Origin of the sequence: Bradyrhizobium sp. SSBR45G, assembly GCF_030159255.1 — a bacterium.
Taxonomy (GTDB): domain Bacteria; phylum Pseudomonadota; class Alphaproteobacteria; order Rhizobiales; family Xanthobacteraceae; genus Bradyrhizobium.
In genome coordinates, this window is the sequence record NZ_BSCT01000001.1 from 512,967 (window position 1) to 570,034 (window position 57,068).

At 64.8% G+C, this 57,068-nt stretch carries 52 protein-coding genes and 3 tRNA genes (2 of these 55 cut by a window edge); 24 read left to right on the plus strand and 31 right to left on the minus strand.

What is annotated here, in order from left to right; all coding sequences use genetic code 11:
- Nucleotides 1-42 carry the beginning of a protein-L-isoaspartate O-methyltransferase family protein gene (locus QQL87_RS02380; protein ID WP_284416432.1) on the minus strand. The gene continues 624 nt to the left of window position 1, outside the view, so 42 of the gene's 666 nt are visible here — the first part of the coding sequence; its start codon is at nt 40-42; its stop codon lies off the left edge, out of view.
- 146 nt (nt 43-188) lie between these two features.
- A complete protein-coding gene (locus QQL87_RS02385; RefSeq protein ID WP_284415988.1) occupies nt 189-374 on the minus strand; it encodes a hypothetical protein in 186 nt (61 codons plus the stop codon).
- Between the two features lie 256 nt (nt 375-630).
- Between QQL87_RS02385 and QQL87_RS02390 the strand changes: the two genes are divergently transcribed.
- The 6 genes from QQL87_RS02390 (at nt 631) to QQL87_RS02415 (ending at nt 4,055) form a co-directional block, all read left to right on the plus strand.
- Nucleotides 631-705 (plus strand) — tRNA-Asn (locus tag QQL87_RS02390).
- Between the two features lie 201 nt (nt 706-906).
- Nucleotides 907-1,410, plus strand: a complete 504-nt coding sequence (locus QQL87_RS02395) for an NUDIX domain-containing protein (RefSeq protein ID WP_284415987.1) — start codon at nt 907-909, stop codon at nt 1,408-1,410.
- A gap of 33 nt (nt 1,411-1,443) precedes the next feature.
- Nucleotides 1,444-2,295 carry an EamA family transporter gene (locus QQL87_RS02400; protein WP_284415986.1) on the plus strand — a complete coding sequence of 284 codons (852 nt, stop codon included), beginning with the start codon at nt 1,444-1,446 and terminating at the stop codon, nt 2,293-2,295.
- Nucleotides 2,296-2,516: 221 nt separating this feature from the next.
- Entirely contained in the window at nt 2,517-2,963 is a 447-nt protein-coding gene (locus QQL87_RS02405; RefSeq protein WP_284415985.1) for a response regulator, read from the plus strand.
- Nucleotides 2,960-3,436 carry a response regulator gene (locus tag QQL87_RS02410; protein WP_284415984.1) on the plus strand — a complete coding sequence of 159 codons (477 nt, stop codon included), beginning with the start codon at nt 2,960-2,962 and terminating at the stop codon, nt 3,434-3,436. Before QQL87_RS02405 ends, QQL87_RS02410 begins: the two co-directional genes overlap by 4 nt.
- Nucleotides 3,437-3,875: 439 nt before the next feature.
- A complete protein-coding gene (locus tag QQL87_RS02415) occupies nt 3,876-4,055 on the plus strand; it encodes a hypothetical protein (RefSeq protein WP_284415983.1) in 180 nt (59 codons plus the stop codon).
- A gap of 221 nt (nt 4,056-4,276) precedes the next feature.
- On the opposite strand, the gene QQL87_RS02420 is transcribed toward QQL87_RS02415, so the two are convergent.
- Together QQL87_RS02420 and QQL87_RS02425 are read right to left on the minus strand one after the other, a co-directional pair.
- Nucleotides 4,277-6,019: a methanol/ethanol family PQQ-dependent dehydrogenase gene (locus QQL87_RS02420; protein ID WP_284415982.1), complete on the minus strand. Its 1,743-nt coding sequence runs from the start codon at nt 6,017-6,019 to the stop codon at nt 4,277-4,279.
- Between the two features lie 80 nt (nt 6,020-6,099).
- Nucleotides 6,100-6,678 carry a QcrA and Rieske domain-containing protein gene (locus QQL87_RS02425; RefSeq protein ID WP_284424100.1) on the minus strand — a complete coding sequence of 193 codons (579 nt, stop codon included), beginning with the start codon at nt 6,676-6,678 and terminating at the stop codon, nt 6,100-6,102.
- A gap of 404 nt (nt 6,679-7,082) precedes the next feature.
- Here QQL87_RS02425 and QQL87_RS02430 point away from each other — a divergent pair.
- Nucleotides 7,083-7,156, plus strand: a tRNA-Cys gene (locus QQL87_RS02430).
- Between the two features lie 49 nt (nt 7,157-7,205).
- Here the strand turns inward: QQL87_RS02430 and QQL87_RS02435 are convergent.
- Nucleotides 7,206-7,385, minus strand: a complete 180-nt coding sequence (locus tag QQL87_RS02435) for a hypothetical protein (protein ID WP_284415979.1) — start codon at nt 7,383-7,385, stop codon at nt 7,206-7,208.
- A 238-nt stretch (nt 7,386-7,623) separates the two neighbouring features.
- On the opposite strand from QQL87_RS02435, the gene QQL87_RS02440 reads away from it, so the two are divergent.
- On the plus strand, nt 7,624-8,094 hold the full coding sequence (locus QQL87_RS02440; RefSeq protein ID WP_284415978.1) for a PAN domain-containing protein: 471 nt from the start codon (nt 7,624-7,626) through the stop codon (nt 8,092-8,094).
- 87 nt (nt 8,095-8,181) lie between these two features.
- Here QQL87_RS02440 and QQL87_RS02445 read toward each other — a convergent pair whose 3' ends face one another.
- The 6 genes from QQL87_RS02445 to QQL87_RS02470 are packed head-to-tail and all read right to left on the minus strand — an operon-like array spanning nt 8,182 to nt 18,485.
- On the minus strand, nt 8,182-8,937 hold the full coding sequence (locus tag QQL87_RS02445) for a tRNA-uridine aminocarboxypropyltransferase (RefSeq protein WP_284415977.1): 756 nt from the start codon (nt 8,935-8,937) through the stop codon (nt 8,182-8,184).
- Between the two features lie 39 nt (nt 8,938-8,976).
- Nucleotides 8,977-12,081: an efflux RND transporter permease subunit gene (locus QQL87_RS02450; protein ID WP_284415976.1), complete on the minus strand. Its 3,105-nt coding sequence runs from the start codon at nt 12,079-12,081 to the stop codon at nt 8,977-8,979.
- Entirely contained in the window at nt 12,081-12,398 is a 318-nt protein-coding gene (locus tag QQL87_RS02455) for an efflux RND transporter permease subunit (protein ID WP_284415975.1), read from the minus strand. Before QQL87_RS02455 ends, QQL87_RS02450 begins: the two co-directional genes overlap by 1 nt.
- On the minus strand, nt 12,398-15,526 hold the full coding sequence (locus QQL87_RS02460) for an efflux RND transporter permease subunit (RefSeq protein WP_284415974.1): 3,129 nt from the start codon (nt 15,524-15,526) through the stop codon (nt 12,398-12,400). Before QQL87_RS02460 ends, QQL87_RS02455 begins: the two co-directional genes overlap by 1 nt.
- 27 nt (nt 15,527-15,553) lie before the next feature.
- Entirely contained in the window at nt 15,554-16,972 is a 1,419-nt protein-coding gene (locus QQL87_RS02465; protein ID WP_284415973.1) for an efflux RND transporter periplasmic adaptor subunit, read from the minus strand.
- Nucleotides 16,962-18,485 carry an efflux transporter outer membrane subunit gene (locus QQL87_RS02470; protein WP_284415972.1) on the minus strand — a complete coding sequence of 508 codons (1,524 nt, stop codon included), beginning with the start codon at nt 18,483-18,485 and terminating at the stop codon, nt 16,962-16,964. The genes QQL87_RS02465 and QQL87_RS02470 overlap by 11 nt, the downstream gene beginning before the upstream one ends.
- 297 nt (nt 18,486-18,782) lie before the next feature.
- On the opposite strand from QQL87_RS02470, the gene QQL87_RS02475 reads away from it, so the two are divergent.
- From QQL87_RS02475 to QQL87_RS02490, 4 genes are all read left to right on the plus strand, one after another.
- Nucleotides 18,783-20,096, plus strand: coding sequence for an NAD(P)/FAD-dependent oxidoreductase (locus tag QQL87_RS02475; protein WP_284415971.1), 1,314 nt, complete (start codon nt 18,783-18,785; stop codon nt 20,094-20,096).
- Nucleotides 20,097-20,103: 7 nt separating this feature from the next.
- Nucleotides 20,104-20,949: a DUF1365 domain-containing protein gene (locus QQL87_RS02480; RefSeq protein WP_284415970.1), complete on the plus strand. Its 846-nt coding sequence runs from the start codon at nt 20,104-20,106 to the stop codon at nt 20,947-20,949.
- 108 nt (nt 20,950-21,057) lie between these two features.
- Nucleotides 21,058-22,290 carry an SAM-dependent methyltransferase gene (locus QQL87_RS02485; protein WP_284415969.1) on the plus strand — a complete coding sequence of 411 codons (1,233 nt, stop codon included), beginning with the start codon at nt 21,058-21,060 and terminating at the stop codon, nt 22,288-22,290.
- 83 nt (nt 22,291-22,373) lie between these two features.
- Nucleotides 22,374-23,408, plus strand: coding sequence for a cysteine synthase A (locus QQL87_RS02490; RefSeq protein ID WP_284415968.1), 1,035 nt, complete (start codon nt 22,374-22,376; stop codon nt 23,406-23,408).
- A 103-nt stretch (nt 23,409-23,511) separates the two neighbouring features.
- Here QQL87_RS02490 and QQL87_RS02495 read toward each other — a convergent pair whose 3' ends face one another.
- Genes QQL87_RS02495 through QQL87_RS02510 form a run of 4 tightly spaced genes read right to left on the minus strand, consistent with a single transcriptional unit; the run spans nt 23,512 to nt 28,082 of the window.
- Entirely contained in the window at nt 23,512-24,255 is a 744-nt protein-coding gene (locus tag QQL87_RS02495; protein WP_284415967.1) for an amino acid ABC transporter ATP-binding protein, read from the minus strand.
- 24 nt (nt 24,256-24,279) lie between these two features.
- A complete protein-coding gene (locus tag QQL87_RS02500) occupies nt 24,280-25,800 on the minus strand; it encodes an amino acid ABC transporter permease (RefSeq protein ID WP_284415966.1) in 1,521 nt (506 codons plus the stop codon).
- 31 nt (nt 25,801-25,831) lie between these two features.
- Nucleotides 25,832-27,037, minus strand: a complete 1,206-nt coding sequence (locus QQL87_RS02505) for an amino acid ABC transporter permease (protein WP_284415965.1) — start codon at nt 27,035-27,037, stop codon at nt 25,832-25,834.
- A 28-nt stretch (nt 27,038-27,065) separates the two neighbouring features.
- Nucleotides 27,066-28,082, minus strand: a complete 1,017-nt coding sequence (locus tag QQL87_RS02510) for an amino acid ABC transporter substrate-binding protein (RefSeq protein WP_284415964.1) — start codon at nt 28,080-28,082, stop codon at nt 27,066-27,068.
- A gap of 317 nt (nt 28,083-28,399) precedes the next feature.
- On the opposite strand from QQL87_RS02510, the gene metC reads away from it, so the two are divergent.
- Nucleotides 28,400-29,593 carry a cystathionine beta-lyase gene (gene metC, locus QQL87_RS02515; protein ID WP_284416431.1) on the plus strand — a complete coding sequence of 398 codons (1,194 nt, stop codon included), beginning with the start codon at nt 28,400-28,402 and terminating at the stop codon, nt 29,591-29,593.
- A 122-nt stretch (nt 29,594-29,715) separates the two neighbouring features.
- Nucleotides 29,716-31,410, plus strand: a complete 1,695-nt coding sequence (locus QQL87_RS02520) for a Na/Pi cotransporter family protein (protein WP_284415963.1) — start codon at nt 29,716-29,718, stop codon at nt 31,408-31,410.
- A gap of 163 nt (nt 31,411-31,573) precedes the next feature.
- Here the strand turns inward: QQL87_RS02520 and QQL87_RS02525 are convergent, their stop codons facing one another.
- From QQL87_RS02525 to QQL87_RS02550, 6 genes are all read right to left on the minus strand, one after another.
- Nucleotides 31,574-31,912, minus strand: coding sequence for a lipid-A-disaccharide synthase N-terminal domain-containing protein (locus tag QQL87_RS02525; RefSeq protein WP_284415962.1), 339 nt, complete (start codon nt 31,910-31,912; stop codon nt 31,574-31,576).
- Nucleotides 31,906-32,649: a glycosyltransferase family 2 protein gene (locus QQL87_RS02530; protein WP_284415961.1), complete on the minus strand. Its 744-nt coding sequence runs from the start codon at nt 32,647-32,649 to the stop codon at nt 31,906-31,908. The genes QQL87_RS02525 and QQL87_RS02530 overlap by 7 nt, the downstream gene beginning before the upstream one ends.
- 93 nt (nt 32,650-32,742) lie before the next feature.
- Nucleotides 32,743-33,534 (minus strand): phosphatase PAP2 family protein, encoded by a 792-nt coding sequence (locus QQL87_RS02535; RefSeq protein ID WP_284415960.1) that lies wholly within the window; start codon nt 33,532-33,534, stop codon nt 32,743-32,745.
- Complete coding sequence (locus tag QQL87_RS02540) at nt 33,535-35,277, minus strand: ArnT family glycosyltransferase (protein WP_284415959.1); 1,743 nt, start codon at nt 35,275-35,277, stop codon at nt 33,535-33,537. It abuts the gene before it with no gap.
- Between the two features lie 51 nt (nt 35,278-35,328).
- Complete coding sequence (gene pbpC / locus QQL87_RS02545; protein WP_284416430.1) at nt 35,329-37,443, minus strand: penicillin-binding protein 1C; 2,115 nt, start codon at nt 37,441-37,443, stop codon at nt 35,329-35,331.
- Between the two features lie 146 nt (nt 37,444-37,589).
- A complete protein-coding gene (locus tag QQL87_RS02550) occupies nt 37,590-42,818 on the minus strand; it encodes an alpha-2-macroglobulin family protein (RefSeq protein ID WP_284415958.1) in 5,229 nt (1,742 codons plus the stop codon).
- Nucleotides 42,819-43,282: 464 nt separating this feature from the next.
- Here QQL87_RS02550 and QQL87_RS02555 point away from each other — a divergent pair.
- The 3 genes from QQL87_RS02555 (at nt 43,283) to QQL87_RS02565 (ending at nt 44,490) form a co-directional block, all read left to right on the plus strand.
- Nucleotides 43,283-43,359, plus strand: a tRNA-Arg gene (locus tag QQL87_RS02555).
- 186 nt (nt 43,360-43,545) lie between these two features.
- The gene (locus tag QQL87_RS02560; protein WP_284415957.1) at nt 43,546-43,950 is read left to right on the plus strand and encodes a hypothetical protein; all 405 of its coding nucleotides are present in this window, start codon (nt 43,546-43,548) and stop codon (nt 43,948-43,950) included.
- Between the two features lie 21 nt (nt 43,951-43,971).
- Nucleotides 43,972-44,490, plus strand: coding sequence for a hypothetical protein (locus tag QQL87_RS02565; RefSeq protein ID WP_284415956.1), 519 nt, complete (start codon nt 43,972-43,974; stop codon nt 44,488-44,490).
- A gap of 25 nt (nt 44,491-44,515) precedes the next feature.
- Here the strand turns inward: QQL87_RS02565 and QQL87_RS02570 are convergent, their stop codons facing one another.
- The 3 genes from QQL87_RS02570 to QQL87_RS02580 form a co-directional block, all read right to left on the minus strand.
- On the minus strand, nt 44,516-44,800 hold the full coding sequence (locus QQL87_RS02570; RefSeq protein ID WP_284415955.1) for a hypothetical protein: 285 nt from the start codon (nt 44,798-44,800) through the stop codon (nt 44,516-44,518).
- 172 nt (nt 44,801-44,972) lie between these two features.
- Complete coding sequence (locus QQL87_RS02575) at nt 44,973-45,770, minus strand: hypothetical protein (protein WP_284415954.1); 798 nt, start codon at nt 45,768-45,770, stop codon at nt 44,973-44,975.
- Nucleotides 45,771-46,028: 258 nt separating this feature from the next.
- Entirely contained in the window at nt 46,029-46,487 is a 459-nt protein-coding gene (locus QQL87_RS02580) for a DUF7919 family protein (RefSeq protein WP_284415953.1), read from the minus strand.
- Nucleotides 46,488-46,903: 416 nt separating this feature from the next.
- Here QQL87_RS02580 and QQL87_RS02585 point away from each other — a divergent pair, with 416 nt between their 5' ends.
- Nucleotides 46,904-47,146: a hypothetical protein gene (locus QQL87_RS02585; protein WP_284415952.1), complete on the plus strand. Its 243-nt coding sequence runs from the start codon at nt 46,904-46,906 to the stop codon at nt 47,144-47,146.
- Between the two features lie 469 nt (nt 47,147-47,615).
- On the opposite strand, the gene QQL87_RS02590 is transcribed toward QQL87_RS02585, so the two are convergent.
- Nucleotides 47,616-47,990: a hypothetical protein gene (locus tag QQL87_RS02590; RefSeq protein ID WP_284415951.1), complete on the minus strand. Its 375-nt coding sequence runs from the start codon at nt 47,988-47,990 to the stop codon at nt 47,616-47,618.
- 410 nt (nt 47,991-48,400) lie between these two features.
- Between QQL87_RS02590 and QQL87_RS02595 the strand changes: the two genes are divergently transcribed.
- Together QQL87_RS02595 and QQL87_RS02600 are read left to right on the plus strand one after the other, a co-directional pair.
- Complete coding sequence (locus tag QQL87_RS02595; protein ID WP_284415950.1) at nt 48,401-49,138, plus strand: FkbM family methyltransferase; 738 nt, start codon at nt 48,401-48,403, stop codon at nt 49,136-49,138.
- 493 nt (nt 49,139-49,631) lie between these two features.
- On the plus strand, nt 49,632-49,772 hold the full coding sequence (locus tag QQL87_RS02600; protein WP_284424101.1) for a hypothetical protein: 141 nt from the start codon (nt 49,632-49,634) through the stop codon (nt 49,770-49,772).
- Between the two features lie 124 nt (nt 49,773-49,896).
- On the opposite strand, the gene QQL87_RS02605 is transcribed toward QQL87_RS02600, so the two are convergent.
- Together QQL87_RS02605 and QQL87_RS02610 are read right to left on the minus strand one after the other, a co-directional pair.
- Nucleotides 49,897-50,163 carry a hypothetical protein gene (locus QQL87_RS02605; RefSeq protein WP_284415948.1) on the minus strand — a complete coding sequence of 89 codons (267 nt, stop codon included), beginning with the start codon at nt 50,161-50,163 and terminating at the stop codon, nt 49,897-49,899.
- A 151-nt stretch (nt 50,164-50,314) separates the two neighbouring features.
- Nucleotides 50,315-50,788, minus strand: coding sequence for a hypothetical protein (locus QQL87_RS02610; protein WP_284415947.1), 474 nt, complete (start codon nt 50,786-50,788; stop codon nt 50,315-50,317).
- Nucleotides 50,789-52,240: 1,452 nt separating this feature from the next.
- Between QQL87_RS02610 and QQL87_RS02615 the strand changes: the two genes are divergently transcribed.
- Both QQL87_RS02615 and QQL87_RS02620 read left to right on the plus strand, forming a co-directional pair.
- On the plus strand, nt 52,241-52,396 hold the full coding sequence (locus tag QQL87_RS02615; RefSeq protein WP_008964615.1) for a hypothetical protein: 156 nt from the start codon (nt 52,241-52,243) through the stop codon (nt 52,394-52,396).
- Nucleotides 52,397-52,663: 267 nt separating this feature from the next.
- Entirely contained in the window at nt 52,664-52,942 is a 279-nt protein-coding gene (locus QQL87_RS02620; protein WP_284415946.1) for a hypothetical protein, read from the plus strand.
- A 31-nt stretch (nt 52,943-52,973) separates the two neighbouring features.
- On the opposite strand, the gene QQL87_RS02625 is transcribed toward QQL87_RS02620, so the two are convergent.
- The 3 genes from QQL87_RS02625 to QQL87_RS02635 are packed head-to-tail and all read right to left on the minus strand — an operon-like array spanning nt 52,974 to nt 53,814.
- Complete coding sequence (locus QQL87_RS02625) at nt 52,974-53,357, minus strand: PRC-barrel domain-containing protein (RefSeq protein WP_284415945.1); 384 nt, start codon at nt 53,355-53,357, stop codon at nt 52,974-52,976.
- Nucleotides 53,358-53,405: 48 nt separating this feature from the next.
- Nucleotides 53,406-53,573: a hypothetical protein gene (locus QQL87_RS02630; RefSeq protein ID WP_284415944.1), complete on the minus strand. Its 168-nt coding sequence runs from the start codon at nt 53,571-53,573 to the stop codon at nt 53,406-53,408.
- Nucleotides 53,574-53,595: 22 nt separating this feature from the next.
- Nucleotides 53,596-53,814 (minus strand): DUF6894 family protein, encoded by a 219-nt coding sequence (locus QQL87_RS02635; protein ID WP_284415943.1) that lies wholly within the window; start codon nt 53,812-53,814, stop codon nt 53,596-53,598.
- 223 nt (nt 53,815-54,037) lie between these two features.
- Here QQL87_RS02635 and QQL87_RS02640 point away from each other — a divergent pair, with 223 nt between their 5' ends.
- Nucleotides 54,038-55,051, plus strand: a complete 1,014-nt coding sequence (locus tag QQL87_RS02640; protein ID WP_284415942.1) for an SDR family oxidoreductase — start codon at nt 54,038-54,040, stop codon at nt 55,049-55,051.
- A 165-nt stretch (nt 55,052-55,216) separates the two neighbouring features.
- Here the strand turns inward: QQL87_RS02640 and QQL87_RS02645 are convergent, their stop codons facing one another.
- Nucleotides 55,217-55,414, minus strand: coding sequence for a hypothetical protein (locus QQL87_RS02645; RefSeq protein ID WP_284415941.1), 198 nt, complete (start codon nt 55,412-55,414; stop codon nt 55,217-55,219).
- Between the two features lie 495 nt (nt 55,415-55,909).
- Here QQL87_RS02645 and QQL87_RS02650 point away from each other — a divergent pair, with 495 nt between their 5' ends.
- Nucleotides 55,910-57,068, plus strand: the start of a protein-coding gene (locus tag QQL87_RS02650) for a HAMP domain-containing protein (protein ID WP_502871123.1). 5,138 nt of this gene lie beyond the right edge of the window; only the first 1,159 of its 6,297 coding nucleotides appear in the window; the start codon lies at nt 55,910-55,912; its stop codon lies beyond the right edge, outside the window.

Sequence of the window (57,068 nt, forward strand, 5' to 3'; positions counted from 1 at the left end):
ACCATCGACCATTTTTTGGCGCGCCGTTGCGAAGGAAGACATGAGCAGACCTGCAAGCAAAGCGGATGAACCGCGAACGATCTGCGCAATCTTTTGGTACAAGGCATCCGAAAACGCAACACGCGGTTCAAATGCGGTGTGTGCGATGCCCGCGGACCAGCACCCGATTCCGGCTATGCACCCGGCGACTACTCGATCACCACGGCCAAACGGCCGATCAGCTGCACGATCTCGTCGAGGTGCCCCGAATCGCCCCGGGTCACCGCATCGGCCAGCCGGGTCAGGCACTCGTCATCGCTGAGACGCTCGACCGGATCGGGAATCAGCGAGGGGGCGGCGATCGGTTGGGTGAACTGGATGATGGTATTCGGCATCTGACAACACTCCCTGACACCGGCGTTGGCACGTCGGAACAACTATCGGTGGCGGTTTGCTCCCCTCCAAGTGAAATTCTTGTCATCCAACTGTGGGCGGCGGCTGCCCACCGATCGCTCAAAAGCGGTGTAAGCCACTGAAAATTCAAAAAGTTGCTCGCAGCCCCGCAATTGTCACCAAGATGCGATTTCGTTCTATGCAAGCCGAAAAGGCTTTGTTATACGCAGCGCCGTTCGCGAAGATTTCTTCGCTTGTTCCTCGGTAGCTCAGCGGTAGAGCATTCGACTGTTAATCGAATGGTCGCTGGTTCGAATCCAGCCCGGGGAGCCATTCTGGCCATGCCGAATGGTTCTCGATCCTCCTCAAATCATTGATCGTTGCGGCCGGCAGGCCCCGGGCGCGGCCCAACAGGTGCACCCCGACGGCCTGGATGGGCGAGGTGTCCATCAAGGGAACCGGGGTGCCCGCTGTCTTGACGGCGCATGAGCGCTCGGGCAAGCGGAGCCGACCTCTTGCAAGCGACGATCAGCGATGCCGATTTCCGACCATCTCAAGGCCGTCCGGAGCAAGATCGGCCACGATCTCTTGGCGACCACCGCCGTCTCCATCTCCGTATTCGACGACACCGGCCGAATCCTGCTGGGGCGCGACGCAGAAACGAATCTCTGGACCCTGCCCGGCGGCGCCATTGACCCCAACGAACATCCGGCAGACGCGGCCAGCCGCGAATGCTTCGAGGAGACTGGACTCGTGGTTCGACCGCAGCGCCTGCTCGGCGTTTTCGGCGGTCCCGAGTTCCTCATCCGCTATCCGAATGGCGATGTGACCTATTACACCGTAATCGCCTTCGAAGCGGTCATCGTGGGCGGAGCGCTCATGCCCGACGGCGACGAGATCGCGAGTCTGCGATTCGTCGATCCACAGGAGTGGGAGCAGCTGCCAGTATCCCCATCGAGCCGAATCATCTCGCGGCAGGCCTTCGCTCGCGACCAGGTCCCCTATTTCACCTCGGCGAGCTGGCGGCCCGAGAGCTGACCTCGGCACGTTGAACAGCAAAGCCCTGCGATAGTGGACCCCCTCGCCGCGATCCTGATGCTCCTGGCCGGCCTGCTTCACGCGACCTGGCATGCCATCGTCAAGACCGGAGCTGGAGCTGGCCTCTCGATCCTGGCCGGGATGGGTCTGGTGAGCAGCGCGGTGGCGATGCCCGTGTTGTTCTTCGTCCCGGCGCCGTCCGCATCGACCTGGCCAATCATTCTCGCCTCGCTCGCCTTGCATGCCGGATATAAGGCCAGCCTCGCAACGGCCTATGGCTCAGCCGAATTCGGGCGCTGCTATCCGATCGCCCGCGGCACCGTGCCATTGTTCGCAACGCTGTTCGCCTATGTCGGGCTGCAGCAGCTGCCCGGACCGGGGCAACTCATCGGCATCGCCGTCATCGTTCTCGGCATCCTCGGACTTGCGCGCGACCGCATCCACGGCCCGATCGAACGCCGTGCGCTCTGGGCTGCGATCGGGGCCGCCGCGATGGTGGCCGCCTACTCGGTCGTCGATGCGTCCGGCACCCGTCAGCCGGAGGGCTGGGCCTCATTCACGGCGTGGATCATCGTGCTCGACAGCATCGTGTTCTTCATCGTGGCGGCGGCATATCGAGGGCGGGCAATCCTGGCGGATCTCCGTCACGCCCTGCTCTCCGTGCTCGTGGCGGCACTGTTGGGCCTCACCTCGTTTGCCGTGTTCCTATGGGCGGTGAGCCGCAATCCGATCGCCAACGTCGTGGCCTTCCGCGAATGCAGCGTTCTGTTTGCGACCTTACTTGGCGTGTTGTTCCTGAACGAGCGCGTGACTGCACGACGGCTTTGCTGCGCTGCGCTGATAGCAGCGGGCCTGATCACCGTCGCGTTGCTGAAGCCGGCCTGAACGGCACCCCATCGGCGCTGCTCGTCCACATCATGATTTCGTCTTCATGAAATCGTGCACACGACGTCGCAATTCAGCTCGGCGAAGTGATCACCCCGTAAAACTCCTGGTTGCAAATTTGAAACAACTAATTCAGTGTTAATTACTTTGTCATTTGCGAGTCCCAGTCATTGTCCTTGTAGCGTGAGAGTCCTTCAGTCCCGCTGATACTGAGGTGGCCCATGCCTACTGTTCTCATTATTGATGATGATTATGCCATGCGCGCTGCGCTGGAAACCTTGTTGAAGAAGAAGCGGTTCTGCGTGTTTCTCGCGCCGGACGGACCGACCGGCATCCGACTGATCGACAGCGTCTCGTTCGATGCTGTCGTCATCGACATGTTCATGCCGGGCATGGATGGAATTGCAACGATTCGCGAGCTGATCAAGGTCGACCCCACCGTGCCGTTCATCGCGATCTCTGGCTACGCCTTCACCGACAAGAAGCAGGGAGCTCCCGACTTCCTCGGCATGGCGATCAAGCTCGGAGCGACGGCGGCGTTGCAGAAGCCGTTCGACATCCTCGATCTGCTCGAGGCCGTCGACAGCGCGATCGAGGTTCGTCAACGACTACTGATCGAAGCCCGACAACCTGGCTCCGAATCCATATGTGTCAGGGAAGCCTCATGACAAACATTCTGGTTGTCGATGACGAAGTCGGCGTCTGCTGTGTCATCCAGCATCTTCTGGTTCGTGAGGGGTACGCCGTCACGGCCGTCACAGACGGCCGGCTGGCCATGGATGCGGTGGCACGCGACGATTTCGCCGCGGCGCTGATCGATCTCAATCTGGCCGACATGGATGGTAACGACGTCATCCGGGCCGCACGCGCGGCTCGGCCGAACATGCCGATTGTGATGATGTCGGGCATGGTGTTGGAGTCCGGCCAGGGGCCTGCCGACTTCCTCGGACTTTCGGCCCGGGTGGTCGGCCTGCACCGTCTGGCGAAACCGTTCAAGCCGCGAGATCTGTCACAGTTGATGCGCGACATTCTCGCCCAAGACACCGTTGCCCAAGACCCCGTTGCCCACGACATCGTTGCCCAAGACAAGATTGCGCGAGACATGGTGCCTCTCGGCGTCGCGGCGATGACCCGGCAGTAGCGCGGATCGCCGCGGCAGCTCGTCGTCACGGTGCAGCGCACCTCACGCGTCTCCGAACCTGCAGCTTGCCAATCTGCCGGATCGTTCCGCACGTCTGCCCGAAGTCTGACGGCGATTCGTCCTCCCGCAAGCGAATCGCGCGTCGGGTGCGGCTCGGCAAGACCCGGCAAGAAGCGGAGGGCCGCCGTTCGTCAAGGTTTCCTCTGCCTCGTTCCCTTCTCTGGTACCTGTCCTGCGACGCAGCCATTCACGAGCGATGAAGTTCCTTGGAGATGTGACGTCGTTCACACCAGGCTCGCGCAGACTGAGGTACCGTTCTCGACGAAACGCACCGGTAACCAATTAGGTCTTCCGTGCCGGATCGTTAGAATTTGAATGATCCGCTCAATTTGAACACAGTGGAGCTTTGCCATCGTGCGTGCAGTAGCGCGAGGTCACGATGAACGAAGCCGAATACGAATTGTTGATGGACGTTGTAAGAACGGCTATTGCGCCCGAGCCCGAGATCGATTCCATGGCCCGCTTGTTTTCAATTTTTCCGCTTCCCAAGGCTGCCAACGACAATCACGGCGCTTGGCCGCTGATTCCGTTCCCTGAGGGCTGGTTCGCGGCCTGCTGACGGGATTCGGCCGCGGGTATGCGCCCGGGTTTCGACTCGCCCGCCGCGCTTCGCCGAGGCCGGCTCAACCGCGCGCCGTCGGACTGACGCGTCATCGTTTGCACAATTCGCGCTGCTTGTGCCGGCCCGATCGTCGCGGCCGCACCTTCATCTGAGTTCGCGGCCGTGGCCGACCCGACACGACGACGGCGCGCTGGCCGCCGTCGTGCGGATCGCGCCGGCTATTTCTTGACGGCGAAAACCCAGACCACGCCCCCCTGCGGGACGTTGTCCTCCAAGCCCGTGTTGCCCTTGGAGAGAGCATCCTGGATGCGCTGCGCGTCGACACCCCAGCCGGACTGCACGGCGATGTACTGAGTGCCGTCCACCTCATAGGCGACGGGCATGCCCATGATGCCCGAGTTGGTCTTCTGCTCCCACAGCAGCTCTCCGGTCTTGGCATGGAAGGCCCGGAACATCCGATCGTTGGTGCCGCCGACCAGAACGAGATCTCCCGCCGTCGCGGTCACTGAACCGAACAGCTGCGATTTCGGGAAATTGTGCGACCATACCTTCTTGCCCGAAGCCGGATCCCACGCCTGCAGCTCGCCGAAATGATCTGCGCCGGGCCGCACCGTCAGTCCGATGTCCTCGGCCTTGGTGCCGAGCCAGAGTTGTCCTGGAACGAGCGGAAGCTTCTCACCGGTGAAGCCGCCGCAGAAGTTCTCGTTCGCCGGCACATAGACGAAGCGCGTCTTCTGGCTGTAGGCGGCCGACGGCCAGTCCTTGCCACCCCATAGCGACGGGCAGAAGTCGACCCGCTTGCCGAGCGTGGGCTTGTGCGCGGGATCGACGATCGGCCGTCCGGTCTCCGGCTCGATACCCTTCCAGACGTCGGTGTGGACGAAATTCCAGCCGCTCACGTAGTTGATGCGCTCCGGCGTGCGCTCCAGCACCCAGAAGATCGCGTCGCGACCGGGATGAATCAGGCTCTTGAAGCTGCGACCGTCACGCTGCAGGTCGACCAGCATCGGCGCATCGACCTCGTCCCAGTCCCAGGAATCATTCTGGTGATACTGGAAGTGCGTCTTGATCTTGCCCGTCGCCGGATCGAGCGCGATCACCGAGCTGGTGTAGAGGTTGTCGCCAGGATGCAGGCCGCCCGGCCAAGGCGCAGCGTTGCCGACGCCCCAATACACGGTCTTGGTATCCCTGTCGTAGGTGCCGGTCATCCAGGCCGAGCCGCCGCCGGACTTCCAGTCATCGCCGCTCCAGGTCTCGTGCCCCGGCTCGCCCTCACCGGGGATCGTGAAGGTGCGCCACAGTTCCTTGCCGTCCTCGGCGTCGTAGGCCACGACATAGCCGCGCACACCGAACTCGCCGCCGGAGCCGCCGACCATCACCTTGCCGTCGACGATGAGCGGCATCAGCGTGAGATATTGTCCCTTCTTGTAGTCCTGGACCTTCTTGTCCCACAGCACCTTGCCGGTCTTGGCGTCGAGCGCCACGAGGTGGTCGTCGGTCGTGGCGAGATAGAGCTTGTCCTGCCAGAGGCCGACACCACGGTTGGTCGGATGCAGCTGGAACAGATCCTCGGGCAGCTCGCGCTTGTAGCGCCAGTACTGATCGCCGGTCTTGGCATTCAGCGCGATCACCTGCCCCATCGGCGTGGTGATGAACATCACCCCGTTGTTGACCAGCGGCGGCGCCTCGTGGCCCTCGATCACGCCGGTGGCAAAGGTCCATGCCGGCACCAGGTTCTTGACGTTGGTGGTGTTGATCTGATCGAGCGGGCTGTAGCCCTGACCATCATAGGTGCGGCGATAGAGCATCCAGTTGCCCGGCTCCGGATTCTCGAGTCGCGCGGATGTCACCGGGCTGTAGTTTTCGATCGGACCGGCGACCGCCGCCGATGCGGCGACACAGGTGAACGCGACGGTGCTCGACAGAAGCCATTGCTTGATCGTGGTGGACGTGATGGTCATTGGACAAGCCTCCCCTGCTTACATTTTTCGTTTCTATGACTGGCGTGACGATACGTTCCGACTAGGCACACGAGATCTCATCAGCCTTGCTGGGCACCGACCTTTCCGATGAAGGGGGCGGCGATCACCAGCGCGCCGTCCTTGATGACGAGCGGCAGCGCGGCGAGCCGTCGCGGCGCGGGACCGAACACGACCTGCGCCCCGCGCCTCGGGTCGTATTCGGAGTTGTGGCACATGCATTTGAAGACATCGTCGTTGCCCTCGCTGGCCTTGATCCAGGCCGTCACCGGGCATCCCGCATGGGAGCAGATCGCCGAGTAGGCCACGATCCCCTCCGCCGCGCGCGGACGCGTGTCATCGTCGAGCTCGTCCGGATCGAGCCGGACGATCAGGACCTCATTCAGACGCGACCCATCGCGCACGATGGCATTCACTGCATCCTTCGGCCACGCGTGGACGGGGGGCTCACCGAGCTTGATGTCGGCCAGCGTGATCGTCTGTCCTTCCCGATCGCCCTCGGCGAACACCAGAAGGTCGCCCTTCTGCGGCCGCTTCTCCTTGCGCGGGTCGTCGTCGTCCGCGGCCGCGGCACTCGCCGCAGACGCGCACGCAGCAAGCGTGCCGAGAACCACCGAACGGCGTGTCGGATGATCGTCCATGACAGATCTTTGCTTGTGATCGCGAGTGCTGCTCCGCAGCTGGGCGCCCCGCATCGCACCTTAACATAGAATGATTAGAACAATACAACCTGACGAAATCAAGGCGCGTGGCGCGCTTTCGCCGCGATGTTTTTCAACAATCGTCGCTGCTGTGCGTCATTGCTGATGCAGCAGTCGCGAGGCCATCCACCACGATCGGCGCCGGGCCTGTCTGGAATGCGCGGCCGGCCAGAAACGTTGTGAGCCGGATGACATGCACGCATCGACAGACGTGATGGGACCCTCACCGACCGCGCGTCGCCGTCGAATCACCGCGGGCCTGAGACCGTCGACCCGGTCTCGTTCCGTCCGGCAACGAGAGTGGTTGCCTAAGCGAGAGATTGCCTATATTGCTCCGCCCATAAGGCCACGTGGCGGAGTGGTTACGCAGCGGTCTGCAAAACCGTTTACACCAGTTCAATTCTGGTCGTGGCCTCCACTCAATCAAATCAAGCGGTTAGACCATCTTTGGTGGGCTGTCGTCCTGCCTAGATCGGCAGGTCGTCGATCCCACCGGGATAAAGCGACGGCCCGCGCGGCCACGCCAGGATAGCGCCGCGCTGCCCCGTTCCACCGCCCGCAGCCGACGGCTCGGCTGCCGGACGATTGACCCGCCGACTGGCATAATCCCTGAACTGCACCACGTTCGATTTCTCAGCGTCCTGCATAGCTCGCATCCTCTCGCCATGCTGCAATGCAAGAAGCGTACCTTCCGTTCCATGAAGGGAAGGTTAGGAGGACAGGACAGCCGGCGGCATCGTGGCACCTTCGTCAACGCAGCTTGCGTCCCGCGAATCCGGACGAGTCAGCCGCGCATCCGCGCAGCAGCAGGTTTTCGAACGGTTTCGTTGAACCAATGTCGTAACGCCATCGCCAAAGAACGCATCCAGTTCATGCAGGTGTCAAATGACGCTGCCAACCATGTCGTTCATCTTCGGCGCCCTTCTGTTGGCCGTGGGAATTCTCGGGGGCGGCTTCGAAGTCAAGGAAATCAAGGTCTCCAACGTCACGAGCACCGCGCGGATTCTTGCCGCCGTGTTCGGCGTGGTGTTCATCGGATTGGGCTTCGTGCAGCCGGACCTCTCGAAAAGCCTCGAGCCCGCGCGTCCCGCCCCCGTTGCCGCTGTCGCGACCGTTGTCACGATGAGCGACCGAGAACACGACAGAAATCGATGGGGCGGCGATTACTCGTCCTTCGATGTCCGGACGGACCGCGTCGAAGATTGCGAGAACGCCTGCAAGATCGCCGAGCAATGCAGCGCCTGGACCTATGTCCGGCCTGGCCTTCAAAGAACGAGTGCGGTCTGTTGGCTGAAGAACGTCGTTCCCGCAGTTTCAGTCGACAATTGCTGCGTGTCGGGCACGAAGTTGCGCTGATGACATCTCGCAAGGCTGCAATCGGAATCCCGAGCTGATCCTATGCGGCCGTTGGCCCGGGTCGACACCGATCGTCGACGCCGCGCGTCATCTCGACACGCGGCTGCGGCGATTGCCGCCACCGGACGGATGCGAACGCCGTGACTTCGGCCGGGGCGTGAGTTCGGGCTGCGCCTGTTCCACCTCCCGATACCGCGCCAGCATGCGTTCGAAGCTTGAATCGAGCGCCGCGGCGATCTCCGGCCGGCGCTCCAGCGCCGCCATCAGCATGCCCGCGGCTTCGATCGTCGACAGCCCGTCCCGGCGCGGCTCGCGGCGCAGCCGGCCGTAGCGCGACGGCTGCCGCGGTCCAAGGATCACGCGCTGGCATTTCAGCATCCACGGATTGCGCCACCACAGCGCCTTGGCCTGGCTCCAGGTGCCATCGAGCAGGACCACGCCATCGATCGATTTGAGGATGGCGCGCTGGTTCTCGGCCGCCTCGCCCTTGCGGGTCAGCGCCACGACCTCGCTGTCGGGATCGAGATCCGCCGCCTTCGCCGAGCCGAGATAGAGGATCGCCCAGCGCGAGGGATCGGCGACCGGCCGTCCCAGCGCCTTGGCGAGGCTCGGCCAGGACAGCCCGACCTTCACGACGGCGTTCTTGAAATGCTGGGCGGCCAGACGCGCCGTGCCGAGCGCCCTCTCCTGCTCCTGAGGATGCTGGAGGATGAGCAGCCCGAGCCGGCTCTGCAGCGGCGTGACGCTGTCGCAGATGCACAGCGGCTCGGGCTTCTGGCAGCGCGGACAGTCGGGCGGCGGCTCGGCGGCGAGCGGCGGATGGTCGTGTGGCAGATCGGACATGGCGCGCCTATACGCGCAGCCGCGACCGGCGACAACGCCTCATTCTGCCGGCGCGGCCAGCGGCTCGGGCGCAGGCCGGCGGCGCAGCCGGTCGATCAGGAGATAGATCACCGGCGTCGTGTACAGCGTCAGGATCTGCGACACCAGGAGGCCGCCGATGATGGTGATGCCGAGCGGGCGGCGCAGCTCGGTGCCGGGACCGGTCGCGATCACCAGCGGCAGACCGGCGAACAGCGCGGCGAGCGTGGTCATCAGGATCGGGCGGAAGCGCACCCGGCAGGCCTCGAAGATCGCATCCGCCGAGGACATGCCGCGCTGGCGCTCGGCCTCGAGCGCGAAGTCGACCAGCATGATGCCGTTCTTCTTGACGATGCCGATCAGCAGGATGATGCCGACGAAGGCGATCACGGTGAGCGGCGTGTTGGTGACCTGCAACGCGAGCAGCGCACCGAGCCCGGCCGACGGCAGGGTCGAGATGATGGTCAGCGGATGCGCCAGGCTCTCATAGAGCACGCCGAGCACGATATACATCGCGACCAGCGCCGACAGGATCAGCAGCGGCTGCCGCCCGCTGCCCTTGTTGAAGTCGCCGGCATTGCCGTCGAAGCCGCCGCGAATGCCCTCGGGCATGTGCAGTTCGTCCACCGCGCGCTGGATGTTGGCGGTTGCGACCTGCAACGGCACGTCGGGGAGCAGGTTGAACGACACGGTGGTCGAGGGGAACGACTGAGAGTGAAACACCGCGAGCGGCGACAGGCCGCGCTCGGCTTTCACCAGCGCCGACAGCGGGATCTGCGCGTCCCCTGCCCCGGCGGCGTAGATGCGGTCGAGGTTCGACGGGTCGGTCTGGAATTTCGGATCGATCTCGAGCACGACCATGTACTGGTTGCGCTGGCTGTACACGATCGATATCTGGCGCTGCGCGAAGGCGTTGTTGAGCGCGTTGTCGATGTCCTGGACGCGGACGCCGAGGCTGGCGGCCTTCTGGCGGTCGATCCGCAGCGCGAGCTGCAAGCCGCCGGGATCGCGGTCGCTGGAGATATCGGTGATGCCCTCGACCGTCTCCAGCCGCTTGGCGACGATCGGCGCCCATTGCTGCAGGAGATCGAGATCGGGGCTGCTCAGCGTGTACTGATAGTCGGAATCGCTCTGGCGGCCGCCGGCGCGCACATCCTGCGCGGCAAACATGAACAGACGGATGCCCGGCACCATCGCGAGGCTGCGCCGGAGGCGGTTGATCACGAGCTCGGTCGAGACGCCGTCCCGTTCAGCCGGTGGCTTCAGGTTGATGAACATGGTGCCGCGGTTCGACGTCGCACCGCCCGGGCCGCCACCGCCGCCGATGGTCGAGCCGATCCCGGCGACGGCCGGATCGGCCATCACGATGTCGGCGAGCCGCTGCTGCAGACCCAGCATCGACTGGAAGGAAATGTCGGCGGAGGCGCGCGTCGCGCCGATGATGAAGCCGGAATCGTCGGTCGGGAAATAGCCCTTGGGGACCTTGATGTAGAGCGTCACCGTCAGCGCGATGGTGGCGAAGAACACGATCAGGGTGAGGAACGGATAGACGAGCACGCCGCGCAGGGTCCAGGCGTAGAAGCGGACCATGCCGGACAGCGTGCCCTCGACGATCCGGTCGAACCAGGTCGCACGCTCGGAGAGCGTCTCCTTGATGTAGTGCGCGCAGATCATCGGCGTGACCGTCAGCGACACCACGGTCGACACCACGATCGCAAAGGTCAGCGTGAGCGAGAACTCGCGCAACAGACGGCCGACGACGCCATCCATGAAGATCAGCGGCACGAAGGCCGCGACCAGCGACAGGCTGATCGACAGCACCGTGAAGCCGATCTGGCGCGCCCCATCGAGCGCGGCCCGCAGCGGCGGCAGGCCCTGTTCGAGATTGCGATACATGTTCTCGATCATGACGATGGCGTCGTCGACGACGAAGCCGACGGAGATCGCCAGCGCCATCAGCGACAAATTGTCGATCGAGAAGCCGGCGAGCCACATCGCCGCACAGGTGCCGGCCAGCGCCAGCGGCACCGAGACGCCGGCCGCGATCGTCGGCACGAGACGGCGCAGGAACAGGAACACGACCACCATCACCAGCACGGCGGTGGCAAGCAACGTCCACTGCATGTCCTCGACCGAGGCGCGGATGGTCCCGGTGCGGTCGATCAGGGTCGAGATCTCGATCCCGGCCGGCAGCCATTGCTTGAGCTCGGGGATCAGCGCCTTCACGCGGTCGACGGTCTCGATCACATTGGCATCGCCCTGCTTGGCGATCTGGATCAGCACCGCCGGCTGCTTGTTGAACCAGGCGATCGAGCGCACGTTGCGGACGGAGTCCTCGACGTCGGCGACGTCCGACAGCCGGACGAAGCTGCCGTTGCTGCTCTTGATCAGGATGTCGCGGAATTCGGCCGCCGTCCGCATCTGCCGGTTGATGGCGATGGTCTCGCTCTGCCGGCCGCCGTCGAAGATGCCGACCGGGCCGATCGGATTGGCGTTGAGGATCGCCGTCCTGATGTCGTCGGTCGAGATCCCGGCATTGGCGAGCGAGACGGGATTGAGCGCAATCCGCACCGCCGGCTGATCGGCGCCGCTGACGGTGACATTGCCCACGCCGGGGACCTGGAACAGGCGCTGCGCCAGCACCGTATCGGCGACGTCATACATCGCGCTCGGCGTGATTGTCTTCGAGGTCAGGGCCAGCACGAACACGGGTGCCGCCGCCGTATTGGCCTTGCGGAAGCGCGGCAGCGACGGCAGGTCGCTCGGCAGATCCGACAGCGAGGCATTGATGGCGGCCTGGACGTCACGCGCCGCCTTGTCGATGTCGCGGCCGATCGAGAACTGGATCTGGATGTTGGTGGTGCCGAGCGAACTCGTCGAGGTGATCTGGTCGACACCGGCGATCTCGCCGAGCCGCCGCTCCAGCGGCGCTGCGACGGTGCCCGCCATCACCGAAGGGTCGGCGCCGGGGCGCGACGCGCTGACGAAGATCGACGGGAAATCGACGTTCGGCACCGGCGCGACGGGCAGGAAGATGTAGGCGACGATCCCGATCAGGAACAGGCCGACCGAGAGCAGCGTGGTGCCGACCGGCCTGCGAATGAACGGCTCGGAGATCGAGGCCATCAGGGCAGGCCTTTCTCGACAGGCCCGATCCCAGCGCGCGCGCAGGACAGGCGTCCCTCGAGGCCCTTCAGGAACGTATCGACGACGGCCTGCACGTCATGCCGAGTGCATTCCATGTCGCAGCCGAGTTCGAACTCGACAGTGATGTTGCTCTCGCCGTCCCAGGTCGCTGCGCTGATCTGGGCAAGACCTCGAATTGCAGACAGACGCCTTTCCAGGGGGATCGTAACAGCCTCGACAATGACATCCGCATCCGCGCCCGGACAGCTGACGCAAATGTCGAACGCCATAGTGACCGTTTGAGAGATCGAGGCCATCACTGGATGCCTTCGGTCGCGCCCGCGATCGGCGGCGCCGGCAGGTCGGGTGCGGGCGGCAGCGCCGTCTCGAACCGGCGATTGATGCGGTCGAGCGCGAGATAGATCACCGGCGTCGTGTACAGCGTCAGCAGCTGGCTGAGCAGCAGGCCGCCGATGATGGAGATACCGAGCGGGAAACGCAGCTCCGAGCCGGTGCCGCTCTCGATCGCCAGCGGCAGCGCGCCGAACAGGGCAGCGAGCGTCGTCATCATGATCGGGCGGAAGCGCAGCAGGCAGGCCTGCACGATCGCATCATCGGGGGTGAGACCTTCGTGCCGCTCGGCCTCGAGCGCGAAGTCGATCATCATGATCGCGTTCTTCTTCACGATTCCCATCAAGAGGATGATGCCGATCAGCCCGATCACCGACAGATCCTGACCGAACAGCATCAGCGCGAGAATCGCGCCGACGCCGGCCGAAGGCAAGGTCGACAGGATCGTGATGGGATGGATGTAGCTCTCATAGAGCACGCCAAGCACGATGTAGATCGTGATGACAGCCGCCAGCAGCAGCCAGGGCTGGCCAGCCAGCGACTTGGCAAATTCGGCGGCATCGCCCGAGTAGACGCCGATGATGCTGCCGGGCATGCCGATGCGGTTCTCGGTGGCATGCAGCGCGTCGACCGCTTCGCTCAACGCGGCGCCCGGCGCAAGGTTGAAGCTGAGCGAGACGGCCGGGAATTGCGCCTGATGCGAGATCGCCAGCGGCGCGGTGGTGCGCTTCAGGCTCGCGACCGCCGACAGCGGCACCTGGCCGCCAGCGCCCGGGAGATACAGCTTCGAGAGGATGGAAGGGTCGCCCTGATACATCGGCAGCGCTTCCAGCACCACGCGGTACTGATTGGCCTGGCCGTAGATGGTCGAGATCTGACGCTGTGCAAAGGCATCGTTGAGCGTGTCGGTGACCGCCTGCAGACTGACGCCGAGCTGTCCCGCGCGCTGGCGGTCGATCGTCAGCTCGGCGCGCAGGCCGCCCTCCTGCGCCTCCGACGAGACGTCGCGGAACAGCGGATCACGCCGCATCTCCGCGACCAGCTGGCCCGCCCATTTCGCCACCTCGCCGGCATTGGCGCCGGTCAGCGTGTATTGATATTGCGAGCGGCTCGACTGGGTCGAGATCTGCACGTCCTGGACCGGCTGGAAGTAGACGGTCATGCCGGGAACGCCAGCGGTCTTCTGCTTGAGGCGCTCGATCACCTCGGAGACACCGTCCTTCCGCTCGCCGAGCGGCTTCAAGGTCAAGACGAGACGGCCGACATTGGTGGTCGGATTGACCGATCCCGCGCCGATCACCGAGACGATGCCGACCACATCGGGATCAGCCTGGATCGCCGCCGCCACGTCTGTCTGGCGCTTCTGCATTTCCGCGAACGACACGTCAGGACCGGCCTCCGTCACCGCCGTGATCGAGCCGGTGTCCTGCAGCGGCAGGAATCCCTTCGGCGCGACGACGTACAGCGCCAGTGTCGCCGCCAGCGTCGCGACGGTGACGACCAGCGTCTCGGTCTGGCGGTCGAGCACCCAGAGCAGGCTGCGGTGATATACGGCCACGGTCCGGTCGATGAAGCGGCTGATGGCATTCAGCCCCGGCAGCACCCATTCCTCGCTGGTATGCTTGAGGAGCCGCGAGCACATCATCGGCGTCAAGGTCAGCGACACCACCGCCGATGTCACCACTGCAATCGTCAGTGTCAGCGCAAATTCCCGGAACATGCGGCCGACCAGACCGGACATGAACAACAGCGGAATGAACACCGCGATCAGCGACACCGTGAGCGAGATGACGGTGAAACCGATCTCGCGCGCGCCGCGCAGCGAGGCGTTCATCGCGCTCTCGCCATTCTCCATGTGGCGCACGATATTCTCGATCATCACGATGGCATCGTCGACGACGAAGCCGGTGCCGATCGTCAGCGCCATGAGCGACAGATTGTCGAGGCTGAAGCCGGCGAAATACATCACGCCGAAGCTCGTGATCAGCGACAGCGGCAGCGCCACGCCGGCAATGATCGTGGCGCGCAGCGAGCGCAGGAACAACAGCACCACCAGCGTCACCAGCACCACGCTCAGCACCAGCGTGAACTGCACGTCATGCACCGAGGCGCGGATCGTGATGGTACGGTCGCTGACGATGTCGAGCTTCACCCCCGCTGGAATCGTGCGCTGCAGCTTTGGGATCTCGGCGCGGATCTGGCGCACGACGTCGATGACATTGGCGCCGGGCTGCCGCTGAATGTCGAGGATGACCGCCGGCACGCCCTGATACCAGCCGCCGGTCCGATCGTTCTCCAGCCCGTCCACGATCGTCGCGACGTCGCCGATGGTCACCGGCGAGCCGTTGCGATAGGCGATGATGATCGGCTTGTAGGCGTCGGCGGCGGCGATCTGGTCGTTGGCCGTGATCAGATAGGCCTGCTGAGCGCCGTCCAGCGAGCCCTTGGGACCGGAGACGTTGGCGCCCGCGATGGCGGCGCGCAGGTCCTCCATCGAGATGCCGTAGGCCGCGAGCCGCGCCAGATCGGCCTGCACGCGAACCGCGGGCTTCAGCCCGCCGAGCACCGACACGCGGCCAACGCCCGACACTTGGCTGAGCCGCTGCGCCAGGATCGTATCGGCCATGTCGCTCATCGCGCGCAGCGAGATCGTCTCCGATGTCAGCGCGAGCGTCATCACCGGCGCGTCGGCCGGATTGACCTTGGCGTAGGTCGGCGGATAGGGCAGCGATTTCGGCAGCACGCCGGCGGCCGCGTTGATCGCAGCCTGCACGTCCTGGGTCGCGCCATCGATGTCGCGTCCCAGGTCGAACTGCAGCGAGACCTGGCTGACGCCGAACGAGCTCGTCGAGTTCATGACCGAGAGCGAGGGAATCTGGCCGAGCTGGCGCTCCAGCGGCGCCGTGATCAGCGAGGCGATCACATCAGGGCTGGCGCCGGGCAGCTGCGTCGTCACCTGCACGGTCGGAAAGTCGACCTGCGGCAGGGCCGAGACCGGCAGCGCCAGATAGCCGAGGAAGCCGCCGATCAGGAGCGCGACGCCGAGCAGCGACGTGGCGATGGGACGGCGGATGAAGGGTTCGGAGACGCTCATCGCGACCTGACCGTCATTTTCTTCGCGTCATGGCTGCGGCCTCGCGCCGCGCCCCTGCTCACCACCTCCCTGGGACGGCGCGCTGCCGGCATCCGTCTGGCCTTCGGCCGGCGGCCTGCGCCGCCGCTCGCCATCCTTCGGCGCGCCCTCAGGCGCCCCGCCGCCCTCCTTCGCCTGATCCTTCGCCTGATCCTTGACCTGGTCCTTGCCTTGCGGGTTGCGGCCGCGCTTGCGTGGCGCCAGATCGGCCTGCGGCGTCTGCTCGGCGCGTCCGACCACGACTTTCACGCCATCGGCGAGGTTCGCGAAGCCGGTCGTCACCACCCGGTCGGAGCTGCTCAGCCCGCTCGCGATCACCGCCTCGCTCTCGTTCTGCTGCACGACCGTCACCGGATGCGCCGTCGCGATGTCGCCGTCACCGATCACGTAGCTGAACGTGCCGGCGGGCCCGCGCTGCACGGCCGAGGTCGGCACAGTCAGCGCTTGCGGCAAGGTCTCGACCTTGAGGCGGACGTTGACGAACTGGCCGGGCCAGAGCTGAAACTTGGTATTGGGGAATTCCGCCTTCAGCTTCAGCGTTCCGGTCGTCTGATCGACCTGATTGTCGATGCCTCGCAACGTCCCGGTGTCGATCACCGTCACGCCGTCATTGCCGAACACGTCGACCGCGAGCGGTCCCTTGGCCGCGGCGGCATTGACGCGCATGATCTGCTGCTGCGGCAGGCTGAACTGCACCGCGATCGGCTGCAGCTGGGTGATGACGACAAGGCCGGTGGCATCGGAGGCGTGAATGATATTGCCCTGATCGACCTGACGCAGGCCGGCACGGCCCGAGATCGGTGCGACGACCTTGGTGTAGCTCAGGGTCGCCGCGGCGTTGTCAATGGCCGCCTGGTCGGCCTTGATCAGCGCCTGCTGCTGCGCCACCACGGCGCGCTGCGTATCGGCCTGTTGCTTGGAGCCGGCATTGCTGGCGGCGAGCTGCTCATAGCGCGCGAGATCGAGCTTCTGGTTGGCGAGCTGCGCCTCGTCCTGCGCCTTCTTGGCGACGGCCTGATCGTATTGGGCCTGATAGATCGCCGCATCGATTTCGGCGAGCACGTCGCCCTTCTTGACGTCCTGTCCCTCGACGAAATTGACCGCGATCAGCTTGCCGTCCACCTGCGAGCGGACCGTGACCGTGTTGAGCGCGCGCACTGCGCCGACGCCATCGAGATAGACCGGCACGTCCTTGATGACAGGCGTCGCAGCCAGCACCGGGACCGGCAGATCGGGACGCGCGAAGCGGTTGCCCTGCTGCTGCTTCTGCTGCATGGCCATCCAGCCGATATAGCCGAGACCACCGAGGATCAGCAGCGTGATCGTGATCGACACCAGCCGCCGCGCCACGCTGGTCCGCACGCGCTTCACCGTCCCCGCCCCCTTCTCGTCCGGTTTAAAGAGCATCAGCCGACTTCTCCATGCGCGGCTCCCAGCCACCTCCGAGCGCCTGGTACAGGCTGACGAACGCCTGCAGGCGTGCCAGCTGGGCCTGCCATAGCGCGTCCTCGGCCTGGAACAGCGTCAATTGCGTATTCAAGACGGTCACGATGTCGGCAGTTCCTGCGCGCAGCTGCTGCTCGGAGAGCTGAAAGGCGCGGCGGGAGGCGGCAACGACCTCCCGCTGCAGTTGCAACTTGATCGTGGTCTGCTTGATCGAGAACAGCGCATTGTTGACGTCGGTGAAAGACTGGATGACCGTCTTGCGATAGGTCTGCAGCAGCTCGTCCTGGCGCGCCTTGGCATTCTCGAAATTGCCCAGGATCCTGCCGCCATCGAAGATCGGCTGGGTCAGGCTGCCGGCCAGGCTGAAGAACGCCGCATGCGGCTGAAAGAGCGAGACCAGGGCCGCGCTCTGGTAGCCGCCATTGCCGGTCAGCTGGATGCTCGGGAAGAACTGCGCTCGCGCGCTGCCGACATTGGCTGTCGCCGATGCCAGCTGCGCCTCCTGCCGGCGGATGTCGGGCCGCTGGGTGAGGAGCTCCGAGGGCAGCCCGGGCGTGACGCGCGGCGTCCTGATCTGGTCGAGCGAGCCGCCGCTGATGCGGATCCCCTCGGGCGATCGCGACACCAGCACGGCCAGCGCGTTGACGTTCTGGTCGAGCGTCTGGCGCAGCGGCGGCACAGCCGCCTTCTGATTGGCGAGCACGCTTTCCTGCTGGGCGACGTCGAGATCGTTGCCGGTGCCGGCCTTCTGCCGCTCGCGGATGGCGTCGAGCACGCGCGTGGCGCTGGCGATGTTGCGCTCGGCCGTGCGGATCCGGTCCTGCGCCGCGAGCACCTGAAAATACGCATTGGCCACCGTGGCAAGAGTGGTCAGCTGGGTGACGTCACGGTCGAACCGGTTGGCCACCGCCGTTTCCTCGGCAGCCTGCAGCGCGTCGCGATTCTGGCCGAAAAAGTCGAGCTGATAGCTCGCTGACAACGACGCCTGATAATTGACAGTCTCGCGGCCGCCATTGGTGAGCCCGCTCGCGCTCGAGCCGGAGGTCCGGGAATAGGTCTCCTGTCCCGTGGCCGACAGACTCGGCAGCAGCGCGGCGCCAGCCTGGCGCGCCAGCGCGTCGGCCTGCCTGAACCTGGCCACGGCGGCGGCGATATCGAGGTTGACGCTCTGCGCCTCCTCCATCAGCTGGGTGAGCTCGCGCGAACCGAAGCCGCGCCACCAGTCCAGCGTCGGCGGCGCAGCCATGTCGGCACCGGACGCCGCCTTGTAGCGTTTGGGCAGATCGAGGGCCGGATCGGGGATATCCTGCGTCAGCAGGCAGCCGGCGGAGCTGGCCGCCAATCCGATCGCTGCGATCCAGCGGACAAAATGCCGCAGGCCTGCCGCGGCGCGGCTCTCCGGCTGCCCGGCGACGGTCCGCGTGTGAACGGACGCGCCGCAAGGCTCGTCGACGGCAATCGGCACGATGGACACTGGCGTGATGCTTCCCTGTAGTCTTGGGAATCATTCTAGCCGCAGCCCCCGGCGCCGGACAGCCCTGCGCCACCCCTATCCCCGCCTGCACAAGGCCCCGTGAGAGACGATCGAATCGACGAATCTCCCGTAATTCAGTGGGTTTTCGTTCGATAAAGGTCGCTATCCCGCGCTGACAGCCTTACCAAGATTTCATCTGTCGACGGCCATTTTCGGCCCGGTGTGACGCAGGGAACGCGCTCTGAAACCCATTGGCGCCGGCTCCGTAACTCGCATGTGAACTTCTGGGGGGCATCAATGCGAGTTGCGGTGGTTGGAACGGGTATTGCGGGAAATGCCGCAGCCTGGTCCTTGGCGAAGCGTTATCCGATCACCGTGTACGAGCGCGACATCCGTCCCGGCGGCCACAGCCACACCGTGACGATCGACTATGATGGTGCCCCGGTGTCCGTCGACATCGGCTTCATCGTCTATAACGAGCTGAATTATCCGGAATTGACGGCTCTGTTCGATCATCTCGGGGTCGAGACCGTCGAGAGCAGCATGAGCTTCGCCGTCACGGCAGACGCCGGCCGCTTCGAATGGAAGGGCGGCGGCAACACCTGGCTGGACACCGCCAAGGGCCTGTTCGCACAACCGAGCAACCTGCTGTCGACATCCTATCTGTGGATGCTCAGGGACATCGTCACCTTCAATGACCAGAGCGTCGCCGACTTCAAGGCCGGCCGTCTGGCGGGGCTTACGCTCGGGGACTATTTCCGCCGTAACCATTTCGCGCCGCGCCTCCTCACCGACTATCTGGCCCCGATGGGCGCGGCGATCTGGTCGGCCCCGGCGTCCGAGATGCTGGCGTTTCCGGCCGAGAATTTCGTCGCCTTCTTCAGCAACCACCGGTTGCTGCAATATGACCGGCCGGTCTGGCGCACCGTCAAGGGCGGCAGCCGCCGCTACGTCGAGCAGCTGACGTCCAGCTTCCGCAACCATGTCCGGCTCGGCAGCGCCGTCACCAGCATCGAGCGCACGGCGCATGGCGTGACCGTCCAGGACAGCAGCGGCCACCGTGACACCTACGATCACGTCGTCATCGCGGCTCATAGCGACCAGGCGCTCGCCATGCTCGGTGATGCCGACGAGAATGAGCGCAGCGTGCTCGGCGCGATCAAATACTCGCCGAATACGATCTATCTGCACCGTGACAGCCGGCTGATGCCGAAGCGGCGCCGCGCCTGGGCCTCGTGGAATTTCCTGCGCTGGCAGCGCGAGGGCGTTCCGATGAACGACGTCGCGGTGACCTATTGGATGAACAACCTTCAGGGCATCGACCACGACAAGCCCCTTTTCGTCAGCCTCAACCCTCCTTTCGCTCCGGCTCCGGAGCTGACCTTCGGCAAATATGTCTGTGAGCATCCACAATACACCGCTGCCGCCTTTGCGGCGCAGAAGCGTCTGGCAACGATTCAGGGGCAGCGCCACACCTGGTTCTGCGGGGCCTGGACCGGCTATGGTTTCCATGAGGACGGGCTGCGCTCGGGCCTCGCTGTGGCGGAGGCGCTCGGTGGGACTGTCCCGTGGCGCGGGCTTGCCGCCGAGCTTGCCGAAGCCGCAGAATAGGCACGAGATGGACAGCGACCAACCTCGACCCCATGATCGAACAGCAGCGGCCGCGCTCTATGTCGGTGACGTCATGCATGCCCGCATGCGGCCGACCAGGCATCGCTTCCAATATCGGGTGATGAGCCTGCTGATCGATCTCGGGCGTCTCGACGACGCGGACCGGCAGTCGGCGCTGTTCGGCGTCAACCGCGGCGCACTCTACAGCTTTCACGAGCGCGACCATGGCAAGCGGGACGGCTCCTCGCTGCTGGCCTATGCTCGCAACTGCGCGTCGGAGCACGGCGTCGATCTCAGCGGCGGACGCGTGCTGCTGCTGTGCTATCCCCGGCTGCTCGGCTTCGTCTTCAATCCGTTGTCGGTGTATTTCTGCTATCGCAGCGACGGCGCCCTGGCGCTGATGATCTACGAGGTCCGCAACACCTTCGGCGAGATCAAGCCCTATGTGCTGCCGGTCGGGCCAGGCGAGCTCACCGACGCCGGGCTGCGCCAGGAGCAGGACAAGACCTTCTACGTCTCGCCCTTCATCGACATGGCGATGCGCTACCATTTCCGGGTCACCCCTCCGGGCGACAATGTGAAGTTGCGGATTCTCGAGACCGGCGCCGACGGTCCGCTGCTCGCCGCGACCTTCTTCGGTCGCCGTCGCGGGCTGAGCTCGCGCTCGCTGCTGGCCGCCTTCGCCTCGCTCCCCCTAGTGACGCTGAAGATTGTCGGCGCCATCCATTGGGAGGCGCTGCGGCTGTGGGCCAAGGGCGTCCGCCTTGTCCCGCGCGGCGAAATGGCCGCAAATGCTGGAACCAATACCGGCTTGGCGGGAAACGACAGCCACGCTTATATATCCCGGCGCTGACCACAATTGGACAGTGCGCTCTCGTCCACTCAGCCAAGCCCGACCAGGTGCGCCTCGCAGCCGTCCGGGAGGCTTGGACGCGGAGCCGCTTGCGTGAATGGAACTGCCATGCCGGACGTAATTCCCATTACCCCCGACAATATCGACAAGGTGCTTGCCGATCTGCCTCGCCTGCCCCGGCTGGCGCTCGGGTTCGGCTCCCGACTGAGGAAAGGCACGCTCGACGTGACCCTGCCGGACGGCCGCATCGTCCGGCTCGGTGGCGCCGAGCCGGGGCCGGCGGCCGCGATGATCCTGGCCAATTACGGTTTCGCCTCGCGCCTCATCAATGGCGGCGACATCGGCATCGCCGAGGCCTATTTGAACGGCGACTGGGATACCCCCGATCTGACGCAGTTTCTCTATCTGTTCTGCGTCAACCAGGAGCTGTTGCAGTCGATGCTGGAGGACAAGCCGCTGATCCGGTTTGCCCAGCTGATGCGGCACTGGTTCAACCGCAACACCAAGCGGCAGGCGCGACGCAACATCTACGCCCATTACGACATCGGCAATTCGTTCTACTCGACCTGGCTCGATCCGAGCATGACCTATTCCTCGGCGCTGTTCGAGGAGCACACCACGGATCTCACCGCCGCGCAGACCAACAAGTACAAGCGGCTCGCCGAGGCGATCGATCTGAAGCCGGGACAGAAGCTGCTCGAGATCGGCTGCGGCTGGGGCGGCTTTGCCGAATACGCCGCCAAGACGTTCGGCACCAAGGTCGTGGGCCTGACCATCAGCGAGCAGCAGCGCGATTTTGCGCAGCGCCGCATCCACGAGGCCGGGCTCGCCGACAAGGTCGAGATTCGCCTGCAGGACTATCGCGACGAGCGCGACCGCTACGATCGCATTGCGTCGATCGAGATGATCGAGGCGGTCGGCGAACAGTTCTGGCCGAAATATTTTTCGCAGCTGCGAGACCGGCTGCTGCCCGGCGGCCTCGCCGGTGTCCAGGCGATTACCATCCAGGACAATCTGTTTCAGCACTATCGGCGCGAGGTCGACTTCATCCAGCGCTATGTCTTCCCCGGCGGCATGCTGCCGACGCCGCAGATCCTGAAGACGCTCGGCGAACGGTTTGGCATACCCGTCATCCGCGAGCGGATCTTTGGGGAAGATTATGCCAAGACGCTGGCGATCTGGCGCAGCAATTTCCGCGCGGCCTGGCCGAACCTCACGCCCGCCGGCTTCGACGAGCGCTTCCGCCGGCTCTGGGAGTACTATCTGTCCTACTGCGAAGCAGGTTTCCTGTCGGGGAACATCGACGTTCGGCAAGTCGTTTTTGCCAAGTCAGGCTCCTGACGTCAGCGGCTTACGCCGCACTGGAGACTAGGCTAGGGTCTTCCTAGATCTGGTTACAGGAAGCTGCCCAAGGTATTTGCGATATGGCCATAAGAAACGACGTCGTCGAGGCGATCGGCAACACGCCCCTGATCAAGCTCAAGCGCGCCTCGGAAGCGACGGGCTGCACCATTCTCGGCAAGGCCGAGTTCATGAACCCCGGCCAGTCGGTTAAGGATCGGGCCGGCAAATGGATGATCCTGGAGGCCGAGAAGCGCGGCGATCTGAAGCCGGGCGGTCTCGTGGTGGAAGCCACCGCCGGCAACACCGGCATCGGCCTCGCTGTCGTCGCCAACGCGCGCGGCTATCGCACGTTGATCGTGATCCCGGAAACGCAGAGCCAGGAAAAGAAGGACATGCTGCGGCTGTGCGGCGCCGAGCTGATCGAGGTGCCGGCCCTGCCCTTCAGCAATCCCAACAACTATGCCCATGTCGGCCGCCGGCTCGCCGACGAGCTGCGCAAGACCGAGCCGAACGGTGTGCTGTTCGCCGACCAGTGGAACAACCTCGACAACGCCAAGGCGCACTACGAGTCGACCGGCCCTGAGATCTGGGAGCAGACCGGCGGCAAGGTCGACGGCTTCATATGCGCCGTCGGCACCGGTGGCACGCTGGCAGGCACGAGCCGTTACCTCAAGGAGAAGAACAAGGACATCGTCACCGCCTGCGCCGATCCGCACGGCTTTGCGATGTACGAATGGTTCAAGAACGGCGTGGTCAAGTCGACGCCGGGCGACTCCATCACCGAGGGCATCGGCATCGGCCGGGTGACGCCGGTCATCGAGACCGCCAAGGTCGACACGGCCTTCCTGATCTCGGACGAAGTGGCGGTCCAGACCATCTACGATCTGCTGCTGCACGAGGGCCTGTGTCTGGGCGGCTCCAGCGGCATCAACATCGCCGGCGCCGTGGAACTGGCGAAGCACCTCGGCCCGGGCCACACCATCGTGACCATCCTGTGCGACTCCGGCAACCGCTACCAGTCGAAGCTCTACAATCCCGACTTCATGCGCGCAAAGAACCTGCCGGTCCCGGCCTGGCTGGAGCGGCGCAGCGGGATCAAGCCGCCATTCGTGTGAGAGCGAGTAGCGAGTAGCGAGTAGCGAGTAGCGAGAGGGCGTATTCCTCTAATCGCGATTCGCCACGCCCTATTCGCTACTCCCTATTCCCGATTCGCCCCACTCAGTGCCGCAGGATCTGGCTCAAGAACAGCTTGCTGCGCGCGTGCTGCGGGTTGGCGAAGAATTCCTCCGGCGTGTTCGACTCGATGATCTGGCCGGCGTCCATGAACACGACGCGGTTGGCGACCTCGCGGGCGAAACCCATCTCGTGGGTCACGACCAGCATGGTCATGCCCTCCTGGGCGAGGTCGACCATGGTGTCGAGCACCTCTTTCACCATCTCGGGATCGAGCGCCGAGGTCGGCTCGTCGAACAGCATGACCTTCGGATTCATCGTCAGCGCGCGCGCAATTGCGACGCGCTGCTGCTGACCGCCGGACATCTGGCCCGGATATTTCTGCGCCTGGTGCGGGATCTTGACCCGCTCCAGGAACTTCATCGCGGTCTCCTCGGCTTCCTTCTGCGGAATGTTGCGCACCCAGATCGGCGCCAGGGTGCAGTTCTCCAGCACGGTAAGATGCGGGAACAAATTGAAGCTCTGGAACACCATGCCGACCTCGCGGCGGACCTCGTCGACCCGCTTGAGGTTCGGGCCGAGGTCGATGCCGTCGACATTGATCTCGCCCTCCTGGAACTCCTCCAGCGCGTTGATGCAGCGGATCAGGGTCGACTTCCCCGAGCCCGACGGCCCGCAGATCACGATGCGCTCGCCCTTGGCGACGGACAGGTTGACGTCGCGCAGCACGTGGAATTCGCCATACCATTTGTTGAGGGCGGAAATGCTGACGATCGAATTTGCGGCCATGGATCTCTGACTCGATGATGCTGTTCAGTTACGCCGGTGCGCGTTCAGGCGACGCTCGACCAGCAGGGAGTAGCGTGACATGCCGAAGCAGAAGGCGAAGTAGATCATCCCGGTGAAGGCAAAGCCGGTGAAGGCCGTGGTCGGCGTCGCCCACACCGGATCCGCGAACGAGGCCTTGAGGCTGCCGAGCAGGTCGAACAGCGCCACGATCGACACGAGCGAGGTGTCCTTGAACAGCGAGATGAAGCTGTTGACGATGCCGGGAATGACGTGGCGCAGCGCCTGCGGCAGCACGATGAAACTCGTGGTCTTCCACCAGGACAGGCCGAGCGCGTTCGCCGCCTCCGCCTGGCCGCGTGGAATCGCCTGCAGGCCGCCGCGGATCACCTCCGCCATGTAGGCGCCGGAGAACAGCGCGACGCCGACCAACGCGCGCACCAATCCATCGATCCGCATGTTGCCGGGCAGGAACAGCGGCAGCATGTAAGTGGCGAAGAACAGCACGGTGATCAGCGGCACGCCGCGCACCAATTCGATGAAGGCGATCGAGAAGTAGCGGATCAGCGGGATCGTCGAGCGGCGGCCGAGCGCCAGCGCGATGCCGATCGGCATCGAGGCGACGATGCCGATCACCGAGACGACCAACGTCACCAGCATGCCGCCCCACAGCCGCGTATCGACGATGGGAAGACCGCCGCGATCCAGGCCCATGACCGCAATCACGACGGCGATGCCGACGAAGGTCGCAGCCGTGCCGATGACACTGCGCATCGCGCGGCTGCCGCCACCGATGACGTAAACCAGCGCGGTCACCGCGACCGCGGTGACCGCAAGATCGGTCCAGACCGGCTGCCGCGACGCCTGCAACAGGTCGCGCAGCCAGGCCAGGGGCGAGATCACCAGGGAGACGAGCATTCCGATCAGCACGACCAGCTTGCCGAGCAGCCAGAGCAGCAGGCCGGCGACCGGAACGTTGGCCCCAGCCCGAACCAGCGCATTGCCGCCGGTCTCGATGCTCTCGGCGAACAATGACAGCGCGCTTGCGCTCCAGCTCACACCGAAGCCGGCGAGGCCGCCGCCGTAGAGCAGGAAGAACGCGACCACCGGCAGCGCGAAGAAGAAGATGCCGGCGTTCAGGCCCTTGGCCGGCAGCCGCGGGATCAGCAGCGGCACGAGCAGCACCACCGACAGCACGTAGGTCAGGTTGACCCGCCAGCGCTCGGCCTCGGGATAGAAGCCGTACATGAACTGGCCGAACTTGGCCGAGATGTAAGGCCAGCATGCGCCGACGGGGTGCCCGGCGTTCTGGGCGAGGCACGCCTCGCGATCCTTGCCGACCCAGACGGCATCGACGAGCAGGAACTGGAGCGCGGGGATCACCGTGAACCAGATCAGCAGCGCGCTCAGCAGCGTCAGCAGAATATTGGTCGGCGAGTTCAAGAGCTGCGTGCGGACGAAGCCAACCAAGCCCGTGGTCTTGATCGGCGCCGGCCGCTCGCCGGCCATGTCCTGGCGAATGAAATTGGAGGCTGTGATGTCGGTCATGCGCCAAGTCTCTTCAACGCGCCAAGTCTCTTCATGCGCCAAGTCTCTTGCCAAGTCGCCAGCTGTAGAAGCTCATGATTGCGCTCGTGATCAGCGAAATCACCAGATAGACGCCCATCGTGATCGCGATGATCTCGATGGCCTGGCCGGTCTGGCTCATCGTCGTGCCGGCGAACACCGAGACCAGGTCGGGGTAGCCGATGGCAACCGCGAGCGACGAGTTCTTGGTCAGGTTGAGGTACTGGTTGGTCAGCGGCGGCAGGATCACGCGCAGCGCCTGCGGCACCACGATCAGCCGCAGCACGGTGCCGCGGCTGAGGCCGAGCGATAGCCCCGCCTCCATCTGCCCCTTGTGCACCGACAGAATGCCGCCACGCACCACCTCGGCGATGAACGAGGCCGTGTACATCGTCAGGGCCAGGGTCAGCGCGACGAATTCAGGAATGATCCGCGACCCGCCGGCGAAGTTGAAGCCCTTCAGCACCGGGACCTCGAACACCACCGGCGCCCCGAAGATCAGCACGACGATCAGCGGCAGGCCGATCAGGAGGCCGAGCACATAGGGCCAGATCCGGATGACGTGGCCGCGCAGAAACAGCTCGCGGCGCGCATGATAGCGCAACCCGATGGAGGCCACGATCGCGATGCCGAGCGCGATCAGGAACGGCATCAGGCCGGGCTCTTCGACCGGGCGCGGAACGATGAAGCCGCGGTTGTTGAGAAAGAATGTCGAGAATACCGAGATGCTCTGGCGCGGCCCCGGCAGGGCGGCGAGCACGGCGAGGTACCAGAACGTGATCTGGAACAGCAGCGGCAGATTGCGGATGAGCTCGACATAGGCGCCAGCGACCCGTGACAGCAATCCGTTCGGAGACAAGCGGCCGAGAGCGATGAGCAGACCGAGGATGGTCGCTAGCACGATGCCGATCACCGACACCAGCAGCGTGTTCAGGATGCCGACCATCAGCACGCGGCTGTAACTGTCGGAGCCCGAATAGGAGATCAGGGCCTGGTTCACGTCGAACCCGGCCGTGTTGTCAAGGAATCCGAAGCCCGACGTGATGCGCTGGGCTGCCAGATTGCTGCGGGCGTTGGCTACGATCTCGTAGCCAACCCACACCAGGACTGCGACGAACAGGATCTGCAGGATGATGCCATTCCATCCTGCCTTGCCGCCGAGCATGCGCTTCAGCCGAAGCCCATATTGCGCAGGCGGTAACCTCGCTTCGATGCTCATTCGCCGCAGCCCCGATATCGTGCAGTGATCAGCGGATCGGCGGTGCGTACTGCAGACCACCCTTGTTCCAGAGCTGGTTCAGACCACGTGCGATCTGGAGCTTGGAGCCGGCACCGACGTTACGCTCGTACATCTCGCCGTAATTGCCGACCGCCTTGACGATCCGCGAGAACCAGTCCTTGGTCAGACCGAGCTGCTCGCCGAGATTGCCGTCGGTGCCGAAGGCGCGCTTGAAGTCGGGCTTGTCGGACTTGGCCATCTCGTCGACGTTCGCCTGGGTGACGCCCATTTCCTCGGCCGTGACCAGCCCGAACAACGTCCACTTCACGATGTCGAACCACTGGTCGTCGCCATGACGCACCATCGGGCCCAGCGGCTCCTTCGAGATGACCTCGGGCAGCACGACGTGATCGGCCGGATTGGCGAGCTTCAGGCGCTCGGCATAGAGGCCCGAGACGTCGGTCGTGAACACGTCGCAACGGCCTGACTCATAGGCCTTGACGGTCTCGTCGGCGCCGGCGAACGCGATCACCTCGTACTTCATCTTGTTCGCCTTGAAGTAGTCGGCGAGGTTCTGCTCGGTCGTGGTGCCGGTCTGCACACAGACCGAGGCGCTGTTCAGCTCGAGCGCGGAGTTGACCTTCAGGGCCTTCTTCACCATGAAGCCCTGGCCGTCATAATAGGTGATGCCGGCGAAATTGGCGCCCAGCGAGGTATCACGCGACAGAGTCCAGGTCGTGTTGCGCGACAGCACGTCGACCTCGCCCGACTGCAGTGCAGTAAAACGATCCTTGGCGGACAGCGGGACGTACTTGACCTTGGTCGGATCGTTGAAGATCGCGGCGGCGACGGCGCGGCAGACGTCGACGTCGAGCCCGGTCCAGTTGCCCTTGTCGTCCGGGTTCGAGAAACCGGGCAGGCCCTGGCTGACGCCGCAGGCCAGCATGCCGCGATCCTTGACGGTCTTGAGCGTTTCGGCGTGAGCGCCGACGCTCGCCAGCACTGGGGCGAGAGCAAGAGTGAGAGCCAGAGTGACGCGTTTCATAAATACAGCCTTTCGCGGGTCGTCCTTGGGGAGCGATGAAATCTCAGCGCGTAGGGGGGCCCGACCAGGATCCGCTTCTGCAAACGCCATACCAACAATATGGCGCACGCCATGCACAGCTGACCCGTGCATGCGAGATGAAGCGGAAATCGCGGCAAGCCCCTCAACGTGCAGCGATCGAATTGCGCCAGCATCACAGAACGACTGGCGGTCCGGGTCAAGGGGTTGACGGCCCTGTTCTGCATTCTGTTATTAACGACCGCAGTCCTGCCCGATTTGCGCTGTCCGGGCTGGCTTTAAAGAGAAAAGACACACGAATGGCATCATCGAACGACCCCGCTGCGGCGGTGCGACAAAAGGCCGAGACGCGGCTGATCACAGCGGGACGGGACACGCGGGCGCAGCACGGATTCGTGAATCCCCCGGTCTTTCATGGCTCGACCGTTCTGTATCCCACGGCCGACGACCTGCATGCGCATCGCGGCGAATTCCAGTACGGCCGCCACGGCACGCCGACCACGAAGGCCCTGCAGCAGGCGCTGATGGCGCTTGAAGGCCCGCAATGTGCAGGCGTCGGCATTGCGCCGTCGGGCCTCGGGGCCATCTCGACCACCCTGCTGTCGGTGCTCAAGGCCGGCGACCATGTGCTGGTCTGCGACAGCATCTATCGTCCCACCCGCAATTTCTGCAACGGTATGCTGGCGCGCTACGGCGTCGAGACGACGTATTTTGACCCTTTGATCGGCACAGGAATTGAGCAACTGCTCAAACCGAATACACGCGCCGTGGTTGTCGAGGCTCCGGGCTCGCAGTCCTTCGAAATGCCGGACATTCCGGCGATCGCTGCGGTCGCGCATGCGCATGGCGCGCTGGTCATCGACGACAACACCTGGGCGACGCCGCTCTATCACCGCTCGCTCGACCAGGGCGTCGACATCAGCATGCAGGCGGCCACCAAATATATCGGCGGCCATTCCGACATCATGTTCGGGACCATTTCGGCCAATGCGAAGGCGTGGCCGCTGATCTCCGAGGGCATCCGCCTGCTCGGCGTCTGCGCCGGACCGGACGACGTGTTCCTGGCCTTGCGCGGCGTGCGGACGCTTGGCGTGCGCCTGGCGCAGCATCACCGGTCGGGCCTGGAGATGGCACACTGGCTCGCCGCGCGTCCCGAGGTGATCGAGGTGCTGCATCCGGCGCTGGAAAGCCATCCGGGCCACGCGATCTGGAAGCGTGACTTCACCGGCGCCTCCGGCCTGTTCAGCATCGTGCTGCAACCAAAGCCGCAGGCCGCCGTCGACGCCATGCTCGACACGCTCACGCTGTTCGGCATGGGCTATTCCTGGGGCGGCTTCGAGAGCCTGGCGATCCCGTTCGACTGCGCGAGCTACCGCACCGCGACCACATGGGCACCCGGCGGTCCGACGCTGCGGCTGCACATCGGCCTCGAGAATACCGAGGATCTCAAGGCCGATCTCGATCGCGGCTTCGCCGCGTTCAACGCCGCTTGACCACGCCGCCCGCAGGGGCGGAGCGCCGCTTGATCGGGCAACCGGGGCCGCCAAATTGGCGTTGATCCCCAGCCGATTGGGCGTAGCCTTGGTCTGAAAGCAAGCGGGAACGAACGGGAATCATGGTTCTGCTCGATCTGATGGGTGGCGTGGCGCTGCTGCTGTGGGGCCTTCACATGGTCCACAGCGGCATCCTGCGTGCCTTCGGCCCGGATCTCAGACTGCTACTGTCGCGGGCGCTGCGGAACCGTTTCAGCGCGCTCGCGGCCGGGCTCGGTCTGACCGCGCTGCTCCAGAGCAGCACGGCGACGGCGCTCATCACCACCTCCTTTGCCGCGGAAGGCCTGGTCGGCCTGATCCCGGCGATGGCGATCATGCTCGGCGCCAATATCGGCACCACGCTGATCGTCCAGGTGCTGTCGTTCAACGTCGCAGCCGTCGCGCCGATCCTGTTCGTGCTGGGACTGGTGGCGTTTCGCAGCGGGCCGCGGTCACGCATCAAGGACCTCGGGCGGGTGTCGATCGGCCTCGGCCTGATGCTGCTGGCGCTGCACATCCTGATCGACACGCTCGCGCCCGCCGAGGAGGCGCCGGCGATGCGCGTGTTCATGCAGGCCATCACCGCCGATGTCACGCTCTGCATCATCTTTGGCGCCGTCGTCACCTGGATCGTGCATTCCAGCGTCGCCAGCGTGCTGCTGGTGATGTCGCTGGCCTATGCGCATTTCATCACGGCCGATGCGGCCATGGCGCTGGTGCTCGGGGCCAATCTCGGCAGCGCCGTCAACCCGGTGTTCGAGGGCGCGCGGCGCGACAATCCGGCGAGCTATCGCCTGCCCGTCGGCAACCTCCTGAACCGAATCATCGGCGTCGCGCTGGTCGCCCCGTTGCTGCATCCGCTCGCGGCGCAGCTCCAGCTCTGGCAACCGGATCTGTCGAAGCTGACGGCGCAGTTCCACATGGCCTTCAATCTCGGCACGGCGGTGGTGTTCATCGGCCTGCTCGGCGGCTTGGAGAGACTGCTTGTCAGACTGTTCCCGGACCGCCCAGCCGAGATCGATCCGGCCAAGCCGCGCTATCTCGACGAGACCGCGCTCGAAACCCCGTCGCTGGCGCTCGCCGACGCGGCGCGCGAAGCGCTGCGCATGGGCGATCTGGTCGAGACCATGCTGCGCAACGTGATGACGGCGATGATGACCAATGATCGCGGACTGGTCGATCAGGTCTCGCGTGCGGACAACGTCGTCGACCGGCTGGATGAGGCGATCAAGCTGTACATCACCAAGCTGACCCGCGGCAGCCTGGACGAGCGCGAGGGCAAGCGGGCGATGGAGATCATCTCCTTCGCGATCAACCTCGAGCACATCGGCGACATCATCGACAAGAATCTGAGCGAGCTCGCGACCAAGAAGATCAAGCGCAGGTTCCAGTTCTCGACCGAGGGCGCCGACGAGCTGCAGGCGTTCCACCGCCAGATCATGGAGTCGCTGCGCATCGCGTTCGGCATCTTCATGTCGGGCAATGCCCAGCAGGCGCACCTTCTGCTGGACCAGAAGGCCGAACTCCGCAATGCCGAGCTCGGCGCCACCGAGCGGCATCTCGAACGCCTGCGCGAAGGCCGCTCCGAGACGCTGGAGACGACGTCGCTGCATCTCGACGTGCTGCGCGACCTCCGGCGAATCCACTCGCACATCTGCTCGGTCGCCTACCCGGTGCTGGATGCGGCGGGAGAAGTTGCGACCCGTCGGAGTGAGGTGGCAGACAGCGTATCGCCTGTCGCCCTGCCCGCGTCCTCAGCCCAGCCGCTGCCGCGCTGAGCGGGATTCGTCCTGTCAATCCAGCGGCGCTTACCGGTTACCAATGTCGAGATTCCGAGTTCAAGGCCTGCGGCCTTGCCCCGGAATGACGGTGGGTGTGGCTTGTTGGTCGTTCGCGCCCGTCGACAGCGCTCAAGGTCATGAAGCTGACCGCCGCCCCCACTCAGTTGCTGAGCGTCTGCGATTCGCGCTGGCGGTTCTTGAAGATCAGCATCACGTTGCGGACGTAGATGACGTTCGACAGCAGCTGCCCGAAGATGATGACCGGCTCGCGCTTGACGAGGCCATAGATCAGCGTCATCAACCCGCCGCCAATCGAGAAGAACCAGAACGCGAGCGGCACGACGCTTTTTCCGGCGCGCTCGCTCGCAATCCACTGCACGAGAAAGCGGGCCGCGAAGGCGAGCTGCGCGGCGAGGCCGAACACGAGCCAGAAATCGAACTTGGCGATGAAGATGTCGTAGAAATAATTGCTGAACGCCTGTCCGAACTGAATCAGCATCTCGTCACCTCGATCGCGACCGGTGTCGGCTTCTTGCGGCGGATCAGCCACCACACGCCGGCGAGATCCATGATCCCGATCCAGAGCCGGTCGAAGAATCCGTAGTTCGACACGCCCGAATGCCGGGGACGGTCGATCACGTCGATATAGGCGATGTCGTACCCCTCGCGACGCACCAGGGCCGGCAGGAAGCGGTGCAGGCCATCGAAATACGGCATCATCAGGAACACGTCGCGGCGAACCGCCTTGAGGCCGCAGCCGGTGTCGCGCGTGCCGTCTTTCAGCACCGCGTTGCGGATCTTGTTGGCGAGCCGGGACTGCAGCTTCTTGAAGCCGGTGTCCTTGCGCCCAACCCGCTGTCCGGCCACGAGCCCGACACCGGCCCCGCCCTTTTCCAGCGCCGCGACGAGCTCGGGAAGAAAGGCAGGATTGTTCTGCCCGTCGCCGTCGAGCGTGGCGACGATCCCGCCCCGGGCCGCGCGAATACCGCTCCTGACCGCCGCGGATTGCCCCGACGATTTCTCATGACGCATGACGCGCAGGTTCGGACGCCGCGCCATCTCCTCGGCGAGCCGCTGAGCGGTCTCGTCGGTCGAGCCGTCATTGACGTAGATGATCTCGTACGGCCACAGACCATCGAGCGCGGCTGCGATCTCGGTGATCAGGGGCGTGATGTTGCCGGCCTCGTTGCGCACGGGAACGACGATGGAAACGGCAACGGGGGTTTCGCTCGACAAAATCAGACTCGTGATGGGGTGATCGGACCGGTTCCTGCCCCGGGCACTGCGGTGGAGGCTTATTATGGGGCTTGGGGCCGCCTATCAACCCCCCTAGCGCGGTACGATTCGGCCGTCCTTACCCAGGCGGAAGCCGAGCCGGCGTGCTGCGAACCAGTAGCGGACGAGCATGGCGCAGGCGAGGCCGACCACCGCGCCGGCCACCACATCGCTGGGATGGTGGGCCAGCAGAACCAGCCGGCTGAGGGCGATGATGACGGCGTAAATGAACATCGGAATGCGCAGCCGAGGCCAGATCGCCGCCACGGCGAAGGCCAGAGCGAACGCCGTCACCGCATGGGCCGAGGGCATGCTGAAATAGGCCGGCGTGCCGTTGAACGGGTCGAAATTGAACGCGTTCGCCTTGCCGCCGACGAAGGGGCGGCCGCGGCCAATGATGTATTTCAGCACTTGGGCAACCAGCACGGAGCTGAGCAGCGCGAAGAAGAGAAACTGAACGTGCGTGGCGAAGTTCAGCAGGCGGCTGCGGGCGGCTTCAGGCCAGAGCGGCACGATCAGGATCGTCACCACGACGCCGGCGGCCAGCAGACCGAGCACATACTCATCCTGGCCGAACTCGGTGACGATGCGCCATGGCCACAAGCTCGGGGTGCCCCGCGCAGGCATCAGTCCGATCTCGGTGGCGTCGAACGCGATCATCAGCACCAGGACCGTGGCGAGACCGATGCCGACGAGCACCAGGAGCTGGCGCCACAGCTGCTGCCGGCTCGCGGCATCAGGCGCCGCCTGCGGCCGCCGCACCAGCCGTCCGATCGAGAACTTCCCGACCAGCGCGAGCTGGGAGAAGTAGCCTGCCGAGGACGACGACGTGCCGGGCGCGGACATCTACTCGGTCCCTTCCGAACGATAGATCGCGATCGAGACCGGGCGCCCTTGCGAGATGTTGTAGCCGTCGATGCGCCTGGCGACGTTGTAGCGCAGACCGATGGCCTCGGCCCGCTGCACGAACGCCCGCTCGGTGCGCTGCTCCACCAGGGCGAAGCGGCAGGTGCCCTGGCTGAGGAAATCCGCGGCCCCGGAGCCGTCCGTCAGCTGCGTCGACGTGCCTGCCATGAACACGAGACTCGGCTCGTGGAAGCCTGCGGCCGCCGCCTTCGGCCCGACGCAGACGACGTTGCGCAGCGCGCGCGCAATCTCGGCGCTGGGGAACAGCGGCGTCAATGACGGCAGCACCGCGCCATAGACGGCGAAGGCGAGGAACATCGCCGCCACGCTGGCATTCAGCAGCGAGCGCTCGGCGCGGCTATCGTCGTACAGCCACCATGCGAACAGGCCGAAGATCAGCGACGCCGCGACGAACGGCCAGGCGAGAAAGGCCGGCTGATGCGTCACGATGATGGCGCCGATCACCGCGATCACCGACGTGATGGCGGGGATCGCGAACCACCAGGCTGCACCGCGGCGCAGCCAGGAGCGCGACAGCACCCGCCGCTCCAGCGCGCCGACCGTGAGAATCGCGATCGCGGGATACAGCGGCAGCACATAGTGCGGCAGCTTGGTCAGCGCGGCCTCGAACACGATCCAGGACGGCACCAGCCAGGCCAGCAGGAACTGCGCGCCGGGCTCGCGGCGTGCGCGCCACACCGCCGGCGCGGCCATCACCGCCAGCGGCGCGCCGGGCCAGAACGTGATGAAGAACAACAGCAGATAGAGGCCCGGCGGCGCACCGTGGGATTCCTGGGCCGAGATCTTGGCGAGCATGTCGCCTCCGACCGAATCCGCAAAGAAGGCATCGCCGGCGCGCAGGAAGATCAGCACGAACCAGGGCAGCACCAGGACCAGCATCCACATCAGGCCCCACAGCGGACGCAGACGCCACAGCCAGTTCGCGCCACGGTCCATGATCGCGAGCGCGATGATCGCGAGTCCGACCGGCATCAGAATCAGCGGGCCCTTGACCAGGATGCTGACGGCCAGCGCCGTCCAGAAGATCGCCGGCGGCCCCCAGGGCGGATGTTCCGGATCCTCGCCGCGCTGCCACGACAGATAGACGCGCGCGAGCGCGCCCATGGCGGCCACCACGGTGAACAGCAGCATCGCGTCGGTCTTGGCGAGCCGGGCTTCGGCGCCGAGCAGCACCGAGCAGCACATCAGCAACGCCGCGAACACCGCACCGCGCCGCGTGACGAAGGCAAGCGCGGTCCAGTAGGTCAGCAGCACGGCGCCGATGGCGCCGATCAGGGAGGGAATCCGATAGACCCAGATGCGCAGCTGCGCGCGCGGCAGTCCGAGCGCGGACGCGGTCTCGACGGCGGCCGATTGCAACCAGTAGATGCCGGCCGGCTTCTTGTAGCGCACGTCATCCTGGAAGCGGATGTCGACGTAATCGCCGCTCTCGACCATCTGCTTGGTGGCCTGCGCGAAGCGCGCCTCGTCGCGGTCGATGGCCGGAATCGTGAAGAAGCCGGGAAGAAACAGCAGCAGGCCGCAGACGAGCAGGAACGCGACGGCCCTGGCATGGCTCACGGTGACGGCATCGATCATCCGCACCAGCCGACTGCCCGGATTCACCAGGTTCTTCGGCTCGCGCGGCTCTCCAAAACGGGGGCGGGCATAGGTCTCGACCATGGGGTTCCGAATACGCTGAAACCGCCATGCCGACAACCGCTTAGCGAACGGTCACTGGATTCTGACCACAACTGTGTCCGCAGCGCCCGTGGCGTCGATCACGGTGAGGCGGGCAAAGCCCGGCCCGGGCGGATCGATCAGGCGCTGGCGCCGGCTGTCGATCTCGCCGACCGGCAGGCCGTTGACCAGCATCGTCAGCGGCAGCACGCCGCCGGAGACCTTCACGGGCATGACCGCCGCCTCTGTCCCCGCGGAGCGGTCGACGTCGATGTGCGATCCGTTGAGCGGGAACTGGATGTGCGGCGCCTGCTCCGCGCCGCTGCGCACCAGCTCGCCGATCGGGCGGAACCGGCGCAGCGGCAGCGGCAACTTTGAATTGCTGGCGACCAGCGCCCCCTTGGGCGGCTTGGGCAGCGCCGCCGGCAGCTTGCCGCTGCGTGCGAAGGCGTCGAACAGGATGGGCGCGGCCGCGACGCGCCCGATCAGGCCGGGCACCGGCGCGCCATCGGGGCGGCCGACCCAGACGCCGATGGTGACGCGGCCATCGAAGCCGACCGACCAGGCGTCGCGATAGCCGTAGCTGGTACCGGTCTTGAAGGCGATTCGGTTACGCGCTGCGTTCTCCGGCGGCGGCGTGCCGAGCAGCACGTTGCCGACCTGCCAGGCGGCCGCGGCATCCATCAGCCGCAGCGGCTCGCGCGCGTCGTCACTGTCCATCATGATCTCGCGCAGCGGCTTCGTGGTGCCGAGGCGCGGGAATCCGGCATAGAGCTGGGCAAGATCCTGCAGCGTCACGCCGACGCCGCCGAGGCCCATCGCAAGACCGGGCGCCTCGTCTTTCGGCAGCACCAGATTGCCGCCGGCCTGCTTCAGCCGCGACGACAGCCGGCTGGCGCCGACCCGGTCGAGCAGCACGATGGCCGGCACGTTCAGCGACAGCTGCAGCGCCTTGCGCACCGGCACCGTGCCCTGGAACGTCATGTCGAAATTCTCCGGCGCGTAGGAGCCGAAGCGAACGGGGCGGTCCTCGATCAGGCTTTCCGGATGGACGAATCCATCCTCGAAGGCGAGGCCATAGATGAACGGCTTCAAGGTGGAGCCGGGCGAGCGCACCGCGCGGGTCATGTCGACCTGCCCTGCCCGTTTCTCGTCGAAATAATCCGCCGAGCCGACATGGGCGAGCACGTCACCGCTGTCATTGTCGACGACGATGAGGCCGATCGAGACGTTCGGTCCCAACGCCATGGCGCGGTCGCGCGCCAGCGGCTCCAGCACCTTCTGCAGCGAGGCATCCAGCGTCAGCCGAATGATCGGCTGGTCCTTCACGACAGCGGTCGCCTGATCGGCTGCATGCGGCGCCAGGACCGGCATCGGCTTGCGCAGCGCCGGCACGGCTTGCGCCTTGGCCTGCGCAGCGTCCTCGGCCGAGATGACGTTCTCCGCCACCATGCGGTCGAGCACACGGTCACGGCCGCGGCGCGCCGCCTCCGGATGCCGGTCGAGCCGGCGCGTCTCCGGCGACTGCGGCAGCGCCACCAGCAGCGCGGCCTCGGCAAGCGACAGCCGCTTCGGCTCCTTGCCGAAATAGCCGATCGAGGCGGAGCGGATGCCTTCGAGATTGCCGCCAAAGGGGGCGAGCGTGAGATAGAGATCGAGGATCTCGTCCTTGCTCAGCTTCCGCTCGAGCTCGAGCGCGCGCACGATCTGCCTGAGCTTGGCGTGCAGCGAGCGCTGCCGCCGCGGCTCGAGCAGCCGCGCCAGCTGCATCGTGATGGTCGAACCGCCGGAGATGATGTGGCCGTGCGAGCCGAGCTGGATCGCGGCCCGCGCCAGCGCCCGCGGATCGACGCCGTAATGCTCGAAGAAGCGCTGGTCCTCATAGGCCAGCAGCAGCTTCAGATAGGTCGGATCGATATCCTTCTTCGCGCTGACCGGCAGCCGCCACCGCCCGTCCGCCATCGCATAGGCGCGCAAGAGCTTGCCGTTGCGATCGACCACCGTGGTGGAGACCGCCTTGGCTTCGCGCAGCGGCAGCGGGCCGAGGGAGATCGTGTAGGCGACAAGTGCGAGTGCGACCACCGCGACCAACGTCAGCGCAAAAGCCAGCAGCCGTTTGGCGCCCCGCCCTCTCCTCCCGTCATGGCCGGGCTGGTCCCGGCCATCCACGTCGTTCGGAGCGTGCGGAGCGAGCGTGGATGCCCGGGCCTTCGCCGCGCCGAAGCGGCTTCGGCCGCGCAGGCGGGTCAAGCCCGGCCATGACAACGGAGAACGTAGCTCCGTCATCCGTCCATCACCGCTCGTCTCCCGCTCGCTCATTTCGCCGCGCGGACCTCCACCGAACCAGTGCCGGTGCGGCCGTAGCGCGAGGGATTGTACATGTCCTCGACATAGGCCTGCGGCAGCACGTATTTGCCGGGCGACACGGCGCGCACGACATAGGCGACGGTGAACACCGCCTTGGAATCCGCGGCGCGGTCGAGCGCGGCGGTGAAGCGGTCGTCGCGGAACTCGGTGTTCACAGGTTCCTGGCCGTCCTCGATCCAGTCCAGCGTGCCGCTGTCGCCCGACGACACCAGATGCGGATTGTCGATCTCCAGGCCCGCCGGCAGATAGTCCGACACCATGATGTGGCCGTACTCCGGCTTCGCCTCGGTGACCTTCAGCACGACGGCGAAGCGGTCGTTCTGCTTCGCCGTCTTGATGTCGACCGGCTTGCCGTCCAGCGTGTAGTAGCTGCGCTCGATCTTGAAGCCGTTCGAGGCCGCCGGCTCCGGCGTCAGCGGCGAGCCGGAGACCGAGACGACCGCCTGCACCGGCGCTTCGCCGGTGTTGGTGATCTTCAGCGGCTGGCCTGAGAGCTCGGCCGCCTTGTAGCTGCGGTACAACGCGGTCTTCACCGCCTGGCCGTTGACGTCGATCGTCAGCGTCTCCTTGGCCAGCGCGCGCGCCGCCAGCACCATCCACGCATTCTCCTGCGTCGAGGTGTACGGCGTCAGCCCACGGGCGGCTTCGACGCGGGCCACGGCCTGCGTCAAGGTCGCACGCGGCGCATTGCCCTCGCCGGCCAATGACACCAGCGCGGCAGCGTCGCGCAGGTCGGAGCCGTAGTCGGTGCGGCCGAACACCAGCACCGGCTTTGGCGCGAGGCTGTCGGCGGCTGCCGCATAGACCCGCTCGGCGCGGGCGCGGTCGCCGACCAGCGCCAGGGCCGCTGCGAGCTGCGCCTTGGCGATCGGAGTTGCGAGATTGCCGAGCTTGGTGTCGGCGAGATAGCGCAGGTCGCCGATCGGCGCCGCGCCATTGCGCGCCAGCACGTAGAGGCCATAAGCGAGATCGCGGCCTCCCGTCTTCTCCGGCTCGGGAGCATTGACCACAGAGTTCCTGACGCGGTCGAGGGCGCTCTTGAACAGCACGTCCGGCACCGCAAAGCCCTTCTCGCGGGCGCGGGTCAGGAAATCCGTGACATAGGCGTCGAGCCAGGGATCGTCGCCGCCGGCCGACCACAGGCCGAACGAGCCATTGGATCCCTGCCGCGCCAGCAGCCGGTCGATCGAGTCGCGGATGCGCTGGTCGACCTCGGTGTCCATCGCGAGATGCGCGCCCGCCGCGAGCTCGTTGACGTAGAGCAGCGGCATCGCGCGGCTGGTGATCTGCTCCGAGCAGCCATAGGGATAGCGGTCGAGCGCCTTCAGGATGGTCGCCGCATCGAGCGCCGTCGACAGCCCCGCCGACAGCGACACCGTGCCGGTGCCCGCGACGAGATCGGAGAACATGTCCGACGTCAGCGTCAGGCTCTCGCCCTTGGCGAGCGTGCGGATCGAGCGCCGCGCCAGCACCTGCGTCGCCGGCTTGACGTCGAGCTGATAGTGCCTGTTCAGGCTGAGCCCGTTCGGGCCCTTGATGTCGACATCGAGCTGCGCCGTGCCGGTGCCTGACGCGTCCAGCGGCAGCGTCGACGACGCCCGCTGCTTGGCCGCGAGCTTCATGGTCACATTGGCATTGCCGGACACCTTGACCGGGCCGCTCGCCTTGACGGCTACGACATAGTCGCCGGGCGCGCCCTCGACGTTGTCGACATCGAACGACAGCGTGCCGCGATCACCACTCAGCAGGAAGCGCGGCAGGGTCGCCGTCAGCACCACGGGATCGCGCACGGTGACGTCGATCGTGGCGCGGCCGAGCTTGGTCGCGCTCCACGCCACCGCCATCACCCGGGCGGTGCCGGCGAACTCCGGAATGTCGAATGAGACCTCCGCCGTGCCGTCTGGCCCGACGGTGACGATGCCGGAATACAGCGCCAGCGGCTTCTGCGTCGGCGGCGAGCCCTGCAGCTCAGCGCCGCTACCGTCACCGCCGGAGCGGATCTGGCCGCGCGAGCCCTGCATGCCGTCGATTAATTGCCCATAGAGATCGCGGATCTCAGCCGAGAGCTGGCGCTGGCCGAGATAATAGTCGTCCGGCGCCGGCGGCTTGTAGTTGGTGAGGTTGAGGATGCCGACATCGACCGCGGCGATCACGATCTTGGCGTCCTCGCCGGGATTGAGGCCGCCGACCTTGACCGGGATCTTCAACGCCGAGCCCGGACGCACCAGCGCCGGCGGGGTCAGCGCGACATTGAGCGTGCGCACTGATTTGTCGATGCCGAACCAGGCCAGCCCAAGCGCGCGGCCCGGCATGCGCTGCGCGGCCGCATCGAGCGGACGGCGCAAGGTCGTCACGACATAGGCGCCGGTGCCCCAGTCCTTGCCGACCGGAAGCCTGACCTGGCTGGTGCCCTCCTTGACCTCAGTCGTCTGCGTCGTCAGCAGCCGGTCGCCGAGCACGTTCACCGTCAGCTTCCCGGCGGTACGCGCATTGACCGTCACCACCATCGTGTCGCCCGACTGATATTGCGGCTTGTCGAGCGAGGTCTCCAGCAGATCCGGCGTATCGGCGCTACCCTCGGTGTACCAGCCGACGTCGAACTGCAACGACGTGACCGGACCATCGGCATCCGCCGACTTGACGTCGAGCCGGTAGCGCCCAGCCTCCGGCTGGAAGCTCAGCCGCGTCGGCTTGCCGGCGGCGATGGCGACGTCGCCGTCACCGACGCGTTTCGTCGACTTCACCGGCTCATAGGCCCAATAGGAATTCTGCCGATACCATTGGTAGCGCGACTCGATCTTGAGGAGCTCGTAGCGCAGCCCATTGCGCGCCAGCGTCTTGCCCTCCGGCGAGACGAACACGACATCGAACTCGGCCTTGTCGCCCTCGCCGACGCTCTTGCCCGCAAATGACGGCTTGATGCCGATCTGCGCCGCCTTCGGCGCCACCGGGAGCACCAGCTTGCGCTCGACGGCGCGGCCGCCGGTCTCGGCCATGCGCACATAGATCTGCGCCTCCTGTGGCCGGCTCGAGGACGGCGGCTTCGGCAGACTGACCGGAAACGTCGCCGCGCCCTTGTCGTCGGTCTCGGGAAGCCCCTCGATCGGGGTGCGCTCGTTGGAGGCGCTCTCCTCGTCGGCGACGCCGAACTGATAGCCGGAGAAGCCCGGCCGCTCCGAGGCGGTGGTGACCAGCAGGTCGCCTTCGAGCTGCAGCCCGGAGGCCGGCGCGCCATACAGGAAATGGCCGTCGACCTTCACCTCCACAGGAGTCTCAGCCTTGATCTGCTTGTCCTTGGACGACAAGTCGAATTCCAGCCGCTCGGGAACGTAATCCTCGACCATGAAGGTGGTCTCGCCGACCGCATTGCCCTTGGGGTCGGTAAAGGCGCGCACGCGATAGGTCCCGCTCGGCACCGCCGAGTTCAGCGGCACGCTGAACGAGCGCCCGCCGCCGCCCTGGTCCGGCAGCACGGCGCGGCGGAACTCGACGCCATCGGGACGCTCGACGACGAGCGTCAGCGGCGTGCCGGTCATGGCGTTGCCCTTGCCGTCGCGCAGCAGCGCGGTGAGGTAGACGGTCTCGCTGGAGCGGTAGACGCCGCGCTCGGAATAGACGAAGGCGTCCGGCCCGGCCGGCGCCTCGCGGCCGGCGACGCCACGGTCGGAGAGATCGAAGGCGGTCGTCTTCAGGCTCAGGAAGGCATAGTCGGTCTTCTCGCCCGACACCGTCAGCATGGCCGGCGACAGCCCGCCCTCGCCGCGCGCCAGCCCGGTCTCGAACAGCGCATGGCCGGCCTCGTCGGTCTTGCGGGTCGCCAGGATCTCGTTGTTGCGCGCCACCAGCCGCACCTCGGCGCGGGCCACCGGGTCGGTCGAGGCCAGCGAATTGACGAACACGTGAATGCCGTCATTGCCGGAGAAGGCGGCGACGCCGAGATCGGAGACGATGAACCATTGCGTGGCGAGCTGGCCGCTGTCCTCGTCATTGCCGCCGCTGGTCGGCCCCTTCGGCGCGGCCGTCATGACATAGACGCCGGGCTGCATCTCGCTGATGGCCTGGTCGACCGGGAAGGCGGTGGTGACGTCCTGGTTCAGGGTCATCGCGGTCGTGAGCTCGCCGCTCCACACCTTCATGCCGCGCTGGTCGCCGAGATCGCCGAGCTGGTAGCTCGACAGCGGCCGCTGGAAGTCACTCTCGACCACGGTGTTGATCAGATTGCGGTCGCCGATCCGGAACACGTTGATGGTGACCGCCGGCGTGTTGACGCTGACCAGCGGGATGCCCTTCTGGCCGGTGCGCGGCAGCACATAGGCCTTGCCGGTGAAGCGCACGAACGGCTTGCGGTCGCGGACATAGATGTTGAACTCGGCCGATTTCGGCAGGCTCTCCTTGACGCCCGACGGCAGGCCGGCGCGCAGATTGATGTTGTAGCGCTCGCCATGCTTGAGGCCTTCGACGCAGAGCTGCTTGTCCTCCGACGTCAGCGCCGGCTTGTCGTTGCTGGCCTGCGCCACGAACGGCGAGAAGTCGGTGCGCTTGGCGAGATCCTCGGAGAACTGGAAGCAGGCGCGCGGGCTCGCCGAGTCCGAATCGACGGTGTAGTCGAGCAGCTTGAAGCCGTGCTCGTCGCGCATCCGCTCATACTGTCCCCGGACATCGGCGACCTCGCGCAAATCGAGCGACATGCGCAGCGTATCCAGCGCCGGCCGCCACAGCTTGCGCTCGGCCATGGCCTTGCCGAGCACGGCGAGCGCGTCGGCCTCCTCGCCGGCATTGCCGGCGCGCTGATAGGCGATGTAGGCCGCCGTCGAGGCCCGCTCCAGCAGGAAGGTCCGCTCCGACGCATTGGCCGGCCAGATCTGGGTCAGCACGGTGCGCGCCAGCCGCAGCCAGTTGCCGGAGTCGTCGGGCGCCGCGGTCGCGATCTGCCCGAGGACCTGCAGCCCGGTGCGCAGATCGTTGCGGCGCAGCGCCGCGTCGGCGTCGGTGCGGAGCGTCGCGAGCGGCTTGTTGACCGCCCCCGCCTCGCTCTTGATCTGGGCCTCCAGCTTGATGGCGGCGTCCGCCAGATCGTCGCGCTTGAACGCCTTATCGGCGGCAAGGGCAGCACTGGCGGAGGCGAGGCCAAGCACCAGGGTGGCGCAGAGGGCGACGGCGCGAACCAGACCGGTCATGGGCAGCTCCTTGGACGTTTCCTTGGACGTGTCGTCAGCCGGCTCGTCGGCGCGGGCGGATGGCGATCCGTGTTTGGCCGATTCGTGGCGAGAATGGACGCGAAATGGTGACGGACTGATGGCAATGGTTGCAGCGGCCAGCATAGCGGCCCACCGCGGGGGCGGCCATCGGCGAACGGGCACGGCCGGAAAAATGGGGTCATCAACGGCAATTCACAGCCTGCAGCATATCGGCACGGCCCGCGGCGGCCGTTCATCCGCCACCGCTGGCGCAGGACCCGGGGGCATGCGCCCTCCTCCCGCCTCCGCTTGGTCGCGTCTGGCCCGGATCCGGTTCGGCCGCTCTTGGCGAAACCGAAGATTTTTCCTATGAACCCTGCTATGGATGCCGCGACCGGACGGGCTTCACGGCCCCGCGGCATTCATCCCGTGACGTCATCGCCTGACGCTCACGCCGTGACGACGGTCCCATAGCTCAACTGGATAGAGTAGCGGATTTCTACTCCGCGGGTTGCAGGTTCGAGTCCTGCTGGGATCGCCAATAAAGTCAATAACTTAGATCACATTTATCAATCGACTTCGTGTTGCGCATGCTGCGCAAAATTCCCATGTAATTCCAACAACTCCCCTGCACTCCCGGCTCCTCGGCGCGACATCGCGACATTTCTCCACAGCCAACGCGGCCTAGCGCTTTCAACAAGATCAAAACCTGCGGTAGCATCACCGCATGGAATACATCCGTTTCGCAGTCAAATTCGCTTCGATTGCCGTGCTGGTCGCGCTCGCGAGCCTCTGCGCGTATCTCGTGATGAACGGAGACATTCCGGCTCCCGACATCGAGGCTATCGGGAAAAAGATTGCACCTTCACTCGCGGTCGGTGCTTCCGTTGCTCTAGTCCTGGTAATTGCTGTTTGCGCGGTTTTGACGGCCGTGGCTCCGTTCGTCTTTGCAGCAAGATCGGGCGATATATTCACCATTGTGGTGAGCGTCGTAGCGCTGGTTCTTTGCTTCACCCTGCTGATCAACAGTCGCACGGTCGTCGATCAAGTACTCGCGGGCATCATTTATCTCACAAGCGCTTTGGTTTCAGTAGTGATGTACTCGACTAAGGTAATCTCACGCACTCGTTAGTTGAATTTCCTGGAGGTTAGCATGCAGGTGATCGTACCGGGACGTATCCAAGATTTCTCGTCTATTAGACCAGGCGATTTTTTCATGTATCTGGTGGAAGATAAACAGCATTGGGGCATGCTGACTCACGCGAACGATCAGACTGCCCCGCTTTCCTTTACAGAACCGAGCGACAAGGACTCTCCGGTCCCATGTATTCATGACTCATCGTCTTTCCTGGGTCGAGCCGTGTTTGTTTTCCCGGGAGCCGAAGCAAGGCCAGTTTGGCCGCTCGTTACCAGGGGTGGAGCGCCCAAATCAAACGAAGGATTTGGCTCGCTCGTTCAGGTTTCGGGAACCACATTGTTGCGCGTAAAGGGAGCGCGCAACAATTGGGATGTAAATTTAGCGGATGGCAAAGCTCAGAGTGCCAGCGTGAACCCCAACGCTACGACCATTGTAAATTGGGAGATCGGACTTTGGGACGAGCGAGCATTCGAGTTCAAGCAGATCTTGCAATTCCCTCGGTTGACTACAAGGCGAACCGAACTTCGAGCTTGAGGCTTGGCGGCCCGCCACATGGTCGTCACACCCGAAATTCTTCGTGGGTGACCGTGTTCGAATTCGTCGCCATCCAAAGCGCGATTGCAACCGACAGCACAAGGTCGTCATGCGCGCCGACTCGTGCGGCGTAGGTCGTGCGGCCGGCCTCCGATATCTTCCGCTTGAAGTCCTTCAGTTCGTCCTTGAGCGCCGCGGCGTCGTTCGCGGCGGCTGCGATGCGAATTACGGTGACAGTGCATAAAATTTGGCGGTGCCTCTGTCGCCGAGTTTTATGCACTGTCGCGGTAACTGCCTTTTTCACGACCAAGGTAGCTCCGAGACTCGTTGCATCCAGGCCGGCGCGACCATCGCGGCCGAGAACGGGGCGAGGCCACACCAGCTCAAGGCCGTTTTCGGCTGGAAGACACTGTTGCAGGCCGCACTCTACACAAAGACGGCGCTCCGACCGGCCGCTAGCCACGCTTGAGGACGACAAGCAATCAGGATTGAGCTTTACCCGATTGATCTACAAAACCGACTTTAAAGAGAGCGCGGATTTTGGCTCCCTTCGTAAGGTTTACGCATCCTGACATAGAAAAATTCGGTAGCGGCCGACCATCCGCCACACGCACCAATGGATGACCAGGGCAGCCGAACACCCCGCGCACCTTTACGCTCGTTCTGTTGATAAAATGAACAAACAAAATTTCATCACCGTCACCGTTCTTGATAATCAGCTTCGAAAGATCATTGTCGCGGCTGATTTGAGCGCGCCCGGATAGCGCTTGAAACTCGTTATTCTTGATAGTGGCGATCAGACGTCCCATCGAATCGTAGAGCTCGGCCCCGACCGAAATACGATCATCCTCCTTCTTGATAGTAACGACTGGACATTGCCCGACCTCCAGCACCGTGACCTCCATCGGGTCGGCGATCTGAGCTGTACCGCCTGCAAATATCCTCCAGGCGGTCGTAGTCTCAGGAGCTGGACATGTGTTCGGCGGGTCTTCACTTCGTCCTGGAAACAGCGTCCCACCTTGCTGCGTATCGGGCGGAGATGGCTTTACAGGGTTCTCGGGCAGTTGAAAGACGGGACCATTGTAGATTGATCCCGAATTATTGTTTCCAGCGATACCCTGATTATTCTGAACCGAGACGTTTTGGACAGAGCTTGATGGTTTCAGGTAGTTGAGCGCACCGAAAACAAGAGCAACAACGAACGAGCATCCAGCTAGGATTAAACCTATCCTCGAATACCGCCTTGTCAGAGAATGAGGGGGAGGTGCTGTTTCGGACATGCAAAACGATAGCACAACCAAAGGCGTTCAGGAACTAAGGTCCCGATCCCGGATGAATCCCTCCGAGCGCCCTACCGTTTGGAATGTCCGTTCTGGTGGGCCATATTTGTTCAAGACCAGGAGCTTCGAGAACCGGCGCATCGAGGCGAGCGTCCCCGGACGCACTCACAGGCTTCGCAGGCCGGCGCGATCATCGCGGCCGAGGGCGGGACGACAACCGCACCAGCGCATGGCCATCAGACGCCTCTACTCTCTCCTTCAGCAGATTGTTGATGCCCACTCCAACCCACGCGTTCTCAACGCCTCGAAATATGCGTCCGACGGAGGGCGCGGTCCGGTCCGCAATGCCGCTAGAAAGACATCGGGCGGCTTGTAGCGATGCTGGCTGATGTAGTGATAGATCATGCTTGGCGCGGCATAGGATTGCCCTGAAGGGCCGATCACTCTGATCTCCGAGTAGCCGAGCTTCAGGGTCTCGCCATTCCGCGTCACGCGGAATCCCGCCGAACTGAGGTCCGAGCAAAACTCGCAGGAGTGCAGGCCCCGCGTTGCGCAAATCGCCAGCTTGCAGTGCGCCCAAAGCAGATCGAGATCGCCCTCCAGGGCTTGTCCGGTTTCAAACGCGTGGCCGAGGGCCAACCAACCGACGTTCTGCGCGCCAGGCACCGCGTCGCAATGTCCGTATTGATAGGGAGAGAAATCGCGAAAGTAGGCCATCTCGCGAGAGCACCATGCGGAGGCGATGTGTGCAAGGCGTCTTCATGACTCGGCGAACCGGCGATCGGTCAGCTCAGGCAGAATAGCCCCTGCTCTCGGGGCGCACCGTCGGGCCAGGATCCTCACGATCGTGCACGTCGCCAAGATCCGGGCCGCCGCAATCGTGTCTCCGGTCGCGACACTGATCTGGTCCTTCAGGATGGGACCGCCGCCACCCGCCGATGGCTTCGAGGCTCGGCACGACGCCGACGATGCCGGTCACGTCGTCCCCCGGCGATTGTCCGCGCTTACAGGCACCTCTCTTGCGCGAGGGCGCGGACCGGTGCTATCGTAGCGCACCTTATGGTGCATAGACGTTTGCCGTTCAATTTCGATTGGCTTTGAGAATTTCATTCAACATGGCGCGCACGGGCTTATTGGCTGCCGCATTGGCGATCCTGATCGGTCTTGCGTGGTTCGTCGGTCCGCCCCAGACCGCAGTCACCTGCACTCGCGGCTCCACCGCCGGACTGACCACCGGCTGCGAGCCCGCGCCACGGGCGCTGACGTTCGAGGACATCATCCCGACCACGATTCCGCCGGGCCCGCCGACACCCGGCCCGCGGCGCCTGCCCAATCCGGTGATGTCGGCGCTGCCCGAGACCGCCGCCCGGCGCTGACGCGCCCACACGCGCGAAGCCATCGATGGACCGCGGGCGTGACGACGCCGGACCTCGAGCCGCGAACACTCTCGCAGACGACCACGAACGGCGGGAGAGGCACGGACGAAACTGCCCGGCCGCAGGTCATCCGCAGCCGGGCATCGACTAGACGGCCGCCCCCAACGTCCTTGTCGTGGTCATACGGTCAGCTTGACCCACGCTGTCATCGTCCGCCCCCCGGTCCGGCCTCCGGCCGGCCGGATGACCGGCTCCGACGGACGATCCCTTACGCCGTGACGCTTCGGATCTCTATCGTCTGCCGCGGAGGATTGGATGCCCCGCATTCGCGGAGCATGACAGCGTTGGAGACGGCGAGAGCTCATCCCGCCACCGCTTGCCGGTTTCAAGCAAACGGTCGTCTCGAGACGGAGTGCCTCATCGCGGCACCCGTCCCCCGCCCGGCGGACGATCCGCCCTCGCCGTCACATCATCCCAGTCGCGACCACGCATTCAGACTGCCCGGGTTGGGGACACCGCGCAGCGCGGTGCCCTGGGCCGTCACGAAGGACGATGAGCCGTCGAGGAAGTTCTGATTGTACGTCGGGATCCGGGTCGCGAAGACCTCGATATTGCCGCCGACCGGATGAATCTCGACCTCCTGTCCGGGCGTGGCGACCGCGGTGAATGCGACGGCATTGTTGCTGTCGTCGATCCTGTTGACCAGGAAGATCACGCGCCTGAAATTGTTCGGCGGGTAGATAGCGGTGGCGGTCGATGCCGACGTGCCGGCGGCATTGACGACGACGATCTGCGTGTCATCGGCGAAGGTCGAGACGGTGTTGTCGTAGATGATCTTTTCCATGAAGTCCTCAAGGTGACGAAGAGAGCCGGCCGCAGACGCGCAGCCACGTCGCGGCTCTCGACCGACGCGGCAACGCCGACAACGACGCGCCGCCGCAGACGGACGCGCGCGCTGTCGAACCCGATGAATGATGAGGAAGATGAATGATGAGGAAGCAGGCTCCGCCGTCGCCGAGAACGGGTCGGACGATCGAAGCCAGGGTGGCATAAGACGCTTGATTTGCCCGACGACGCAAGCGGAAATTTCTGTCTTTCAGAACCATCCTCATGCGCGCGCCTGCGGAGCTGACGTCGCTCGCCATCATCACGCCATGCTGCCGCCCTGCCCCTCATGCATGTCTGAAATTGTCCGTGAGCGATCGAGCTGGCGCGCAACACCCTGCGCCGTCGTTTGCCGGCATGGGGGCAGGCTTGGCGAAGCACGAAGCGTCTCGGTTTCTGGTGAGAGTTTTGCGGTCGCGCCTGCGCGACCATCGGACCGAGCTGTCGCAACTGCGCCAGCAGATCAGGCCGGGCGACATCGTCTGCGACGTCGGCGCCAACAAGGGCAGCTTTCTCTATTGGCTGGCGCGCTGGTCGGCGCCGGGACGCCTCGTCGCCTTCGAGCCGCAGCCGGATCTCGCAGCCGGCCTGGCGCGGCTCTGCCGGCAGTTCTCGCTCGACAACGTGGTGATCGAGCCGCGGGCCGCCTATTCATCCTCAGGCAGCAAGACGCTGTTCGTTCCCGATGGCCATCAGCCCGGAGCGTCCCTGCTGCAGCCCGCGGAGACGTCGCAGGCGATCGAGGTGCAGACCGTCGCGCTGGACGACTATCTCCCTGACAACCGACATGTCTCGGCCATCAAGATCGACGTCGAAGGCGCGGAATTGGATGTCCTGCGCGGCGCCGAGCGGACCCTCTCCCGCTGCCGCCCGCTGATCGTCGTCGAGTGCGATCGCCGCCTCGCGTCGCTGGACCGCGTCATGCAGACGTTTTCATTGCTCACGGGCCTCGGCTATCGGGGCGAGTTCCTGAGCCGGGGCCGGCTGCTGCCGCTGTCGGCGTTCGATCCCGAGGTTCACCAGCGCGCCGACGGCGAATGGTTCTGGAAGCGCAAGGACTATTGCAACAATTTCGTGTTCCGGAGCATGGAGCCGCGCCCGTCCTGACGCGCGGCAGATTGGCATCCGCCGGCGTGAGGCGATCGCGACGAGCAGGCCCGTCCCGGGCATGACCGTGCGGAAGGCGCCGACCTCAGGCCCGGATCATCACATGCGAGAGCTCCGCCCCTGCCGCGAAGGCGATCCGCGGGCCGCTCGAAACCATTTCCTCGCCCCGACGAAAACGTCCTGAAACACGGCACCGGCATTTTCTCAGCCATTGAACTGACGGCTGGAGATGACCGATGACCGCATTGCTGAGCTTCATTTACGAATCCTATTGCCTGAGCTGCCGGGCGATGTTTCCCGAGCTCGAGACCCATCAGCCGACGGCCGCCGACTGATCATGTGTCTGCCGCGGCCCGCTCAGCCGGTGACGACGGCAACGGCCGCCAGCGCATTAAGCTTTCCTCTTCAGCTTAACGGCGGCTTCCGATTGACGGCCGCGCCGTCATCCGCCACGTCGGGGTGATGGAGCTATGCCATGTTTGAATTAGCTGTTTTGACCGCAATCTGTTGCATTGCCGCCGCCGCCGTCGCGATCATCTATCAACGGCGCCAGGACGTTCTGTACGGCCCCTATATCAACGATGTCTCGTTGTCGCCGGCGCGGCACGATGACGGCGTCGAGGCGTCGTCCTGAGCGGACGCTCCGGTCCGCGGTGTCCTGCGCAGACGGCCTCCGTCACCCCGTCGCGGCGAGATCCTGATGCTCTGGACGAGCAATGCGGGTGGCGTGCCTCGAACCCTGGGGCCGTCGAACGCCGCTAAGCCGGATGCGATCGCCCAGCATCGGCACCGGCGGTGTCCACCGCTGCCCTCTCCAGAGCGCTGCGCCCGCCGGGCTCGCTGAGCAGGGCATCGAGCCGGTCCGGACTGATGCTCTGGCCGCCCGGCGTCTCGATGCTGACACAGGCGGCGCCCAGGCGCAGATAGGTGTTGGCCGTGAGCAGCGCATCCTGCGCGCTGCGGCACCTGATGGTGGCGATCGCGCTGACACTCTCGACCCGAACGGTGAACGACGCGGCAGCCATGAAGCATGAGCCCGTTTGCAAGCGGCGGCTTGACGAAAGCCGAGCTTATGCAACGGGCCCCGACGATCTCATTGAGCTGGATCAAACGGGACGAGCAGCGGCCGTCCGGCTCCGGAGCCGTGTCGGCGCGCGAGAGGCCGCGGCGCCCTGCTCAGCTCCGGTTCAGCGACAGGCTGATTCGGGTGACGAGGCCATCCCAATCGCGCTCCCAGGCCCGGGGATAGTTGATCAGCACGCAATGCACGTAGCCGCCGGCGAAATTGCAGCGGTTGTACCAGACATAGTCGCCCTTGTAGCTCGACACCGCGAAGAAGCGCGAGGTGATGCGCTTGTACTGGATGTTCGGCGGCGGGTTCTTCTTGGCCAGGAACCGCGCCGGCGAGTCCTGCGCGTCATTGGGGGCCGACTGCACCGTCAGGTTGGCACGCCCGTCACCGGTCTGGAAGCGCTGGCCGTAGCCGTCGGGGCGGCCTGCCGTTTCGCTGAAGACCGAGACGGGAATGTCGATCGACGTGCCGGTCTCCGGGATCCGGTAGGTGCTCCAGCGCACCGGCTCGGCCCGCACGGCGCTGCCGCAGCAGGTGACGCCCATGAGCACGGCGGCGGCCTTGATGAGTGAATTCATGTCTGTGATTCCGAACGGCTGGGAAAGCGCCAAGGTTTAACTCGCCTTCGCGGCCCCGCGAAGGCGCAGCTCACCTGTCGCGTGATGAAACGCACGATCCCGAGCGAAGGTTCAAGACGTGGCCCGCGACAGCCCCGGCAAGGACGCTGGTGCCGGACGCGAGCCGCTCCATGGACGCCGCCATCGCGCAAACGGCTGCCCGTCGGCCGACTCACCGTCGTCATCGCCACCGTCCGCGGCGCCTGCCAGCTCTCGCGCCTGCGAATCCGGCCTGCGCCTGAAAAGCATTTTCGCGAGCGCTCTCAACGTGATTTGGCCTGTCCAGTGGCCGGCGGAAAAATATCGCTGTTTCTTTTTTTCGGAATTCGTGTTTTCTGTTCCTGTCCCGCCTCGCAGCAGAGGGGCGCATCGCGATCGTCACGAGCGCTGGGTGCGGGATGCGATGGGCGCGGCGGATGGCAGCATGCTGGTCATGCGGACGAACGATCCGACGCGCACGGTCAAGTCGCGCGGTCCTGATATCCCGATGCTGATATCAAGGTCTGGAGCTCGACGAGGGCTCCGACTGATGGTGGCCAGAAAGCCCGGCGCACCAGGGAGAACGCGAAGCAGCCGTTAAAACCATCGTGCAGGGGATGCCGGGTCGAACCGGCTGCGCCTGTGGTGACTGCCGCCTGCTTTCCTTGTTGCAGGCGGGCCATGGGTGAGGCCTTCACCCGGCATTCCCTGCCCCTCCCGTTGCTGGCGAGGGCTGATAAGCATCCCTCGGGCCACTCAGGCCGCGAGAATGCACGCGATCGTCCGATGCGTGGCATGGCCTGCCGTGCCGGGGCCCCAGCTGCGCTCGAGATGAGACACGCGCGGGATACAACCTCGATGATTGTGCGGCTGTTGTTTGATAACCACATCCACAATGAGAATTCGGCGACGGACTTCCGCCGGCGTCATTCACATGATACCAGTCATGCCACCGATGCTGGCGACCGCGTGGCGACCCCGCCACAGGAATTAACGCTTTGCCACATCGTGGCCGACACCGCGGTGACCCGCCGCTATACTTCGAGTTGCTTTTGCAACCGGACCGGTGGAGCGCCTCCGCCAGTCCCGACAGCGGCACGCACGTGCCGGTCGGAGTCGCGCCAAAGGCTTTCCCACAAGACGTTAAGCTTAAGAACACGCGGCATTGCCGGGCGGCAAGCTCGTAACTTCAGACAACAGCCGAGACGTGTAGCAATACTTCGGCGCAACTCATATCAACCTGAGATTTAATTAACTGATCATTTACTTTCCTCAACTTCGCCCCATTTTCTGCACGATGGTGGGATCATCTTTCACAATTAGAACTCTTCTGGGACTCTCGAGAATGGCTTTCCCTGGAACGGGCTCTAACAACCTCGACGATAATTTTGCATCACTCACTCTCCGTCTTCGTTTCGCGTACAGAGGTCCAAAATGACAACGCTCACCAAGGCTCTCCCGACCCATCTTGAAGAGACCCGCATCGATTCCGAGAAGCTGCGGACTGTCCTGATGCTCTGCGCCGCCACGGCGTTCGGCTTCATCCTTCACGCCACCTACGGCCTCGATCTCAGCTACGCCTTCTTCTGATTGGATCAGCCCACCCGTCATTAGGGCATGGGCTTCATTGCCGGGCGCCATCGGCGTCCTACCGGCTCGCGGGGTCATCTAAAACGCCCCGCGCGTCGCCTTCCTCCAGACATCGCGTCTCACGCGAGGGATTTGGCAGCGGCCCGGCCACGCAGGCGAGACTGCGCTTTTGCACAGCCTGGACGCGCCGCCCCCACAATTCCGCCGTGACCACGCGACAGGCTGCGAGTGTCGAGAATTGCGGTTGCTTGAAGGACGAGTAGCGTCATGCGTTCGCCAGTGTATGATCTCTATCAGATGAAGCAGGACCGTTTGCCGAAGGGTGCCCGTTCGGCATGGCTGAGAACGCGGCCGAACGAGCCGCCGGCCGCAACGGACGACTGGGTGTTCGTCGGCAAGGAGCGCCACCCGAGCCGGTGGACGATTGCAGAGATGAACGAAAAAGGCACGTGCTATCGCGAGATCCCGATCTGGCTGTCGAGCCGGCGCAGCATGATGTCAGCGGGAGCGGCGGCCGAGAGCAGCGTGCAGACGCCGGCAGCGTGATCCGCTGCCGATGCGGCGCCGGTCGCCGTGATCAGGACGGCTGCACTCCGTAGTAGTCGTCCACCTTGCGCCCGGTGGCAAGATCGCCCCAGTCCCACGCGCGCTCGTCGGAATAGCTCGGCGCACCCCGCAATTGCTCGTCGGTCACGCCGGTGACATAGCCCTCGAGCCGGGTGTCGTATTTCAGCGCCTGCCACGGCAGCGGGTAGTGCTCATTGCCGAGCCCGAGAAAGCCGCCGAAGGCCAGCACGGCATAGGACACGCGGCCGCTCAGCTTGTCGATCATGACCCGCTCGATCGTGCCGATCCTGGTATCGTCAGCGCCATAGACGGCCGTGCCCTCCACCTTGTCGCTGCCGATCAGATTGCCATATTCACTCCGGTCGAGCATCGCCGGATCCAGATTGGACGACATTCAACACTCCTCTATTTCAAAGAACCACAGCCCCGCGAGGTTTCGCGCCTATTTTGAGTCCGATGACGTACCCTCGGCCTCCTCCGGATGCCGCGTCGCCTCATGCGACGGGGAATTCGGGGTGGTCGTCTGATGCGCCTGCTGGGCGCGCTCCTTGTCGGCCGGCTGATCCTCGCCGCGCCCGGTCCGGACGATGCCCTGACTCTCACGATCCATCACACACTCCTTTCGCCTCGGCTCAATGCGTCACATCGAGCGGCACGCGGCAGATCTCGTCTCCCGCTTCATTCGTCACCAGCACCGCATAGTGCTGATGACGCAGCTCCGGATGATCGCGAATCAGCTGGCGCGCGATCACGTCAGCCGAGTCCATCGCCTCGACATCGCCCGGAAGCTCGACATGCCGCTCGCCCGTAAGCGTCTCGCTGTTGGTCAGGTCAAATTGATAGAACGGCATCTGTCCTGCCCGAACTCTGCTTCGCCTGCCACCAGCGTGGGCAGCCTGCTGTCCATGATTGAATACGACGCCCGCAGACCGCTTTCGTTCCCGGAACACGCCGCTCAGCCAGGCGCACAATGACGCGCCGGCAGATCGGCATCACGACAGCCAATTTATGCTGTCCCGAAAGAAACGTTCACCGTGCTGGCTTGTTGGTCGCAACCATAAACGGAGACGCTGCATGACAAACGATCCCAAAACTCCGATCTCCCGCCGCCAGATGGTCGGCGGCACGGCGACGCTCGCAGCGGCCTCCCTGACGTCAGCCGCAGCGAAAGGACGTGACACAATGGCGAGCGACTCTTCAACCGATGAGGGGCTGGTTGATCCCACCGGGAACTACCCGAAGCCGCCCTTCGAACGTCAGTCACAGCCCTGGCCCGGCCTTGCCGGCAAGATGTCGCCTCGCCCCGATCACGGTGAGACGAGCTACAAAGGGTCTGGGCGCCTCGCGGGCCGCAAGGCTCTGATCACCGGCGGCGATTCGGGCATGGGTCGCGCAGCGGCGATTGCCTATGCCCGAGAAGGGGCCGACGTCGCGATCAACTACCTCCCGACCGAAGAGCCGGATGCGCAGGAAGTCATCGCACTGATCCAGGCCGAGGGACGAAAGGCAGTCGCCATTCCGGGCGATCTGCGCGACGAGCGCTTCTGCAAGCAACTCGTCCAGCAGGCGGTTGACGCCCTTGGCGGGCTCGACATCGTCGTCAACAATGCCGCACGACAGCAGACGCGCCAGTCAATCCTCGATGTGTCCTCCGAGGATTTTGACGCAACGATGAAGACCAACGTCTACGCGCCGTTCTGGATCATCAAGGCTGCCCTGCCCCACCTCAAGGCGGGCTCTGCCATCATCGGCACATCCTCAGAGCAGGCCTACGATCCTTCGCCTGATCTCTATGACTACGCGCAGACGAAGGCTGCGACCATGAACTATGTCAAATCGCTAGCCAAGCAGCTCGGCCCCAAGGGCATACGGGTCAACGCTGTTGCACCTGGCCCGATCTGGACCCCGCTGCAAGTCTCCGGCGGAGCCACCATGGACAAATTGACGAAATTCGGCGGGCTGACGCCGCTCGGTCGTCCAGGGCAACCTGCAGAGCTCGGGTCCATCTACGTTCAACTGGCTGCAGCGGACGCAAGCTATGCGACTGGCCAAGTCTACGGCTCATCAGGCGGTTCCGGCCAGCCGTAGTCGGTCGGCAACGATATCAGATGCGCGTGGTCGGTTGCGGAAGCGAATAAGCCTCCGTGTGGACTTGGCGGATCGTCGTCAATGCCGCCGCGGCCGACGCAACGCTGAATGCCGTCAGCAGAGCAATGAGTATGACACGAGGAGTCATCGCAGTACTCTCCCTTGCTACATCTCGAAGCGCGCGCCTGCGTTTCCAACCGGCATCGGAGGCACTTCGCCATCCAGCCAGTCCTGTTCGAACGCCAGCGCGCGCCAGCTCTCGGCCATGCGTGAGTAGCGGCGGAATGCGGGATCGCCTCCGGCTCGCTCGGCAAGATGAAGACAGTTTTCGGCGTTGTCTCTGAATAGGTCTGACTGTTTCATGTCGATTAGCTGGTTAAGGCATCAAGCAGCGTCAACCGCGTTACGCGATATTAATGTGGCAGCTGCACCGAAGACGGTGGCTCGGCATTCGCCTCGCATTGCGCGGATACGGCGGTTGCAACTCCCCCCGTGTCGCGCGGGACCGATGAGAAAACACCGTGAAATCGAGCGGAGCGCGTCCCGCCCCCTGTTGTGCTGCGGCGCTTGGGAGCTGACGGCGCCGCCGCTCTCCCTCCCCCTCCGATCGGTCTCGGCGCGGATCGGCGGAGGTCGGCTACATCTCTCCGCGCGTTGTTTGGGTGACGGCTCGGCCGGATGAGCAACATTATTGGAACAATGGCCGATCGACCGCGTTGAGGCGATCGTGCCTGCTCCTGGCGGTTCCATCTGCTGAAGCGAGTAGCATGCGGCTTGATTTGATGGGGTGCCGCGGCTTCTATGCCGCGGCGTTCTGAGACTCGGGCTCCGTTGCCGTCCTGCCTTCGGGGGAACTTGATGAGCGATCTCGATACTGCTGATAGCCCACCGCCCCTGCGGCAAGGCGTCGGTCGACACGGCAATGGACCGGGAACTCCCGACGCCAGCCACGACCTGCTTCGCGCTCTTCAGGCCATGCGCTCGGGCGACTTCTCGGTTCGCATGAGCGGCGACCATCTCGGCATCGACGGAAAGATCGCCGACACGTTCAATGAGATCATCGCCGCAAACGAGCGCATGGCGCAGCAGCTCGAGCGCGTTGGGCAGGTCGTCGGCCGCGAGGGCAAGACGCGACAACGGGTCAGGTTCGGGATCGCCAGCGGCTCATGGGCCGACATGGAAGGCTCGATCAATACCCTGATCGACGACCTGCTTTGGCCGACCCGCGAGGTCACGCGCGCCGTTGCCGCGGTGGCACAGGGCGATCTCCTGCAGACGGTCAAGCTCGACGTCGATGGCCGGCCACTGGGCGGCGAGTTTCTGCAATCGGCGACCATCGTGAACACGATGATCAAGCAGCTCAGCGTATTCACGTCTGAGGTCACCCGCGTCGCGCGCGAGGTTGGAACCGAGGGCAAGCTCGGCGGCCAAGCCCAGGTTCCCGAGGTGACCGGCGTCTGGAAGGACCTGACCGAGAGCGTGAACTCGATGGCCAACAATCTCACCGGTCAGGTCCGCAACATCGCCGAGGTGACGATCGCGGTCGCCAATGGCGACCTGTCCAAGAAGATCACGGTCGACGTCCGCGGCGAAATCCTGCAGCTGAAGGAAGCGATCAACACGATGGTCGATCAGCTGCGCTCATTTGCGTCGGAAGTGACGCGTGTGGCGCGTGAGGTCGGCACCGATGGCAAGCTTGGCGGCCAGGCGATCGTTCCCGGCGTCGCCGGTACATGGAAGGACCTGACCGACTCCGTCAACGCGATGTGCGGCAACCTGACGGCCCAGGTCCGCAACATCGCCAATGTCACCACGGCGGTCGCTCGCGGCGACCTCTCGCGCAAGATCACGGTGGACGTGCGAGGCGAGATCCTGGAGCTCAAGGACACCATCAATACGATGGTCGACCAGCTCAATGCCTTCGCATCGGAAGTCACGCGCGTGGCGCGCGAAGTTGGCACCGAAGGCAAGCTCGGCGGTCAGGCGCAGGTGCCTGGCGTCGCCGGCACCTGGAAGG

Bases quoted from the DNA above. Each gene is read 5' to 3' on its own strand.
- QQL87_RS02445 (WP_284415977.1), bottom strand. From the start codon at position 8,937: ATGTCCGATCTGCCACACGACCATCCGCCGCTCGCCGCCGAGCCGCCG.
- QQL87_RS02575 (WP_284415954.1), bottom strand. From the start codon at position 45,770: ATGTCCGAAACAGCACCTCCCCCTCATTCTCTGACAAGGCGGTATTCG.
- QQL87_RS02580 (WP_284415953.1), bottom strand. From the start codon at position 46,487: ATGGCCTACTTTCGCGATTTCTCTCCCTATCAATACGGACATTGCGAC.
- QQL87_RS02395 (WP_284415987.1), top strand. From the start codon at position 907: ATGCCGATTTCCGACCATCTCAAGGCCGTCCGGAGCAAGATCGGCCAC.
- QQL87_RS02630 (WP_284415944.1), bottom strand. From the start codon at position 53,573: ATGGATCGTGAGAGTCAGGGCATCGTCCGGACCGGGCGCGGCGAGGAT.
- QQL87_RS02625 (WP_284415945.1), bottom strand. From the start codon at position 53,357: ATGTCGTCCAATCTGGATCCGGCGATGCTCGACCGGAGTGAATATGGC.
- QQL87_RS02610 (WP_284415947.1), bottom strand. From the start codon at position 50,788: ATGAATTCACTCATCAAGGCCGCCGCCGTGCTCATGGGCGTCACCTGC.
- QQL87_RS02495 (WP_284415967.1), bottom strand. From the start codon at position 24,255: ATGGCCGCAAATTCGATCGTCAGCATTTCCGCCCTCAACAAATGGTAT.
- QQL87_RS02620 (WP_284415946.1), top strand. From the start codon at position 52,664: ATGCGTTCGCCAGTGTATGATCTCTATCAGATGAAGCAGGACCGTTTG.
- QQL87_RS02510 (WP_284415964.1), bottom strand. From the start codon at position 28,082: ATGAAACGCGTCACTCTGGCTCTCACTCTTGCTCTCGCCCCAGTGCTG.
- QQL87_RS02640 (WP_284415942.1), top strand. From the start codon at position 54,038: ATGACAAACGATCCCAAAACTCCGATCTCCCGCCGCCAGATGGTCGGC.
- QQL87_RS02420 (WP_284415982.1), bottom strand. From the start codon at position 6,019: ATGACCATCACGTCCACCACGATCAAGCAATGGCTTCTGTCGAGCACC.
- QQL87_RS02435 (WP_284415979.1), bottom strand. From the start codon at position 7,385: ATGCAGGACGCTGAGAAATCGAACGTGGTGCAGTTCAGGGATTATGCC.
- QQL87_RS02415 (WP_284415983.1), top strand. From the start codon at position 3,876: ATGAACGAAGCCGAATACGAATTGTTGATGGACGTTGTAAGAACGGCT.
- QQL87_RS02525 (WP_284415962.1), bottom strand. From the start codon at position 31,912: ATGCTGATTCAGTTCGGACAGGCGTTCAGCAATTATTTCTACGACATC.
- QQL87_RS02480 (WP_284415970.1), top strand. From the start codon at position 20,104: ATGGACAGCGACCAACCTCGACCCCATGATCGAACAGCAGCGGCCGCG.
- QQL87_RS02440 (WP_284415978.1), top strand. From the start codon at position 7,624: ATGACGCTGCCAACCATGTCGTTCATCTTCGGCGCCCTTCTGTTGGCC.
- QQL87_RS02455 (WP_284415975.1), bottom strand. From the start codon at position 12,398: ATGGCCTCGATCTCTCAAACGGTCACTATGGCGTTCGACATTTGCGTC.
- QQL87_RS02490 (WP_284415968.1), top strand. From the start codon at position 22,374: ATGGCCATAAGAAACGACGTCGTCGAGGCGATCGGCAACACGCCCCTG.
- QQL87_RS02540 (WP_284415959.1), bottom strand. From the start codon at position 35,277: ATGGTCGAGACCTATGCCCGCCCCCGTTTTGGAGAGCCGCGCGAGCCG.
- QQL87_RS02465 (WP_284415973.1), bottom strand. From the start codon at position 16,972: ATGCTCTTTAAACCGGACGAGAAGGGGGCGGGGACGGTGAAGCGCGTG.
- QQL87_RS02635 (WP_284415943.1), bottom strand. From the start codon at position 53,814: ATGCCGTTCTATCAATTTGACCTGACCAACAGCGAGACGCTTACGGGC.
- QQL87_RS02505 (WP_284415965.1), bottom strand. From the start codon at position 27,037: ATGAGCATCGAAGCGAGGTTACCGCCTGCGCAATATGGGCTTCGGCTG.
- QQL87_RS02535 (WP_284415960.1), bottom strand. From the start codon at position 33,534: ATGTCCGCGCCCGGCACGTCGTCGTCCTCGGCAGGCTACTTCTCCCAG.
- QQL87_RS02405 (WP_284415985.1), top strand. From the start codon at position 2,517: ATGCCTACTGTTCTCATTATTGATGATGATTATGCCATGCGCGCTGCG.
- QQL87_RS02615 (WP_008964615.1), top strand. From the start codon at position 52,241: ATGACAACGCTCACCAAGGCTCTCCCGACCCATCTTGAAGAGACCCGC.
- QQL87_RS02385 (WP_284415988.1), bottom strand. From the start codon at position 374: ATGCCGAATACCATCATCCAGTTCACCCAACCGATCGCCGCCCCCTCG.
- QQL87_RS02410 (WP_284415984.1), top strand. From the start codon at position 2,960: ATGACAAACATTCTGGTTGTCGATGACGAAGTCGGCGTCTGCTGTGTC.
- QQL87_RS02425 (WP_284424100.1), bottom strand. From the start codon at position 6,678: ATGGACGATCATCCGACACGCCGTTCGGTGGTTCTCGGCACGCTTGCT.
- QQL87_RS02645 (WP_284415941.1), bottom strand. From the start codon at position 55,414: ATGAAACAGTCAGACCTATTCAGAGACAACGCCGAAAACTGTCTTCAT.
- QQL87_RS02450 (WP_284415976.1), bottom strand. From the start codon at position 12,081: ATGGCCTCGATCTCCGAGCCGTTCATTCGCAGGCCGGTCGGCACCACG.
- metC (WP_284416431.1), top strand. From the start codon at position 28,400: ATGGCATCATCGAACGACCCCGCTGCGGCGGTGCGACAAAAGGCCGAG.
- QQL87_RS02550 (WP_284415958.1), bottom strand. From the start codon at position 42,818: ATGACCGGTCTGGTTCGCGCCGTCGCCCTCTGCGCCACCCTGGTGCTT.
- QQL87_RS02590 (WP_284415951.1), bottom strand. From the start codon at position 47,990: ATGGAAAAGATCATCTACGACAACACCGTCTCGACCTTCGCCGATGAC.
- QQL87_RS02520 (WP_284415963.1), top strand. From the start codon at position 29,716: ATGGTTCTGCTCGATCTGATGGGTGGCGTGGCGCTGCTGCTGTGGGGC.
- QQL87_RS02605 (WP_284415948.1), bottom strand. From the start codon at position 50,163: ATGGCTGCCGCGTCGTTCACCGTTCGGGTCGAGAGTGTCAGCGCGATC.
- QQL87_RS02500 (WP_284415966.1), bottom strand. From the start codon at position 25,800: ATGACCGACATCACAGCCTCCAATTTCATTCGCCAGGACATGGCCGGC.
- QQL87_RS02475 (WP_284415971.1), top strand. From the start codon at position 18,783: ATGCGAGTTGCGGTGGTTGGAACGGGTATTGCGGGAAATGCCGCAGCC.
- QQL87_RS02485 (WP_284415969.1), top strand. From the start codon at position 21,058: ATGCCGGACGTAATTCCCATTACCCCCGACAATATCGACAAGGTGCTT.
- QQL87_RS02565 (WP_284415956.1), top strand. From the start codon at position 43,972: ATGCAGGTGATCGTACCGGGACGTATCCAAGATTTCTCGTCTATTAGA.
- QQL87_RS02560 (WP_284415957.1), top strand. From the start codon at position 43,546: ATGGAATACATCCGTTTCGCAGTCAAATTCGCTTCGATTGCCGTGCTG.
- QQL87_RS02460 (WP_284415974.1), bottom strand. From the start codon at position 15,526: ATGAGCGTCTCCGAACCCTTCATCCGCCGTCCCATCGCCACGTCGCTG.